Below are 57671 nucleotides of genomic sequence, written 5' to 3'. Positions count from 1 at the left end.
CTGGGTGCTCATTGCGTATTGCAGCGTCGCGTAAGCCACGGCATCCGCATTCAGGTCCAGCACACCGTCGTTGTTGTTCGCGTAGGTGTCGCAGGCCTGGTGGTAACACGGGTCGAAGGCAACTCCCGCAGTCCCCCCGTACGTGCGGCCTGCCCAGCCGTCTTGGTGCCCTCAGCGCCTGTGAACAGTCCGCCGAACGGGATACCGGCGTCGAAGAACGCGGCGTAGTCCGAGCGGAAATCGATTTCGGTGGGTTCAGAAGCAAGGTCCCGCTTGCCGTAGAAGTCGAGGAACAACTGCTCGATCTGAGCCGACCCCTGCGGACCGGCCAGTCCGAAGGCGTCACCAGAGCCGTCGTACACGAACCGGACGTAGTTCGGCGAGCCGATCATGTCGAAGTTCAGGTACAGCGCGATCTTCGCCCGATCCTGCGCGCTGAGCCCGTTCACGTAGTAGTCGGAGCCGACCAGACCGGACTCCTCCGCGCCCCACCAGGCGAAGCGGACCTGGTTGCGCGGCTTCACCTTCGCCATCTGCTCTGCGACCTCGAGGATGGCGGCACTACCCGAGCCGTTGTCGTTGATGCCCGGACCCTCAGCCACCGAATCCAGGTGCGCCCCGACCATGACCACGTTGTCGGCGCGCCCCGGGGTCTCGGCCAGTACGTTGTAGGTCGTCTTGGTCTCCCGCAGCACGTCCTGACGATGTTCAGTTCCAAGCCAGGTGTGGCGGCCCACTCGACGCCTCGGTCATACGTGGCGAAGAACCCGGGGATGCCGCTCTCGTTGGTGGCACCCAGGGTCACGCCATCCAGACCTGTCCGTGCAGAGGTGTTTCCCTGATTGAAGATGATGAAGCCCACCGCTCCGGCAGCGGCCGCGTTCTCTGCCTTCAGTTCGAAATTGCAGTTTCCGCGTTGCATGAGGGCGATGTTCCCGGCGGGGAACCCGGCGAAGTCGGCGGCCTCGCAGCCGCTTGTCGACGTGTTGCCGAGGCCGAACTGCAGGTCAACGGCGGTGACCCCGGCAGTGACGTTCCCGGGTCCACCTGATCCATGAGCGTGTAGTCGAGGTCCTCGACGTAGGTGAACGAGCCCGGCGCGGTCCGGCGCAGAGTCGACGGGCCCAGTACCGCCGACGCGAGGTAGTCGAACGGCTGGACGACGGGGGTGTAGCCGGCGTCTGTGAGTCGCTGCACCACATAGTCGACCGAGGCGTCATGCCCGGGCAGCCCGGAGAACCGGTTCCCGCCGTTGTCGTCCGCGATCTGCTGGAACGCCGCCTGATGTTCGCGCACCCCCTCCAGCGTCACGCACTCCAACAACTTGCTGAACGTGTTGTTCGTGCGAGCGTCACACGCCGGCGAAGCAGCCGACACAGGCGGCGCACCGGCGAGCGTAGCCGCGCCCAACACCATGGCGCCCGTCACGATGGTCACTGATCTCTTCATGAAGATCCTCTCGAGAGAGGGCCACAGTAGCCCCGCCGGGGCGTGAACGGCGAGTTATCCGCAGGCGGCCTCCTCCTGACCGATCACGCGTGATCAGCAGGAGGTTCTCGAGTGCACCCCTCGAGTTCCGGCAGTTCGCCGTTCCGGATGCCTGCGGCGGACGGTCTCAGCGGCGGCCCGGCCGCCACACCACCAGCGCCGTCGAACGCTCCTCGTGCTCGTACCGTTGCAGGCGGGTGCGCAACTGCCGCACCTCCTCCTCGAGTTCCAGCACCCGGCGGATGCCCTCGAGGTTCAGGCCGGCATCGCCGAGTTGCTGCACTTTCTCCAGCCTGTGGATGTCACGCACGCTGTACAACCGGTACCGACCTGAGCGCTGCGGGGTGACCAGACCGAGCCGGTCGTACTGCCGCAGCGTCTGCGGGTGCAGCCCGGACAACTGCGCGGCGATCGAGATCACGTAGGCGGGGAAGTCCTCATCCATGGCTCATCGCCTTCCGGTACTTCTCGATGGCCTCGCGCGCCTCGGCGCTCATGTCGGACGGGACCTGAACGGAGACGGTGGCCAGCAGGTCACCCTTCGTGCCGTCCTTGCGGGGAGCACCTTCACCGCGGATGCGGAAGGTGCGCCCGTTGCTGGTGCCGGGGGGCAGCTTCAGGGTCTTCGTGCCGCCGAGAGGCAGCGGAACCTTGACCTGACCGCCGAGCGCGACGTCGTCGAAACCCACCGGGACCGTGACGGCGATGTTGTCGTCTTTGCGGGCGAACACCGAATCGGCCGCGACGTTCACGGTGATGATGAGGTCGCCGTTGTGCCCGCCGCGTTCACCCGGGGCGCCCTTCCCGCGCAACCGGACCCGCTGCCCGTCCCTGACGCCGGCAGGGATGCGCGCGCTGACCGTGGTCGACGACGCCGCCCGGCCCGAGCCGTGACAGCGGGTACAGGGATCGTCCACCACCAGGCCACGGCCACGGCAGTGCGGACAGGGCTCGGCGAAGGCGAACCCGCCCGCGTTGCGGCTGGCCATCCCGGTGCCCTCACAATCCGGGCAGACGCGCGGGACCGTGCCACTGCGGGCACCGGTGCCGGCGCAGTCGGGGCAGGCGTCCTCACTCGTCAGACGCATCTGCGTCGTCAGGCCGCGCAACGACTCGGGGAAGGAGATGTTGACGTCGGCCTCCACGTCAGCACCCCGGCGTGCGCGCTGTTGAGCGCCCCGGCGGTTGAACAACCCCGACAGCGTCTCCCCGAAGTCGCCGGCTGTACCACCCGCGCGCCGGAAGATGTCGCCGAAGTCGAAGTCCGGACCCGGCCCAGCGGCGCCCGGCATCCGGAACCCGCCGGAGGCCATCATCTGCCGGGCCTCGTCGTACTCCCCGCGCTTCTTCGGGTCGGAGAGCACGTCGTTGGCCTCAGAGACCTCTTTGAACCGCTCGCCGGCCTTCGGATCCGGGTTGGTGTCCGGGTGCAGTTCTCGGGCGAGTTTGCGGTACGCCTTCTTGATGGTGCTGGCGTCGGCGTCCTTGGGGACGCCCAGGACCTTGTAGTAGTCCTTCTCCATCCAGTCCTTCATGCTCATCGGCGTCCCTCCTTCCGCTTACTCCTCGACACCGACCCGCGCCGGGCGCAGCACCCGGTCGCGGAACTTGTAGCCCACTGCGAAGACCACGCTGACCTGCGGCACCTCGAGGTCCGCCCCCTCACTGTGGGTCATGGCCTCGTGGACCGTGGGGTCGAACGGGTCACCGACCGCACCGAAGGACACCAGCCCCAGTTTGGACGTGACCGCTTCGAGTTGGTCGCCGACACTCTTCAACGCGCCGGAGTACTCGTCGTGCTCCCGGGCGCGGCCCAGGTCGTCGAGTAGCGGCAGCAGTTCGCTGACCACGGCCGCCGCCGCGAGATCGCCCACCAGTTCCCGATCGCGATCGACGCGCTTGCGGTAGTTCGCGTATTCCGCGCTCACCCGTTGCAGGTCGGCCGTGAGTTCGGCGACCCGGGCGTCCTTGCTGAGTGCACCGACCGGTTCGTCGGACGGCGGGGCCGGGGCCGCCTGCTCGGCGACCCCTTCCCGCACCTGGCCGGTCAGCGGGTCGATGACCCGCTTGTCGGTGACCCGGATGCCCTCCTCGGCACCCGGGTCGCGCTCGGACTCGCTCACTTCTGCTCGTCCTCGTCGATGATCTCGCCCTCGACGACGTCCTCGTCACCGCTCGGCTGCTCACCAGCGGGCTGCTCGGAACCGCCCGCGGAGGCCTGCTGCTGGTACAGCGCCGCGCCAAGGGCCTGGCTGGCGGTGGCGACCTTCTCCACCGCGGTCTTGATCGCGGACACGTCGGTGCCCTCCAGCGCCTTCTTCAGCTCGGCCAGCGGCTCCTCGACGTTGGACTTCGCCTCGGCGGGCACCTTGTCGCCGTTGTCGGCGAGGAACTTCTCGGTCTGGTAGACCAGCTGTTCGGCGCCGTTGCGGGTCTCCGCCTCCTCCTTGCGCTGGCGGTCCTCCTCAGCGTGCGACTCGGCCTCGGCCATCATCCGGTCGATGTCCTCCTTCGGCAGCGCGCTGCCGCCGGTGATGGTCATCGACTGCTCCTTGTTGGTGCCCAGATCCTTGGCGGTCACGTGCACGATGCCGTTGGCGTCGATGTCGAAGGTGACCTCGATCTGCGGCACCCCACGCGGCGCCGGGGGAAGGCCGGTCAGCTCGAACGTGCCGAGCTTCTTGTTGTACGCGGCCATCTCGCGCTCGCCCTGGTACACCTGGATGAGCACGGACGGCTGGTTGTCTTCAGCGGTGGAGAAGACTTCGGAACGCTTCGTCGGGATGGCGGTGTTGCGCTCGATCAGCTTGGTCATGATGCCGCCCTTGGTCTCGATGCCCAGGCTCAGCGGGGTCACGTCGAGCAGCAGCACGTCCTTGACCTCGCCCTTGAGGACACCGGCCTGCAGCGCGGCACCGACGGCCACGACCTCGTCGGGGTTGACGCCCTTGTTGGGCTCCTTGCCCGCGAGGTCCTTCACCAGGTCCACGACGGCCGGCATGCGGGTGGAACCACCCACGAGCACCACGTGGTCGATCGCGGAGGCGTTCACCCCCGCATCGGACAGAACCTGCTGGAACGGCTTGCGACAACGCTCCAGCAGATCGTGCGACAACTTCTGGAACTGCGCGCGGGTGATCGTCTCGTCCATGAACAGCGGGTTCTTCTCGGCGTCCACGGTGATGTACGGCAGGTTCACCGAGGTCTGCTGCGAACTCGACAGCTCGATCTTGGCCTTCTCCGCAGCCTCCCGGATGCGCTGCATGGCCATCTTGTCCTTCGTCAGGTCGATGCCGTGCGCGTGCTTGAACTGGTCCACGAGGTGCTCGACCAGGGCGTTGTCCCAGTCGTCACCGCCGAGGTGGTTGTCACCGTTGGTGGCCTTGACCTCGACCACACCGTCGGCGATCTCCAGCAGCGAGACGTCGAACGTGCCGCCACCGAGGTCGAAGACCAGGATGGTCTCCTCCTTCTCGACCTTCTCCAGGCCGTAGGCCAGGGCGGCCGCCGTGGGCTCGTTGATGATGCGCTGGACGTTCAGCCCCGCGATCTTGCCGGCATCCTTGGTGGCCTGGCGCTGGGCATCGTCGAAGTACGCGGGGACGGTGATGACCGCATCGGTCACAGGCTCGCCCAGGTAGGACTCGGCGTCGCGCTTGAGCTTCTGCAGCACCCGTGCGCTGATCTCCTGCGGCGTGTACTTCTTGGCGTCGATGTCGACGGCCCAGGTCGTGCCCATGTGCCGCTTCACCGAGCGGATGGTGCGGTCAGAGTTGGTGACAGCCTGCCGCTTGGCGACCTCACCGACGAGCACCTCACCGTTCTTGGCGAACGCGACGATGGACGGGGTGGTCCGGGCGCCTTCCGCGTTGGCGATCACGGTGGGCTCGCCACCTTCGAGGACCGACACGCATGAGTTGGTCGTCCCGAGGTCGATGCCTACTGCTCGTGACATGAATCTCCTCCAGTTCGGGGTTTGTGGATCTGGAACCAGTCTGGGGGCGATCGGGAGGTTTGTCAACAACTATGAGCGCGGACGGCTCAAGGTTGTTGCTACCCCCTGGGAGGGCACATGGTTCGCCTCTCGCATCTAGGATTCGGTCTGTGGTGTTCCGTGCCGTCGGCGATTCCCGCCCGTACCCCGACCATGGCTTGACGCTCACCCAGTGGGCCAGCCTCCCGCCCCAGCAGGTGCGCCTCGAGGACCTTGTCACCACCAAGTCCCAGCTCGACCTGCACAGCCTGCTCAGCGAGGACAGCACCTTCTTCGGCGACCTGTTCGCGCACGTGGTGCGCTGGGAGGGGGACCTCTACCTCGAGGACGGTCTGCACCGGGCCGTGCGGGCAGCCCTTCAGCAACGGCCCGTGATGCACGCGCGGGTGTTGGACCTCGACGCCCGGTCCTGAACGCCCACACCACAACTGGGCGCGGCGCCCCTTGCCACGCCCAGTTGTGGCGCCGTTGGACCCGACAATCCGGAACGAACCGGACAAACCGCCGCCACAACTGGGCGGATTACTCACCTCGCGACCGGATCCCGCCCACTTGTGGTGGCCACGTATCCTTGACCACGGTGGCGTGTCCGAGCGGCCAAAGGAGCACGCCTCGAAAGCGTGTGTGGGGGCAACTCCACCGTGGGTTCGAATCCCACCGCCACCGCGTAGCGACTGAACGGCATCCGGGCTTGCTCGGGTGCCGTTCGTCGTTACGCAGTGCGTGGATTCGGGGAGGAGGCCCCCCAGGGCCGACGGAGTCCCACCGCCACCGCCACCGCCCTGGCCGACGAGTACTGCGGGTCACCGGCCGCCCATGGAGTTGACACCGTGGGTGGCGCAGCGCAGCGTGGGAATGGACCGAGTGCACGAGGGGTGTGGTCACAATGGAGGAGCACGTGGACGTTCACATGCGCGACAGTGACGCCTTCTCGTGGTACATGGAGCAGGACCCCCTGCTGCGCTCGACGGTGGTCGTGGTTCTGATCCTCGACGGGGCACCGGATTGGGATCGGCTGTCCGAACGCCTCGAGTTCGCCACGCGGGTGTCTCCCGGGTTCCGGCACAAGGTGGTTCTCACGCCGCTGCGCCTGGCAACTCCCCGTTGGGTGGTCGACCCCGACTTCGACCTGTCGTGGCACGTACGCCGGTTCGAGGCAGCCGCCCCCAAGACGCTCGAGACCGTTCTGGAGTTCGCCCGCAAGACCGGGATGGCCGGTCTGGATCGTGACCGGCCACTGTGGGAGTACACGTTCATCGAAGGGCTCGAGGGCGGCCAGAGCGCGGTCGTCATGAAGCTCCACCATTCTCTGACCGACGGCGTCGGTGGCATGGATCTCGCGCGATTCCTCTTCGATGCGCATCCCGAGGGCGAGGACCTCGGGCCGATGCCCGACGCGCCACCCGGGGAGAACTTGGGCACCGTGGACCTCATCCGCGACGCGCTGGCGTACAACTGGTCCAGGCTGTTCGACTTCTCCAAGCAGCGCCTCACTTCGGCGAACCGGGACGTGACACACGCATTACGGCACCCCCGCGAGGCCGTCAGCGAGGCTGCGGCGACCAGCCAGTCGATCGCGCGCTTCCTGCAACCCGTCTCCGACACGCTGTCGCCGCTCATGACCGAACGGCACCTGGGCTGGCACTACGACGTGCTGCAGTTCCCCTTGGACGACATCCTGGCGGCCGCCCACGCCGCCGGCGCGAAGCACAACGACGCGTTCCTCTCCAGCGTTACCGCGGGCCTGCGGATCTATCACGAACGGCACGGTGAACAGGTCGACGAACTTCGGGTGACGATGCCCATCAGCATCCGGAAGGCGGACGACCCGATCGGCGGCAACCGCATCACCCTCATGCGGTTCAAGGTCCCGGCGGGCATCACAGACCCGGGTGAGCGGATGCGCGAGACCCACGAGCGCTGCGAGCCGGTGAAGAGCGACCGATCGCTGCCCTTCACGAATGCTTTGGCGGGCACTCTCAACCTGCTGCCCCGCGGCTATGTGGGCGGCATGCTCAAGCACATTGACTTCCTCGCGAGCAACGTGCCCGGGATCCCCGTGCCCTTCTACCTCACGGGCACGAAGGTCAGCGGCTTCTACGGATTCGGCCCGACGATCGGGTCGGCGCTGAACATCACCCTCATGTCCTACTGCGGCACGTGCTTCGTGGGCGTCAACATCGACAGCGGCGCCATCCCCGACCCGGACGTGCTCATGGACTGCATGCGGGAAGGCTTCGAGGAAGTGCTGGCCGTCGGAGGCAGTTCCGGGCATGTGGTGTTGCCGAACCGGGTCGAATGAGCGGGTTCTGGGCCGTCGGCGCGCGCGCCTGCTCGACCCGGGAGCGACACGGTCATCCGGGAACGAAAGACACCGGTTGCATCGCTCCCGGATGTACGAACCTCTCCCGCCTACAGCCCAGCGCACCGACTCAATCGCGGTACTTGCACTTCACGACTGCCGGGGCCGGCGCCGGCGAACGCAGGAACGTCCGGCCCCAGAACCACGAAGCGTTGAGGCCCGCGAACTGCGCGTTCTGAACGCTGAACGGCTGATACAGGTCACCAACAAGGGAACTCGGCGGCGGACTGCCGTACGGCGGGAACAGTCTGGCCGGACTCTTCCCCGCCTCCCACCAGGCGTACCAGGCCAGGCCCTCGTTCGGCTCCACGCCGGTCACCGCCGGCGCCATCTGATTGAGGTGGGAAACCTCCGGTGCGGCGTCCTCCCAGGGCAGGCGCGGGTTGATCGAAGGCTGACAATCGGCGATGGTCTGCCCCGTGCCCGGGGGCGGTGTGAGGGCGTAGGCGTCGTACGCGACGGGCATCAGTGCGGAGTACATGTTCTGCACCGCGCCGTTGACGAGCCCCGAGGACAAGGCATCTGCGGTCGATGAGTCGATCGTCCACGCCGTGTCGATCTGCGTGGCCGCAGCGCTCAGCCGCCCCCAGTCCTGGACGATGAACTGCCCGAGCAGACCGACCCCTTCCATGGTGCTCGTGAGTTGGGCGAGGATGTCGCCGGTGAACACCGGTCCCGCGTCGGCCACCGCCTGATACGGATCGCCCGACGGCAGGTTCGCCAAGTCGTTCGCGCTGGCCGCGCCCACGGCGAGAGCACCCGCGACCGTGGCGATGACAGCCCAGTCCTCGACGTCCACGATCGAGGCAGCCCACATGAGATCGGTGACGAGGGACAGGATCGTCGTGGTCGCCGGGTCGTCAGGCGGTGCCACCGCACTGTCTACTGCGTTCAGTGCCTGACCGAGGCCGCCGACGGTCGCACCCTGTACGTCGGTGTAGATCGCCTGGATCCCACCGCCGGTTCCGAGCATCCCCCACACGTCGTCGACCATCCGGAACTCGGTGGCCAACTGCTTGCGGACTCCGGCGAACTGACTGCGGGTGGCGTTCAGTTGCTTGCACCCGTTGGGCGAGGCGCAGGGGTACGTGGCCAGTTGCGTCACCAGTCCCGTCCACTGCGTCTGGTAGTCGAGGTCGTCGTATGCCGAGCGCACGTCGCACGGACTGACCTCGCACCCGATCCCCAACTTCTTGGACAGGTACGCCAGCGACGCCTGCTGTCCCACCGAGGCGCTCTGCGGCCACGCCACAGCGGGCTGCACCGCGATCGATGACAGGCTGCCTGCGAAATCCGCATTACCCGTCGGGTCGGCCGCCATCGGCGCATAACCGCCACCCTGCGGCGCCCGGAACAACTGCCCCGTGAGACTGCCGTCGCCGGCGATGGTCGTGCTGGCCTCGGCAGGGAACGAGTACGGCTGGGTCGGACCGACGAAGGAGTAGCTGTCGCTGGGTCCGAGGCCCATGAACACGGTCGGCGAACCTCCCAGCGCCTGCAGCGCGCCGGTCACTTGCGCGAAACCGTCAGCGTTGGCCTGCGAGCCTGACTGGCTCAGGTCGGGCAGAGTGCCCACGCTGCGGATCACGACCACCTGTCCGGCGGCAGTTGCGGCCTGCAGTGTCTGACCCATCTGCTGCACTTGGTCCGGCATGTTGAACAACGACGACGAACCCGCCAGGGTGATGGGATCGGCGACGACCACCTGGAAGCCGTCCCCGGTGGGCACCGGCCACGACTGCGTTCCCAGGGTGATCGCCTGCCCACCGGTATCGAAGGCGGCGTAGTCGCCGGTGCTGAACGTCCAGTTGTCGTTCACGTCCGGGGTGAACACGCCGTCGAGTGCTGCGGGCATGCTCCACGCCGTGCCGTTGGTGTACGGATCGGGGATGCCCACGAGATGGAACGGCTGGGTCGGGTCGATCGACGAGTCCGGATCCGATGGGTCCGGCAGTTGGAACCCGAGAAACTGCACAGCGTCCACGAGCGACGACAGATCTGCGGTGCCGGAGGTGAAGGTACCGCCGGGCAGGCTGGCCAGCACGTACAAGTAGTCCGACGCGTTGCCCTGGATCGAGGCGTTCGCCAGGTATCGCGCCAGGTCCGACATCTGCCCCGCCGGGTAGGCGAGGTTGTCCGACAGCGCCAGCGTGGCCCGTTCGAGGACAAGTAACTGCATGCCGGGACCGTTGGCAGGCGTGGGGTAGAACCGGGGGCCGACCGCGATCCCGGGCACGATCTGTCCGGAGGTGTTCTCCCCGACCGTCATGGTCACCGGCTGCACGGAGGCCGAAGGTGACACCGAGACGGTGACGGTGTCCATGCTCGCCGCGCCACCGGCGCGGGCGGTGTTGGACAGCACGTAGGTGCCGGGAGTCGTGGCAGAGAAGGTGGGACGGGCCGAGGTGCGCCCTGTGAGTCGCGCAGCTGCCTTCTTTCGCGGCGTCCTGGCGATCCGCCAGGCGTACTTCACCGCGGCCGCGGCGGGGGTCTTCACCGACTGCCGTCCGTCCAGGCGGACTGCGTGCCGGGTATCGGTGCGGCGGTCCGGGCCGGCATCAGCCAGCGGACGGCTCGAGCCCACCCGGACCGCCAGTGTCCGTTCCTGCAGGCGACCCTTCGCGGTGAGGGCACGCACCCGCAGGGTGTTGCGTCCGAAGCGAAGACCCGCACTCGGCCCGAGTCGTGCCTGCCGGGTGCCGTCGGGTCGCACCGTGAAGCGCGCGGTCACCGGCCGACCGTTCAGCCAGGCGGTCATGGTGGCCTTCGGTGTCACCCGCACGCGCACCGCCAGTGGGCCGGACGTGTGGGAACTGGACACTCGGACCAATCCGGTCGTGGTGCGGGCGTACGTGAAACGGCTGGATGCGAATGTCTGGCGGCCGCCCCGCACGAACCGGGCCAGCACGCCGTTTCGGCCCACCTTCATCGGACCCTTGGCTGTCAGCCTGACCGTGGCCGTTCGCCCACGCACCTTCAGCCGGTCGGTGACGTCGGCGCCATTGATGCGCACGGCGGCCACCCGGGCACCTTGCCGCATGTGCAATCGGACCGTGACCGGGCCATCGGATTTCCGGCGCAGGGCCTGGTCGACCGGGGCCTTGATGCTGCCCAAGCGCTTCTTGGCCGCCGGGAGCACCTTGCTGCCTGCCTTGTCCGGCCGAGCGGGCAGCGGCGCCGCCGGCACCGGGGCCAGCGGCAGCAGGAGTCCGGCTGTCAGCGCGACGAGAGCGGTCCGCCCCGATCTGGACACCATGGGCAGAGGGTAGTGGCGATCCACCGGCGCGCCAACCAGCCATTCGGCCTCAGGCGACGGGGGCCTTCAACGACTCCGCGTACGGGTAACACATGCGTGCACCGTGCACGAATCGTGTGGTGCCCGAGCCGAGGCTGCCACCGCAGGCGCACAACTTCAAGGACCCCCGCGACCAGCGCACCAGCGCGACGAAGAAAACGGTGCACGTCGTGGCGTACAGGGCCAGGAACAGCAGGAATCCGAGCATCGCCGCACTCCTTTCGAGGACTCCAGCGTCCGCCACATCGCTGAAGTCCGCAACCGGTATCAGTCGAACGAACGAGCGGTGACGGAGATCCCCAGCGCGACCAGGATCAGCACCGCGAAGCCCACCTGCAATGAGGAGAACTCGCCGATCAGGCCCACCAGTGGCGCGCCGATGACGAAACCTATGTAGTTGCCGACGTTGACCCGCGCCACAGCGATCCCGGTGTTCCCCGGGTCGTGGTGGGACGCGGCCACGAAGGCCAGCGGGAGGACCGGGCTGATGCCCAGGCCGACAACCGAGAAGCCGGCGATAGCGATCAGCGGGGTGGGCGCCAGGGCCACCACCAGCAGTCCGGCCGCGGCCACCAGCCCGCCCGCCGTGATGAGCCACTGGGCGCCTCGGCGGCCCACGATGCGGTCGGCGAAGACGCGCCCGATCAGCATGAAGAGGGCGTACCCGGCATAGGCCAGAGCGGCCACCGACTCCGTGGCCCCGAGCACATCGGTGAGGTCAAGCGCCGACCAGTTGGACACCGACGAGTCGATGATGAACGCGCCCACGACGGCAACCCCGAAGATGAGCAGCGGTCGCCAGGGCACCGCGGCGGATGCAGCCAGCGGATCGGGAACCGCCTCGTCGGCGGCCTCGTTGCGCACGAATCGCGTCGATGCGAACAGGCCCACCGGGAACAGGAGGGTGGCGACCACCCCGAAGAACACCAGTAGCGACACGGACGTGGCGGCTGCAACGGAGGCCGCCAGCGCGCCGAGGATCGTGGCAAGGCTCCACCAGGCGTAGAACGAGGCCATCACGCTTCGCCCGAGGGCGGCCTGGACCCCGATCCCCTGCATGTTCATGGTGGCGTCCACCGAGCCCAGTCCGAAGCCCATCAGCGCCAGCGCGAACAGCAACCCCGGGAACGAACCCGCCGTGGTCGAGGCGCCGACCGTGACGAGCCCGCCGGCCACGATCAGCGCGCAGACCCGCAGGACAGCGGCGCTGTGGTAGCGCACGGCGAGCAGACCGGCCACCACGCTGCCCACCCCGGCGACGATCGGCACGGCCGCCAGAATCATCGCCAACCCGCCCTCGGAGAACCCGAAACGGTCCTGGATGGCCGGGATGCGAGTGATCAGCGTCGCGAACGCGAAGCCCTGGCAGAAGAAGGCGGTGCTGACAGCCAATCGCTGGACGTTCACCGGCGCTCCCGGAAGAAGCCAGACAGCACCGCGGAACACTCCTGCTCGCGCACACCGCCCACCACCTCGACGGTGTGGTTGAGCCGCGGGTCGCGCACCACGTCCCAGAGGCCACCGACCGCGCCCGCTTGGTTGTCGAAGGCGCCGAAGACCAGGCGGTCGACACGGGCCAGGACGGTCGCTCCCGCGCACATCGTGCAGGGTTCGAGGGTCACGGCCAGCGTGCACCCGGTCAGCCGCCAGTCACCGAGCGCCGCTCCCGCCTCGCGCAGCGCGAGGATCTCCGCGTGGGCTGTGGGATCGCTGTGCGCCTCTCGCCGGTTGACCCCGCGGCCGATGACCTGGTCGTCAGGGCCGATCACCACAGCCGCGATCGGCATCTCCAGCCCGGGGTTGGTAGCCATCTCCAGGGCCAGGCCCACAGCGGCGGCGGGAGTCACGAACTCACGATGCCGAAGAGGCGATCACCGGCGTCCCCGAGGCCCGGCACGATGAAGCCCTGCTCGTTGAGCCGCTCGTCCACGGCAGCGGTCACCAGCGTCACGTGCATCCCGGAGGTTTCCTTGTCGAGGCGCTCGATGCCTTCCGGGGCCGCCAGCAGCGTCACGATCGTGATGTCAGTGGCGCCCCTGTCCCAGACGACGTGCAGTGCGTCGGAAAGGCTGCCGCCGGTGGCCAGCATCGGGTCGACGATGTAGACCTGCCGCCCGGTCATGTCCGCCGGCATGCGGTCGGCGTAGATCGTGGCCTGCAGCGTCTTCTCGTCGCGGATCATCCCGAGGAAACCGACTTCGGCGCTCGGGAGCAGGCGCACCATCCCTTCGAGCATCCCGAGACCGGCCCGCAGGATCGGGATGAGGATCGGCGGCGGCGTGGCCAGCGCGACACCCGTGGTCGTGGTCATCGGCGTGTTCACTTCGATCGGCACGACCCGGATCCCGCGGGTGGCCTCGTAGGCCAGCAGCGTGACCAGTTCCTCCGCCAGCCGCCGGAACGTGGGGCTGTCCGTGGCCCCGTCGCGCAGCATGGTGATCTTCTGGGCGATGAGGGGGTGATCGGCAACGATCGTATGCATGGACGCATCGTGGCACATGCCGGGGCGCCCACCGTGGTGAACGAGCGGACCGCGGCGTTCGACGAGAGGCCTTCAGCCCGCCCCGACGACGTTTCACGAGCCCCCCGATGAATCGGCCTAGGTGAACTCCGCGAACCCGCACACCCGCGCCGATCCCCCACGCGCTACCGTCAGAAATGGTCGGCGACCACAGGGAGGGCGAGTCGTGCGTATCGGTGTCCCCAAAGAATCCAAACCCGGCGAGCGCAGAGTTGCTGCAACGCCGAAGACTGTAGAGCAGCTACACAAGCTCGGATACACAGTCGCCATCGAGACGGGGGCCGGCGCCGGGGCGTCGTTCGACGATGAGGTGTACCGCGCAGCGGGCGCCGAGGTGGTCGACGACCCGTGGGACGCCGACATCATCATGAAGGTCAATGCGCCCAACCCCGATGAGGTGCGCCGCCTGCGGGAGGGCCAGATCCTCATCGGTGTGCTCTCCCCGGCGCTCGATCCCGACCTCGTCCAGGCCCTGTCCGCCCAGGGCGTCACTGCGCTCGCGATGGACGCGGTGCCCCGCATCTCCCGGGCCCAGTCGCTGGACGTGCTGTCCTCCATGGCGAACATCGGTGGTTACCGGGCCGTGATCGAGGCCGCCAACGAGTTCGGCTCGTTCTTCACCGGGCAGGTCACCGCCGCGGGCAAGGTGCCACCGGCGAAGGTGCTCGTCGTCGGCGCCGGCGTCGCGGGCCTGGCCGCGATCGGCACGGCCAACAGCCTCGGCGCGGTCGTGCGTGCCTTCGACGCCCGCTCCGAGGTCGGGGAGCAGGTGGAGTCCATGGGTGCGGAGTTCCTGCGCATCGACGTGGAGGACACCGGCCCGAGCGCGACCGGATACGCCAAGGAGATGGGCGAGGACTTCAACCGCAAGGCCGCCGAACTCTACGCCGAGCAGGCCAAGGACGTGGACATCGTCATCACCACGGCCCTGATCCCCGGCAAGCCGGCGCCGCGCCTGTTCACCGAGGAGATGGTGGCCACGATGAAGCCCGGCAGCGTCGTGGTCGACATGGCGGCGGCCAACGGCGGCAACGTCGCCGGTTCGGTGGCCGACGAACGCGTCGTCACCGACAACGGGGTCACGATCCTCGGTTACACCGATCTCCCCGGCCGCTTGCCGACGCAGGCCTCCCAGTTGTTCGGCACGAACCTCGTCAACTTGCTCAAGCTCACCACCCCGGGCAAGGACGGGGAGTTCGTGCTCGACCTCGACGACGTGGTGCAGCGCGGCATGACCGTCACACAGCGCGGGGACGTGCTCTGGCCGCCGCCACCTGTGCAGGTCTCCGCGGCACCGGCACCGGCTGCCACCACCGCACCCGAACCCGCACCGCCGAAGAAGAAGATGAGTGATACCGCCCGGCTCGGCTGGATCGGCGGGGCGGCGGCGGTGTTCCTGCTGCTGTCCTCGGTGTCGCCGGAGCCGTTCCTTGGTCACTTCATGGTGTTCGCGCTGGCCGTGGTCATCGGGTTCTACGTGATCGGCAACGTCCACCACGCATTGCACACCCCGCTGATGTCGGTGACCAACGCGATCAGCGGCATCATCCTCGTGGGCGCTCTGCTGCAGATAGGCCACAGCGACCTGTGGGTCTCCGTACTGGCCTTCATCGCGATCCTCGTGGCGAGCATCAACGTGTTCGGTGGCTTCACCGTCACCGCCCGAATGCTCGAGATGTTCAAGCGTGAGGACACAGTCTGATGACGCTGACACTCGTTCAGGGCTCCTACATCGTCGCCGCCCTGCTGTTCATCCTCGCGCTGGCCGGCCTGAGCAAGCACGAGTCAGCCCGCATGGGCAACCGCTACGGCATCATCGGCATGGCCATCGCGCTGGTGGTGACGATCATCGCCGCCACGTGGGGGGTGCAGGGCGTCGGCGAGGCCAACGACCGCGCCGGTAGCGGACTGACGGGCCTGGGCCTGATCGCCGCGGCCATGGCCATCGGTGCGGTGATCGGCATCTGGCGGGCCCGCCGCGTCGAGATGACCGGCATGCCCGAACTCATCGCGATGCTGCACAGCTTCGTGGGTCTGGCTGCCGTACTCGTCGGCTGGAACTCCTCCTACGAGGAGAACGTGCCGTACGCCGGCATCCACGACGCCGAGGTGTTCATCGGCGTTTTCATCGGCGCGGTGACCCTTACCGGTTCCGTCGTGGCGTTCCTCAAGCTCTCCGCCCGGATCAACTCCGCGCCGAAGATGCTGCCCGCCCACAACGCTGTGAACCTCGGGATCATCATCCTGTTCTTCGGGATGACCGCCGCGTACATCATGGTTCCGCGCGACGACATGGTGTTGCGGCAGGGACTGCTGGGCGCCATGACGATCCTGGCCCTGTTCCTCGGCTGGCACCTCGTCTCGTCCATCGGCGGCGGGGACATGCCGGTGGTCGTGTCGATGCTGAACAGCTACTCCGGATGGGCCGCGGCCGCCGCCGGCTTCCTGCTGAACAACGACCTGCTGATCATCACCGGGGCCCTGGTGGGATCCTCCGGTGCGTACCTGTCCTACATCATGTGCCGTGCAATGAACCGCTCGTTCATCTCGGTGATCGCCGGTGGTTTCGGCGTGGAGACCGGCACGGTGGCCTCCGATGTGGACTACGGCGAACACCGCGAGATCACGGCCGAGGGCGCCGCCGAAATGCTCAGCGAGGCGCACTCGGTGATCATCACGCCGGGCTACGGCATGGCGGTGGCACAGGCGCAGTACCCCGTGGCCGAACTGACCAGCCAGTTGCGCAAGAAGGGCGTGGACGTGCGCTTCGGCATCCACCCTGTCGCCGGGCGCCTGCCCGGGCACATGAACGTACTGCTGGCCGAGGCAAAGGTGCCCTACGACATCGTTCTGGAGATGGACGAGATCAACGAGGACTTCCCCGCCACCGATGTGGTGCTGGTGATCGGCGCCAACGACACGGTGAACCCGGCAGCCATCGACGAGCCGAACAGCCCCATCGCCGGCATGCCGGTGCTGGCAGTGTGGCAGGCGCAGAACGTCATCGGCTTCAAGCGCTCCATGAACACTGGCTACGCCGGTGTGCAGAACCCGCTGTTCTTCAAGGAGAACACCCAGATGCTGTTCGGCGACGCCAAGGACCGGGTCGAGGACATCATCAAGGCCCTGTAGCCCGGGCCCACACCACAACTGGGCGCGACAGGCGGCATTCGGGCCACTTTCGCCCACTTGTAGGCCGGAATAGTCCCGAATGCCCGGTATACACCCGTCGATCGGGACCACAAGTGGGCGACCAGGGGCGGATTCGCCCACTTGTGGCGAGCAGGGAGCGGCGAACTACCCCACCGACGCCAAGGACCGGGTCGAGGACACCATCAAGGCCCTGTAGCCCGGACCCACACCACAACTGGGCGCGACAGGCGGCATTCCGGCCAGTTTCGCCCACTTGTGGGCCGGAATAGTCCCGAATGCCCGGTATACACCCGTCGATCGGGACCACAAGTGGGCGACCAGGGGGCGGATTCGCCCACTTGTGGCGAGCAGGGAGCGGCGAACTACCCCACCAGCCCGATCAGCGGCGCCAACAACACCTTGATGATCATGGCCACCGGGTACACCAGCGCATAACCAAGGCTCACCCGCGGGTCGGACTTGGTGCGGTCATTGGCGAACGCCAGAACCGCGGGCTGGGTCTGCGCGCCACCGATACTTCCAGCGAGCACCGGCCCGCTGAGCCCGCCGATGCGCGGGCCGAGGAAGCGCAAACTCACCGCCGCGGTGGTGGTGACGACCAGCCCGACAAGGAAGAGCGGCAGCCCTTGTCCGGTCTGTAGCGCCGAGACCAACTTGGACCCCGAGGTCGAACCGGCGTAGGCGAGGAACGCGAGCATGCCGTACTCGCCCAATGCGTTCGCCGTAGGGAACGGGACGGACCACAGAATGGGGCCCGTGCGCTGCAAGCGGCCGAGCACGAGACCTGCGACCAGTGCCCCCCCAGCGATACCCAAGGACAACTTCGCGCCGCCCGGCAGCGGGACCGCGATCAGTCCGATGAGCAGCCCGATGACGATGCCCAGCATGAATCCGACGGGGTTCAGGGCACTGGCCTTGTGCTCGCTGTCGCCGAAGAAGCGGGACACATCACCCATGCGGGTCTTCGGAGCGGTGATCCGGACCCGATCCCCCACGTGGATGACGAAGTCGTCGGTGGCCAGGAAGTCGATGTCTCCGCGCCGCACCCGGGTGGCCGTGGCCCCGAAACGGTCCGGCAGTTCAAGGTCCTTCAGGGGGCGGCCGGCGACGTCGGCGCTGGACACCGCTATCCGCCGGAAGTCCAGGTCGCGCCGGTCCAATTCCAGGTGCAGCGTGGAGACGTGCCCGAGGCGGGCGGCGAATTCGTCCACCAGATCCTGCGGACCGATCACGGAGACGATGTCGCCCGGGATCGGCGCGAAGTCGTCGGTTGCGATGCTCACCACGCGGTTGTGCCGCACACGGGAGAACCGGATCCGGTTGTCGTACTCGGTCATGAGAGCCCGCAGCGTGGGCAGGCCCAACGCCTCGACCCGGACACTGGCCAGAGTCAGTTCCGGCTCCGGCTCCGGGACGGCGGAAGCCTTGGGCTCGGTCTTCCCGCGCAGGGCCGAAGCAGCCGCTAGGAGCATTCCGATCACACCGAACACATACGTCACCGAGTAGCCAACGGTTGGTTCCGGCGAGTTCAGTTGTTCTGTGGCGGCAGCCAGCGCCGGTGTGTTGGTCAAGGCGCCCGTGAACGCACCGGCGGTCAGCGCCGGGGACAACCCCGCCAGCATGCCCACGCCGATGGCGACGCCGGCTGCGACCAGCAACGTCACCGCCACCAGCAGGACCGCCCGGCCCCCGGTACGCAGGGTGTCGAAGAACGTCGGGCCGCTGTTGACCCCGACGCAGTACGCGAACAGCACCAAGCCGATCTGACCGACGATCTCAGGCAGCGCCAGTCGTTCGTCGACCGCGGAGATCGCCAGCGCACTGAACAGCACGGCGGCCGGCCCGATCAGCACGCCACGCACGCGCACCTGCCCAAGAGCCGCACCGATGGCGATGTAGAGGAAGTAGAGCAGGACTGTGTGCTCCACGAGCAACTCCACGATCACGGGCGCGACATTACTCCGCGGGTTCACACCTGCGCCTTACCTGTGCCATACCGAGGGCTTGCACACGAGCACGAAAAAGGAGATACCCCAACTAGGAGGGATCATGAAAACCCGCATCATCACCGCAACGGTCGCCTCGGCAGCGCTCATCGCGACATTCCCGACCGCGGCCATGGCGGCCCCCGGTGGCAACCAGGGCAAGGGACAGCAGCACCGCAAGGCCGCGGTTCACAAGCGGGCTGCGGACTGCACCCGCAACACCTCGGCCGGCACTCTGAGCACCACCGGCGTGACGACTCTGCAGGCCATGGCCGAAGAGGAGAAGCTCGCCCACGACGTGTACGTCGCGCTCGACGAGAGCTACGGCGGGGTGATCTTCGAGAGGATCGCGAACAGCGAGTCCCGGCACCTGGCGGCCCTGCGCAAGCTGATGGCACGCTACGGCGTGGCCGACCCGACAGCGGGTCTGGCCGAGGGGGAGTTCGCGACCCCGGCGACCCGGCAGTTGTACCAGGACCTGCTGGGGCAGGCGACCACCCTGCAGATGGCCATGGACGTCGGCGCGACCATTGAGCGCCAGGACATCGCGGATCTCAGGGACGCCATCGCCGCAGCGGATCAACGCAACGTGACGCGGGTCTACAGCAACCTGTTGCGCGGCAGCCAGCGCCACCTGGTGGCGTTCACACGCTGAGGGTCGTGCGGGGCGTCGCCGACCGGTAGGTTGGCCGACGATGCCCCGTCACCTCACGCTGGACCAGGCCCGCCGTGCCTCAGTGCGCGCACAGCGACTGGATCGGCGTGGCCGCGGGGCGCCGCTGGCCCTGCTGCGTCACCTCGGCGCCGTGCAGATCGACAGCGTCAACGTGCTGGCTCGCGCTCACTACTTGCCGTTCTTCTCCCGGCTGGACTGTCCGCGCCACGCCGTCGACCGCTTGTTCGCCTCCCCCGGGACCACCGAGTACTGGGCGCATGAAGCGAGCCTGCTGACCGTGCCGGACCGGGCCCTTTTCGCCTGGCGGATGCGGGCATGGCACGACGACGCGTGGGGCAAGGTCCGGCGTGTGGCCGTGGAGTTCCCTGGGCTGCTCGAGGAGGTCCTGGCCGAAGTCCGCGCCGCCCCGGGGACAGCTCGCGACATAGAGCGGCGGCTGGAGGCCGACCATCCGCGGGAGCGCTCGGAGTGGGGCTGGAACTGGTCGGTGATCAAGGGCGCGTGCGAGGCCCTGTTCTGGTCGGGCGACCTGTCGACCAAGGGGCGCAACAATGCGTTCGAGCGCATCTACATCCCCGGCGGCATACCAGCGGTGGAGGACACGTGGGCGGCGCAGCAGCTGGTCATCCGCTCGGTGCGGGCCTGTGGCGTGGCAGACCGGCGCACTATCCGGGACTACTTCAGGGCAACCCCGGCCATCACCGACCTGGGGATCCGCGAGGCGCTGGCCGCGGGGGCCATCAAGGAGGTCTCGGTGGATGGGCGGCCCGGGTATGCCGACTCAGACCTCATCGTTCCGCGCATGGACCGAGGCACGGCCCTGCTGGCGCCCTTCGACCCCCTGTTGTGGGACCGGCAGCGCGTGCACCGACTGTTCGGTTTCCACTACCGGGTGGAGATCTACACCCCGCAGCCGAAACGTCAGTACGGGTACTACGCGCTGCCGTTCTTGCTGGACGGCCGGCTCGTCGCCCGCACGGACCTCAAGGCGGAGCGGGCCACGGGCACGTTGCTGGTGCGAGGCGCGTGGGCCGAACCCGGCGCCCCTGGCCACACCGGTGCTGCACTCGGCTCTGAGTTACAGCGGCTGGCCGAATGGCTGGGGCTCACCCGGGTGTCGGTGGCGCCGAGGGGTGACCTGGCCGCGGCCCTGGGGTGACGCCCTCCGACCCCCGGGCGGGAGAGACGACGATCGCTCCCGATGCGGCGGAAGAACCTGCCGCGAGAACCGGACTCAGCCGCCGATGCGCTTGAAGCTCGTGGTCGCGGACGCCTGACCCTTCGGAGCAGCGGTGGCGTTGAGCAGATCGTCATCGACCATGCGGAAGGTCCACACGGTGGTGGACGGCTTCGCCTCGTAGACCTGGTCCCCGGTCTCCGTGGCATCCAGGGTCAGATCGACCGTGCCACCGACGATCCGAACCGTGTACACGCCGTCGGCCGGCGGATCCACCGTCATCTGGATCTGCTCGCCGCCTGTGGACTCCCACTGGCCGACGAAGGGATCGGTGCGTGGTTCGGAACCCGAACTGCAGCCGGCCAGTGCCAGCGCCGCCATCACGGCGGCCAGAAGGGCTACGACTTTCCTCATGGTTACCCCCCAACGAGTAGGTGCTCCCAGTATCCTCCGGTCACGAATAGGTATGCGCCCCTGGACCCCTGGCGCAGGGTCGCCTAGCCTGGCCAGATGCGCATGATCCGCACCGCACCGCCCCTGATCCTGCTGGGCCTGTTGGCGGCAGTCACGCCAGCCGTGGCTCAGGACCGCCCGGCGACCGCCGCGGCGTCCGACTCGTGTACGCCGTTGAAGAAGCAGGCCAAGAAGGCGGCAAAGAAGGGCCAGAAGGCCAAGGCCAAGCGCCTGCGTACCAAGCACCGCACCTGCAAGGACGCCGCCACCATCCGCACGGCGCTGGCCGGCTACACCTTCACCGGGACCCGCGGGGACGGCGAACCGAAGTCCGTGACACTGTGCGACAACGGCAAGTGGGAGAGCCGCACGGGCAGCGGCCCCGTCGCGATCTCCACCGGCGACTCCTGGCTCGTGCGCTACCCGCAGTTCTCCAGCGCCACGAAGTGGGTCACCCAGGTCGCCGAGTACAAGGACCGCAACCGCGGCGGGTGGAGCATCGGCCTGGCGCGCGAGGGTGACGCCTTCCAGATCGGCATCTCGTCGTTCGACACCGTGAACTCATTGGGACCGGTGACCCGCACGTCGGGCGACGCCGTCTGCGCCACCCTCTAGAGCCCCGACAGCACCTCGATCCGCCCGCTGTCGGCGGCCGCCTGCAACGCGGCGTAGTCCCGCTCGTTCTGCTCCGCGTAGGCCACAGCGAACGCTGCGATGGCCTTGTCGAAGACCTCGCCGGAACCGAGGTACGCGGCGATGGCGATGCGGTCCCCGGACCGGGCGTGGGCCTTGGCCAGCGTCCAGGCGCACATCCGCCCGTACATGAACAACCGGGAGGCGTCGATGTTGTCGACGTCGGCCGAGCCCTTCCAGTCCCGCAGTTGCCGTACGTAATAGTCGTGCACCAGCCCGTCGACCGGGCCGGTGAGGCGGTGCCAGCCCAGAAAGATGTCGCTGGCCGACTGCATCAGCCTCTGACCGGCAACGACCCGCTGACCGGCGTTCTGGAATCGACTGCGCCCCACGAACCGCTCAAGAACGGACTCCTGAGCCTCTTTGGCCTGAAGGATCAACGGGTCGTCGTCGTCGCGGCCCAGCATCAGCATGATCCAGGCGCGGGTGCCCACACTGCCGACGCCCACGACCTTCAGCGCGGCGTCAACGTACTCGTACTGCTCCAGCAGGTGCCGGCGGTCGGTCGGCAAGGTCCGGCGGTAACCCTTGATCACGTCGCGGATCTCCCGCTCGACATCGTCCGCGGACAAACCGAACCGGGTGGTCGCGAGGTCATGCAGACGGGCGATCAGCGGTGGCTGGTGGATGATCCGGCGGTGGCCGTCGACGACCTCGGTGAACTTGCTCAACGCCTGCATGGAATCGCGGGTGCGGGCCTTGGCGATGGCCTTCTCGGTGCGTTTGACGGCCTTCGCCGGACGGGTGCTGCGGAACTGCTCGAACTGCTCCTCGAAGTCCAGCCGGGCGTACCACAGGTCCAGGTTGCGCATCTGGGCGAACCGCGTCATCGCCAGGCGGTAGGCCTCGGTGGCACCCAGCACGACCCGGCGCCGCTGGTCGGCGTCGTGTCCGTTGGCCCGTCCGGCGATCTCCAGACTGGTGACCAGCCGTTTGACATCCCACTCCCAGGGCCCCGGGGCGGTCTCGTCGAAGTCGTTGATGTCGAAGACCAGCCGGCGCTCGGGCGAGCCGAACACCCCGAAGTTGGCCAGGTGGGCATCCCCGCAGGCCTGCACCCGCAGGCCGGAATCCGGCGTCTGGGAAAGGTCCGAGGCCATGACCAGCGCCGCACCCCGGAAGAACGTGAAGGGCGAGACGAGCATCCGGCCGTAGCGGATCGGCACCAGTTCCGGCACCCGGGTCGCGGCCTGCGATTCCAGCAGCGTCACCGGGTCCGGCCGGTCGGTGGCGGGCTCGAACATGGCATGGCTGGAACGGGGGATGCGGGCGCGGGCGGCCTTGCCGCTCGCAGCGCGGTCCGACAGGGAGGCGGTCATGATGCTCAGGCTGCCACGCCGGTCGGCCGGTGGCAGCCTGTACGACTACAGGTCCAGCCCGGTGAGGACCATGACCCGGTCGTGGGTGAGGTCGGTCATGGCTGCGCGCAGCCCCCCCCGCCCCAGCCCGGCAGCCTTCACACCCCCGTACGGCATCTGGTCGGCGCGGAACGACGGCACATCCCCGATCACGACCCCGCCCACCAGCAGTTCCCGGTGCGCGCGGAACGCGACCTGCAAGTCGCGGGTGAAGATCCCCGCCTGCAAGCCGAAACGCGAGTCGTTCACCGCAGCCAGCGCCGCATCGACGCCGTCGAAGCGCGACACGGTCATGACCGGCCCGAAGACCTCCTCACAGGAGACCCTGGCCTCCGGGGGTGCGTCGGCCAGCAGCGTCGGGGCGATCGTGGTGCCCTCCCGGGTCCCGCCGGCGAGCAGCGTTGCGCCGGAGGCCACGGCATCGTCGATCCAGGACGCGATGCGCTCGGCGGCCGCCTCATTGATGACCGGGCCCACCTGCACCCCCTCCTGCGTCGGAGCGCCGGTCGTCAGCGCGTTCATCTTGTCCACCAGCAGCGGGATGAACCGGTCGTACAGCGATTCGTCGACCAGGACCCGCTGCACCGAGACGCAGGACTGCCCGGCCTGGTAGTTGCCGAAGGTCGCGATCCGGGTGGCCGCCCACTCGAGGTCCTCCGGGCTCGACCAGTCCGCCAGCACGACGGCCGCAGCATTCCCGCCGAGTTCGAGCACCACGTGCTTGGTCGGCTGATCCGACTGGATGTGGTAGCCGACGGTCTCCGAACCGGTGAACGACACCACCGGCAACCGGGGGTCGGACACCAGGGCGGCGGTCTGCTCGTTGGCCAGCGGCAGGACCGACCACATACCCGCGGGCAAGTCCGTCTCGGCCAGCACCTCGCCGAGCAGCAGCGCGGTCAGCGGTGTCGCCGGAGCGGGCTTGATGATGATCGGAGCCCCCACCGCCAGCGCCGGGGCGACCTTGTGAGCCACGAGGTTCAGCGGGAAGTTGAAGGGCGCGATCCCCAGCACCGGACCGTTGGGGAACCGGCGGATGAGGGCCATCCGCCCGGCGGACGTGGGATCAGTGTCCAGGCGCTGCATCTCCCCGGACCAGCGGCGGGCCTCCTCGGCCGCCCAGCGGAACGTGGAGGCGCCGCGGGTGACCTCGACCCGTGACCACATCAGCGGCTTGCCGTTCTCGGCGGTGATGAGTTGCGCGATCTCCTCGGCACGTTCGGTGATGCGGTTGGAGACGTGCATGAGCGCGTCGGCGCGCTGGGCCGCGGTGGTGGCCAGCGCCGCGGGCTGGGCATCGACGGCCGCCTGCACCGCTTCGTCGACGTCCTCGGCGGCCGGTTCGGCATGACGCCCGACCAGCGTTGCGTCGTACGGGCTGTGCACCTCGTGCACGGCGTTCCCGACCCGGGGCTTGCCGGCCACCCAGAAGGGCGTCACCTCACTCATGCACCCACCTCGGCGGCCAGCGCGTCGGCGAGGACGTCGAGACCGTCGGACAGCAACTCATCGCTGATCACCAGCGGGGGCAGCAGGCGGATGACGTTGCCGTATGTACCGGCGGTCAGAATGAGCACACCCGCCTGGATGCAGCGGGCGGCCAGGGCCTTGGGCAGGTCGGGCAGGGGCGCCAGGGTGCCGGGCTCGGCGAACTCGATGGCGATCATCGCCCCACGGCCGCGGACCTCGGCGATGATGTCGAACTTGTCGGACAAGGAGTTCAACCGCTCCATCATGATGGCCCCGAGCTCACGGGCCCGGCGGGGCAGGTCCTGCTCGGCCATGGTTGCGATGGCACCGATGGCCGCGGCGCACGCGACGGGGTTGCCGCCGTAGGTGCCGCCCAGGCCGCCGACATGGACGCTGTCCATGATCTGCGCGCGACCGGTCACCGCGGCCAGCGGCATGCCGCCCGCGATGCCCTTGGCGGTGGTGATGAGGTCCGGGACGACACCCTCGTGATCGCAGGCGAACCATTCCCCGGTGCGGCAGAAGCCGGTCTGGATCTCGTCGGCGACGAAGACCACCCCGTTCTCCTGGCACCACGCGGCCAATGCCGGCAGGAAGCCCTCCGCTGGGACGATGAAGCCACCCTCCCCCTGGATCGGCTCGATGATCAACGCAGCGAGGTTGGACGCGCCCACCTCGGACTCGATGCGCAGGATCGCTCGCTGCGCGGCGGCCGGGCCATCGAGTTCGTCGCGCAGCGGGTACGAGGTCGGCACACGGTGGATCTCGGAGGCGAACGGTCCGAAGCTGTGCTTGTACGGCATGTTCTTCGCGGTCAGCGCCATCGTGAGGTTCGTGCGGCCGTGGTAGGCGTGCTCGACGGCGACGACGGAGTTGCGGCCGGTGTAGGCACGCGCAACCTTGATCGCGTTCTCGACCGCCTCGGCCCCGGAGTTGAACAACGCGGAGTGTTTCTCGTGGTCGCCCGGGGTCAGCCGGTTGAGCTGCTCGCACACCTCGATGTACGGCTCGTAGCCGGCGACCATGAAGCACGTGTGGGTCAGTTTGTGCGCCTGCTCGTCCATGGCGGCGACGACCTTCGGGGCGCTGTTGCCCACGTTGACCACGGCGATCCCAGCACCCAGGTCGATCAGGGAGTTGCCATCGACGTCGACGATCACACCTCCGCCGGCGCGGTCGGCGTAGACGGGCACGGCGGCACCGAGGGCCGCAGAAACGGCAGCCTTACGCCGCTGCGCCAATGCCAGCGACTTAGGTCCGGGGATCTGCGTGACGACCTCACGCTTCTGGGGCAGGTCGGGGCCGAATGCATCGGTCATGCGGGGCGTTCCTCCATCTTCCATTCCTGGCCATAGCCGTCTTTGAGCAGTTCCAGGAACGGCTCACTGGGCATTGCTTCCGGGCCCAGGACGCCGGCACCCGACCATGCCCCCGTGGACAGCAGCTCCAGTGCCACCACCGGGTTCATCGCGGTCTGCCACACGACGGCCTGCGCGCCGTACTCCTTCATGCTCCACTCGTTGTCGCACACGTGGTACAGGTAAACGGCCCGTGGTTGGCCGTCCTTTCCGGTGCCGGTGACGAACAGCCCGGCACAGGTCTTGCCGGTCATCCGGTCCCCGAGCGTCGCCGGGTCGGGAAGAACCGCGGCAACCACATCGCGGGGGCTGACCTCGTGGTGGTGGACCTTGACCTTCTCGGTGCGGTCGAGGCCGAGTTTGCGCAGGGTCTTGAGCACCTCGATGAACTCGTCGCCGAGGCCGAACTTGAAGGTCACCTTCTTCGCGTCCACCCACCGCGGCATGAGCAGGACCTCCTCATGCTCGACGTTGACGCACTCCACCGGACCGATGCCCTCGGGGAAGTCGAAGATCTCCGCGCCGCTGAACGGTTCGGTGGTGAACCATCCCTTGTCCTTCTCCCAGATCACCGGCGGGTTGAGGCACTCCTCGATGACCGTCCAGATCGAGAAGGAGGGGGCGAAGTCGTAGCCGTCCACGACGATGTCGGACGCGTCGCGCACGCCGAGTTCATCGATCTCGCTGAACAGGTGGTCGGCCGCGTAACGCGCGAAGACGTCCGCCAGTCCGGGCTCCACCCCGATGCCCACCAGCGCGAGGCGATCCTTCGCCTCCCACGCCTGGGCCATTGCGAACTGGTCGTCGCCGAGCTTCACCCCGGTGAGTTCGTAGGGCTTCTCCGGATGCTTGCTGGACAGGCTCATGGCCGTGTCCAAGTAGTCGGCCCCGGCCAGGAAAGCCCCTTCGAAGATGCTCATGACGAAGCGCGGGTCGACGACATTGAGCACGTGAGTGATCGCGTGTTCACGGCAGGCTTGGGCGACCGCCTGGGCATCGGAGGCGTCGATCTGGGTAGCGCTGAAGCGGGGGTCACCGATGCGCGCCACGAGCGCAGTTGCTCGGTGGCCGTCGTAATCGGCGATCACGACGTGCTCGTAGAAGCCACGCCGCGCGGCGATGAGGGCCGCAGACGAGCCGACGCCGCCGGCGCCGATGATGAGGATGCGCATGGGCCCCAGGGTACGGTTTTCGCAGCGATTCCCGCAATCCACTCCTGAAACCGTAGGTGGAGACGAGGGTTGGACGATGAACCGCGCGAGGGGCCGCGCGCAGCATCACGGCTCGATGGAACTCATCACGTGCTTGATGCGCGTGTAGTCCTCGAACCCGTACATCGACAGGTCCTTGCCGTAGCCCGACTTCTTGTACCCGCCGTGCGGCATCTCGGCGACGAGCGGGATGTGGGTGTTGATCCACACCGTCCCGAAGTCCAGTGCCTTGGCCATCCGCAGGGCGCGGCCGTGATTCTCCGTCCAGACCGAACTGGCCAGGCCGTAGTCGACGCCGTTGGCCCACTCGATGGCCTTCGCCTCGTCGTCGAAGCGCTGCACCGTCATCACCGGGCCGAAGATCTCGTTCTGGATCATCTCGTCGTCCTGCTGCATGTCCACGACGACCGTGGGCTCGAGGAAGTACCCGCGGTCCCCCTCACGACTGCCACCAGCAGCGATGTTCGCGTGGCCCGGCTTGCGCTCCAGGAAGCCCATGACCTTCTCGAACTGCGCGAGGTTGTTCAACGGCGGCACCAGCGCGTCCTCATCGGTGGGGCCGTTGGCGAACGTGGTGGCGGTGTTCTTGGCCTGCTCGGCCAGCGCGGCCACGAAGTCGTCGTGCAGCCCGTCCTGCACCAGCACCCGGGTGGCGGCGGTGCAGTCCTGGCCGGCGTTGAAGTAGCCCGCGACGGCGAGCCATTCGGCCGCCTTCTCGGGATCGGCGTCGTCGAACACGACCACTGGGGCCTTGCCGCCGAGCTCGAGGTGCACGCGCTTGACCATCCTGGAGGCTTCCTCGGCCACCTGCATGCCGGCACGCACGGAGCCGGTGATCGCGGCCATGTCGATGCCGGGGTGGGCCACCAGCGCCCGGCCGGTGTCGCGGTCGCCGGTGATGACGTTGAAGACCCCGGGCGGCAGGATCTCGGCCTCGGCGATCATCTGCGCCAGCCGGGCGGTCGACACCGGGGTGGTGTCCGAGGGCTTGAGCACGACCGCGTTGCCGGGCGCGGTGGCCGGCGCGAACTTCCAGGCCGCCATCATCAGCGGGTAGGTCCACGGCGTCACTTGGGCGATGACACCCACCGGCTCGCGGCGGATCATCGACGTGAAGCCTTCCATGTACTCCCCGGCGGCGCGGCCCTCGAGCACGCGAGCGGCGCCGGCGAAGAAGCGCAACTGGTCGACCATCGGGGGGACTTCCTCGGCCATGGTGACCGGGATCGGCTTGCCGGTGTTCTCCGATTCCAGCGCCACGAGTTCGTCCGCGTTGGCCTCGACGAGGTCGGCGATGGCCAGCATGGCCTTCTGCCGCACGGACGGGGTGACATCGCGCCACACGAGATAGGCCTCGCGGGCAGCCGTCACCGCGGCGTCGACATCAGCCTGCGACGACACCGGCGCCTGGCCGAAGACCTCACCCGTGGTCGGGTTGATGAGATCCTGGGCATCCCCCTGGCCGGGAGCCACGACCCCGTTGACGACGTTGTTGACCTGCATCACTTCTCCTCTTTGCGACGTCCGATCGCTGCCACCCTACCCACAGTGACGCGCCCTGTCGCCCCCTTGTTCGGACCCTCTACTACGGATTCAGCCGTTCTGGGTGGCTCAAAGTACGAATAGCATTGCCCCGCTCCGGGAGGTGAGTGAGAATCGCAGGGTGAGTGAGATGACCCTGGACGAGACCAGCCGCGCCATCATCCGGCTACTGCAACTGGACGGCCGCCGCGCCTACGCCGACATCGCAAAGGAGGTCGGCCTGTCGGAGGCGGCGGTGCGCCAGCGGGTCCGCCGGCTTCTGGACGCCGAGGTGATCCAGATCGTGGCGGTGACCGACCAGATCCAGATGGGCTATCCCCGGGCAGCCATGATCGCCATCCAGGTCGACGGTGACGTCCAGGACGCTGCCCGCCTGATCGCGGCAATCCCCGAGGTCGACTACCTCGTCTCGACGGCCGGCGGGATCGACCTGCTCGCGGAGGTGTTCGCCACCGATGACCAGCACCTCTACCGACTGCTGAACCACGTGCGGGCAGTCGACGGCGTGCGCTCGGCGCAGACCTACATGTACTTCAAGATCCACAAGCAGACCTACCAGTGGGGCGTGAAATGACCAGCACCCCGCAACTGGTGACCGAGAGCGGGGCGGACCCGCTGGCTGAGAAGGCCCGGCGCCACCTCTGGATGCACTTCACCCGGCACTCCACCTACTCCCACGGCGAGCACGTGCCGGTCATCGTGCGCGGCGAGGGCGCGTACATCTGGGACGACCAGGGCAAGCGCTACTTCGACGGGCTAGCCGGCCTGTTCACCGTGATGATGGGCCACGGTCGCGAGGAGATCGCCAGGGCTGCCGCCGAGCAGGCCGGCACGCTCGGCCATTTCCCCATCTGGTCCTACGCGAACCCGCCGGCGATCGAACTGGCGGAGCGCCTGGCGACTCTGGCCCCCGCCGACCTGAACCGCGTGTTCTTCACCAGCGGTGGCGGGGAGGCCGTGGAGTCGGCGTGGAAGCTGGCCAAGCAGTACTTCCAGATCACCGGCAAGCCCAACAAGTACAAGGTCATCAGCCGGTCAGTGGCGTACCACGGCACCCCGCAGGGGGCGCTGAGCATCACGGGCATCCCGGCCGCCAAGCACCCCTTCGAACCGCTGGTCCCCGGTGCGCACAAGGTACCGAACACGAACTTCTACCGGGCACCGGTACACGCCGACGATGAGGCCGCGTTCGGCCGCTGGGCCGCTGATCAGATCGAAGCGGCCATCGAGATGGAGGGGCCCGACTCGGTGGCGGCGGTGTTCCTCGAGCCGGTCCAGAACTCCGGCGGGTGCTTCCCACCCCCGCCTGGCTACCTGGAACGGGTCCGGGAGATCTGCGACACCTACGACGTCCTGTTCGTCGCCGACGAGACCATCACGGCGTTCGGCCGGATCGGCGACTTCTTCGCCATGAACCGGTTCGGGGTCCAGCCCGACATCATCACCTGTGCAAAGGGCATGACCTCGGGGTACGCGCCCATGGGCGCAATGATCGTGCACGACAGGTTGTTCGAACCGTTCGCGCACGGCCGCAACACGTTCCTGCACGGTTACACCTGGGGCGGGCACCCGGTGGGCGCCGCGGTCGCGCTGGCGAACCTCGACCTCATGGAGTCCGAACACATCATGGCGCACGTGCGGGACAGTGAGGACGGGTTCCGCGCCACGCTGCAGAAACTGCACGACCTGCCCATCGTCGGGGACGTGCGCGGGGCCGGATACTTCTACGGCATCGAACTGGTCAAGGACAAGACCACACGCGAAACGTTCACGCCCGATGACTCCGAGCGCCTGCTGCGCGGGTTCCTGTCGAAGGCCCTGTTCGACAGCGGTTTGTACTGCCGGGCCGACGATCGCGGGGACCCCGTCATCCAGTTGGCTCCGCCGTTGATCTGCGACCAGCCGCACTTCGACGAGGTCGAGCAGATCCTGCGCTCCGTGCTCACCCAGGCCTGGTCGATCCTGTAGGTACGGGTGCGGCTCCGTATGTACCCTCGCACGGAGTTGGGTGAGCACAGACAACTCAATTGGCTCAGGTTACCCAGACCTGGCCAATGATGGACGCCGGCGAACCGCGAGCAGTCCGACGACCTGCCGGCGGTCAGGGGTGCGGCGGGAACCGCCGGCGGGCGGCCTCCACGACCGCGTCGAACTGTTCGCGCGACAGGTTGCCCCCTTCGCGGCGCACGGAGTTCGGGGTCACGGCCAGCGGTCGCGAGACATTGGCCCAGGACGGCCGGTGCTCGTCGTCCCACTCCCCCGACCCGATGGGCACCCACTGCTCATCGCCGGACCGGTCCTTGCTGGACAGCAGGAAGCACACAAGATCCGCGGGCTTGTCCACCGCCCGGCCCACGATGGCCAGCGGCCGGTCCTTGCCCTGGCTGGGGTCCTCCTCGAATGGGACCCACGCCCACACCACCTCGCCGGGATCCGGCTCCTGGTCATGTTCCGGGGCGTACTCGGGGATGGCCGGACCCCGGAAGTCGAAGGCGCCGCCACGGATGGGACGGGGGTCTGCATCGTCCTGCATCACCGCTCCTCACTCGGGTTGATCAGTTCCAGCGTGACAACCACGTCGATCGGGGTGCCGGTCCCGCCGGTCCGCTGGCCGGTGAAACGGCCCCTACCAGCAAGGGTGGCATACGTCTGCGTCCCGCCGATCACCTCGGTCTCTCCCGAGTAGGACGAGCCGTCGCCCTGTGGACCGGGCTGGGCGACACCGGTGATCCGCAGGCCGATGTCGCCGCTGTCCGAGGTGAGGTTCACGAACCCTTCGAACGTGCCGTTCGACCGCACGAAGTCGCTGGCCACCAGCATCTGGACGCGGAACGCCTCGCCGAGGAACTGCGTGCGCCCCCGGTAGCGCGACCATCCGAACGTCTTCTCATTGTTCTGACCCACCACGTAGAAGGAGCGGGTGCGCAGCGTGAAGGTGGTGGTGAACTCCTGCGTCCGCTTGGTGGAGGCCGACGGCGAGGCCGACGGCGGCGACGGCTGGCCACTGCAGGCGGTCAGGAGCAGCAATGCGGCCACCGCCATCGCCCTGCGCACCCCTCGAGACTGCCACGCTGGCCCACGACCACGCCACCGACCCGCTCACGCCTCCAAAACGGTCTCTCCGACGTAGCCACCCTCGGCGCAGCCCGGGAAACACGCGAACAGCGCGCTGCCTTGCGCCACGGTGAATGCGTTCAGCGCATCGCCGACGTCCAGCCGGGCCTGGATCGGTATGAATCCCGTGCGCGGGTCGGCCTGCCATGCCATGAACAGCAGCCCAGCCCCATCGGAGCCGTCGTCGTAGGAGAACGAACGCCGATGAATGCGCGCCCCGTGGGTGTTCTCCGGATGGGACAGGCGCACGTGTGACGTCGACGGGACCACCAGTTCGCGCCGGGCGGTCTGCGCCGACAGGTCCACTGCGTCGGTCTCCTTCGTGCCGTTGAACGGGGCACCCGTGTCCTTGAACCGCCCGATCACGGCCTCCTGCGCCTCGACCGGTTGCTCGTTCCAGGCGTCGAGATCCATGCGGATCCGGCGCAGGGCCAGGTACGAGCCCCCTCGCAGCCACTCGGGCTGGGTGTCGGCCGACCACAGCACCTCGTCGAACAGCGCGTCGTCCGCGGGCAGGTTCGCCGTGCCGTCGATCTGCCCCATGAGATTGCGCCGGGTGGGCGAACTGAAACCGCGCTGCCACCATCGCACACGCGCCACCTCGGCGGCCGCAGCGACCATGTGCCGGGCTGCGGTGGCAGCCACGACGGCGTCGTCCGCGCCGACCTGCAGGAACATGTCCCCGCCGGTCCAGCGCCTCTGCAACTGGTCCTTGCTGAACGCCGGCAGCGGGGCCAGCCCGTCGGGCTGGAGGCGCTGGAGACCCAGACCGGGCAGGAAGCCCGGCCCGATGCCCCAGGTGGCGGTCAGCCTGGCCGGGACCGCGAAGAGGTCCGCGTCCGCAGTCTGCTCGAAGAGTCCGGCCGTCAGGGCGGTCCACATGCGGAACAGCTCCCGGACCTGTGCAGCCTTTGCCGTCGTCAGGTCCAGCGCGACGAGTTCGACCCGGGCCTGCGCGGGTGTGGCGATTCCGGCTTGATGCTCCCCGTAGAACGCCGGCTGCTCGGCGTCATCGGCCGACTGCCGCTCGGCATAGACGATGCCACCGCCGACCGCGGCGGCGGTCCCGGCCAGGATGCCCCCGGCCAGGACCGTCCGGCGCGAGACGCTCATGACGACGGCGAGCCGCTCATGTCCATCGGACCCTCATCCTCCGTCGCGCCGTCGGGGTTCATCCCCTCCCGGGCTTCGACGGGTGCTGTCACCTGCACGGTGTCACCGTTCGACAGGTTCAGCGTGACCGGGATCTCGTCCCCGACCTTCCAGTCGGCGGTGACGTCCATCAGCATCACGTGATAACTGCCCGGCTTGAGTTCGACGCTGCCGCCGGCAGGAATCTCGAGGCCCCCCGGAACCTCCTGCATGACCTCGGTGTTCCCCTGCTTCACGAACTCGTGGACCTGGACCATCGCGACGTCCGGAGCAGAACCCCCTGTGATCTTCACGGACTCCGCACCGGAGTTGGCCACGGTTCCGAACATCGCCGAGGTGTTCGATGCCGGCTGCGGGATGTAGGCGTCGGTGACGGTGATGGTCGCGCCCGCCGGAGGGGCACTGGACTGCGTGTCGCTCGAACCGCTCGAGCAGCCCGCCAGCGCCACGGCACCGGTGGCGGCCAGCACCATGATCGTCTTTCGCATCATTGTTCCTCTCGTGTTTTCACTGCGCTTCGAGTCGTTGCAGGTCGTGAGCGACGTCGGCCGCATCGAATCCGGACGTGAAGATGAGGTCGGACTGGTCGTCCTTGCCGAAAAGGATCACCTGCGCGCCGTGTTCGACGGTGATCGTGCCGTCAGGATTCTTCACCGGCGGATCGATGAAGATCCCCACCGAATCGGCGGCCTTCTTGATGTCGGGGAACGGACCAGTCAGCCCGGTGATGCCATCCCAGGCGAAGGAGTTCAGCCATCTGCCGATCGCCTTGGACGTGTCCCGGCCGGGGTCGGTCGTGATGAACACGACCTTCACGTTCTCGGCCACGTCCGGGGGCAGCGAGTTCATGGCGACGCTCAGGTCGGCCATGGTGGTCGGGCAGACGTCGGGGCAGTGGGTGTACCCGATGTACAGGGCGGTCACTTCGCCCTTGGTGTCCCGCGCCACGTTGAACTTCTCACCGCGCGTGGCGGTCAGCGTGACATCGGGTTTGGGCAGGGGTTGGTCGAGCGTGGTCCCCAGGAACCCGCTGGTGTTGCTGGGCACCACGACCACCGCGGCCGGTCCCTCGGACTCCGAGGAGCAGCCGGCCAGGACCAGTGCGGCAGCGGTGACGGCGGCGGCCAGGAGTCGTCTCATCGCGCATCCCTCTCAGCCAGTCGGCGCAGCCGTTCGTTGTATTCGGCGAGTTCGACGTCGCCGTCCCGGTCGGTACGACGGTCGCGACGGGTGGCTTCGCGGGTGTCATCGCGGGCCCACTGGACCGCCACCGCCACCACGAGCAGCAACGTCGGGATCTCGGTGATCCCCCAGGCGATGGCGCCGGCCTCACGCGAGTCTGTCAGCAGGTCGACCATCCACGGTGGCTGCACCTGCGTGTACCACTGGGCGCCGAACGCGGTGTCGCTCATCATGATCGGCACGGCGAAGAAGGAGTGGAGGATGGTGGCGACGATGGCCAGCAGCAGCCGTTGCCAGTGCGGGAGGTTGCGGGGCAACGGGTCGGTCTGGATCACGACCCAGGCGAAGAGGTAGCCCGAGGCGATGAAGTGCAGTTGCATCGCCATGTGGCCGACGTGGCTGGACATGAGCCAGCTGAACAGCGGCGTGTAGTACAGCCCGTAAAGGCCGATCGTGAACACGAACAAGGCCCACAGCGGGTGGGTGACGAAGCGGGCCACTGATGTGTGCATGGCCCACACCAGCCACTCGCGCGACCCCCGGCGGCCACCGCTGGACACCGGCAGCGCGCGCAGCGCGAGTGTCATGGGGGCGGCCATCGCGAGCAGGATGGGTGCCACCATCGACATGACCATGTGCGAGACCATGTGCCACTTCAGGCTCACCAGCGCGTAGGTTGCCACCCCGGCGTTGGTGGCCCACACGATGAACAGCCACCCCAGCACCCAGGCGACGGTCTGGATCCACGGCCATGAGTCCCCCCGGCGGCGCAGGCGGATCACGCCACCCACGTACAGGCCGATCCCGAGGACGGCAAGCCCCAGGAACAAGGGCTCGAGTTGCCAGCCGAGGAACACCTTCGCCGCGGTGGGCGGCGGCGGGAAAGCCTGGCCGAGCAGCGTCTCGGCATTGGTCGCGTACTGGACCTCGTAGCGGGGATAGGCGGTCTGTGTGAGCGCCACTCCGATGCCGACGGCCGCGGCCATCAGAAGGGCCTCGATCCCGGCGAAGCGCATGAGCGCCTGGCGGGCACCGACGCCGGAGCCGAGGACCTTGGCCTGCACCGTGCGCGCGGTGATCAGCAACGCGCCCAGCAGGAGGATCTTCAGCGAGATCAGGATGCCGAAGGACGTGCTCCAGAGTTCGCTGACGGAGTTCATCCGGGCGAACGCAGCCCCTGCCCCGGACAGCGCGAGGAACGCCACCGACCACGTGGCCACCGTGCGGAACACTGGTACGGCGCGCAGCGTCCCCGGGTCGTCGCGCACGGCGTGGGAGACCAGGACGAGCAACCCCCCGACCCACATGGAAACGGCCAGGGCGTGGACCACGTCCGAGGTCATCGCCACGCCGTGGGACCCCAACGATGAGGCGTGACCGGTCAAGGCGGGTAGCGCGACGCCGACCAGGGCACCGGCCAGCGACGCCCCCGCTCCTGTCACCGTCGCTGTGAAGACGCACGTCACCGCGATGACCGCAGCGATGAGCGCCACGAGCAGGAGGGCACGCACGGAGTCGACATCCCAGGCGTAGGTCCGGACCACATCCGGGGTGAGGGTCTGCGACAGCGGGAGGCCGAGGGCCCAGGCCAGCGACCATGCCGCCGTGAGCAGGCTCGCCAGGGACCAGATGCTTGCGGACCACGCTGCACGCAGCACGTCGCCGCGGCCCACCGGGGACAGCACCCCCTTGCGGCCCTGCGGCCCGACCACCGCCGCATAGACCAGCAGACCGACGGTGAGGATCGCGGCCAGCGTCGCGATGAGCCGCAGAATCGGCAGACCCCAACTGACCAGCGGGCCAGGACCGGCGATCTCGGCGGCAACCGGTTCGGACGCCCCGCCGCCCACCACCAGCCCGACGAGCAGCCCACCGACCAGCGCGATCACGGCAGGCAGGACCCACCGCGCCTGGCTGCTGGCGCGGGGCCGGCGGCGAGTGTCAGTCGGCACGCGACCGCCAGACGATGAGCCCCACTGCGACGAGCCCGATCACGAACAGCCCGGGCACCGCGAGGTTCACCCCTGTGCCCTGCGCTTGGTCGTCGGCGACCGGACTCGGGTCGGCGGTGGGGATGTCAGGGGTCGGGGATTCGTCCGCGGACGTCACCGTGAACGCGAAGGTGCCCTCCAGTGGGTGACCGTCGTCGGACACCGCCCGCCAGGCCACGGTGTACTTCCCGGCAGCGGCTGTCTGCGGCCACGTGGCGATCAGGTCCGGGCCGGCCACCTGCACCGGGCCGAGAGCCACCTTGGCACCACGGTCGTCTTCGGCAACCACCCTGGCGCCACCGTCGAGGATGTCCTCGCCGAAACGCAGGGTCAACTGCTCCGGCGGTGCCGACAGGGTCTGGCCGTCGGCGGGGTCGCTGGAAACAAGGTCGGTGTGGGCGACAGCAGGCGTCACAGCAGTCACAGCCAGCAAGGCCATGGCGAGCAACGCCCACAGGCGCCGGAAGGGCGCAGGCATGGGGACTCCGAATCAGGAACGATGTGAACAGGTCAGCAGAAGGCTGCGACAGGCGGAGCCCGACCCTGCGCATTGCTGTGGATACCGGTCCGCAGCGCCCCGCTGACCAGCACTGCGACGCCGGCCGCGACGGGGCGGCGAGCCGGCAGGCCGGCCAATGCGGTGCGCACGGTGATCAGCCACTGCAGGTAGCGCCGGCGGGCCGCGGCGAAGATCCGCGATTCGCCGTTCCGCAGCAGCACCGCCAGCACGATGCCGGCCCCAAAATGGGCCACGGTCATGGCCGTCGAGCCCGCGTGGGCATGACCGGCGCTGAGCACCACATGGGCGCCGACCTGCACCACCGCAACGGCCGCGAGAATGGCCAGCAGGCTCCGTTCACTGCGCAACCATCCGTACGCCGCGAGCACGGCCGCCACCATGAGCAGGATGATCAGGACCGGTTCGGCGTGGCCGCCGCCGATGACGTGCCCGCCCGCTGACAGGCCCACGGCCGACCCGCCGAGCACCCACGCGCGCACCCAGCGCCACGGGGAGACCGGCGATTTCACAGTGACAGGCTAGCCGTTCCCGGAAACCACGCTGCTCGACACCTGTGACGAGGGGTGAGCGGCCCGCGCGAGCAGGTCAGCCGAGCAGCCTCGCAGCGAAGTCCGGCACGTGGGTCTGGGTGTCCTTGGGGGGCCGCATGTAGCCGCGCGATGCGGGCCGGTCGGGCAGTTTGAGCGGCGGCACCGTGACGTCCTCATAGGGCATCGATGACAGCAGGTGGTTCATCACGTTGAGCCGGGCGGCCTTCTTGTTGTCGCTCTCCACCACGTACCAAGGCGCCTCGGGGATGTCCGTGTGCACCATCATCTCGTCCTTGGCGCGGCTGTACTCCTCCCAGCGGGTGATGGACTCCAGATCCATGGGGCTGAGTTTCCAGCGGCGCATCGGGTCCTTCACCCGGGACTGGAACCGGCGCTGCTGCTCCTCGTCGCTGACGCTGAACCAGTACTTACGCAGCACGATGCCGTCCTCGACCAGCAACCGCTCGAAGATCGGCGCCTGATGCAGGAACCGCCGGTACTCCTCCAGCGTGCAGAAACCCATGACCCGCTCCACGCCGGACCGGTTGTACCAGGAGCGGTCGAACAGTGCGATCTCCCCGGCGGCCGGCAGGTGCGGGACATAACGCTGGAAGTACCACTGGGTCTTCTCCCGCTCCGTGGGCGCCGGCAGGGCCACGATGCGCGCGGTGCGGGGGTTCAGGTAGGCCGTGATCCGTTTGATGGAACCGCCCTTGCCGGCGGCGTCCCGGCCTTCGAAGATGATGACCAGGCGGGTGCCGGTGGACTTGATCCACTCCTGCAACTTCACCAGTTCCGCCTGCAGGCGGAACAACTCCGCCTCATAGACCTTGTTCTTCAGTCGGGGCTGGTGATCCTTGGCCATGGTGCTCACCCTAGAACCGGGGGGCACGTGCACGCCTTGTGACGCGGGCACGTGTCCAACGTCACGTTTGACGAGCCGCGCGGTCGGTGAGCATGGGTACGTGGCCCGCCGTATCGAATGGATCGACCTGGTGAAGGCCGTCTCCGTGCTGCTGGTCGTCTTCATGCACGCCTCGAACACCGTCGTCGACCTCGGTGGCACCGGTGCGGTCGTCACCACTCTGCAAACGCTCAACCACCTCGTCGAGCCGCTGCGCATGCCGGTGTTCTTCCTGGTCTCCGGGATGCTGGCCGCCTCAGCCGTGCGGCGGCCCTGGTCGGCGTCCACGAACCGCACGACGGGCATGCTCTACCTCTACGTGCTGTGGATGGTGCTGTACTTCGGCTTCATCGGGCTGTTCGGCGTGACGGTCCAGGACCCCGTCGGATCGATCCTGATGGCCAGGTCCGGCTTCTGGTACCTCTACGCGATGGCTCTCTTCTTCGTTATCGCGCGCCTGCTGCGCAACCAGCCCGCGTGGCTCGTGGTGGTGGTCGCCGTGCTGCCGAACATCTTGCGCCCCGTGACCGATGAACTGCTCGGACAACTCATTCCTGGCACGCTCTTCACGTCCATGGCCATGAACCTCGGCTTCTTCCTGGTGGGCGTCTACTTCAAGGACCTCGTCGCAACTGCGGCAGAGAGGGCCACGCCACAGCACGTCAGCGCGCTCGGGGCGCTCGCCGCCGGCGCCGGCCTGGCGTTCCTGCGATCCCCCGAGATGGTGGGGCAGTCACTGCTGCCCCTGAGCCTGCTCTGGCTGGGCTTCGGTGTCGGCCTAGCAGTTCTGGTGACCCGCCACGGGGCACCGCGCTGGGCCCGCTACGTCGGGGGCCGCACGCTGTCGGTCTACGTGATGCAGTGGCCCGTGTTGTTCGTCGTCACCTCGTATCTGCCGGGGTGGACGGTGAGCCATCCGCTGGCCCAACTGGCCTTCCCCTTCGTGCTCACCGCCGGCGTCGCCGGACTCGCGCTGTGGCTGCACGCACTGCCGCTGACTGCGTGGCTGTTCCGGGCACCGGTGTGGGTCACCCATCCGCAGGACCTCCGCCTGCCCGGCGCCCCGGGGCCCTCCGAACGGGACGTGGCACCCGCCACCCGCTGACGATCCCCGGACTGGAAAACAAGTTACTCGCCAGTAGTATGAGACTGGGAGGTCCCTATGGATCACATGACTGTCCGGCTCATCATCGGCCTGCTGCTGGTCGTCGCTGTGGTGGCCATCGCCGGTCGCCGCGCATTGACACTGTTCCGCCTGATCAGCTCGGGACAGCCCACGGTCGGCCGACCGGAGAGCCGCCCGGCCGCGCTGGAGACCCAGGCCACCGAGGTGCTGGGGCAGAAGAAGTTGCTCAAGTGGACGGTCCCGGGCACCGCGCACGTCTTCGCCATGTGGGGATTCATCGTCCTGGTGCTGACGATCATCGAGACGCTCGGCGCGGTCTTCATCGCCAAGGATTTCGCGATCCCGTTCATCGGGCGGTGGCCGGTCGTGGGGTTCATCGAGGACTTGTTCATCCTTCTCGTGATCGTCGGCCTGGTGATCTTCGCGATCATCCGGCTGCGCACCCAGCCGGCGAAGCAGGGCCGCTCCTCCCGGTTCTTCGGATCGCACACCGGTGCCGCCTGGCTCGTGCTGTTCATGATCTTCAACGTCGTCTGGACGCTGTGGGTGGCGCGCGCTGCGCAGTACAACGTCGCGGAGTACACCCTGGAGGAGGGTGAATACGTCCAGGCGTTCCCGTTCCACGCCTCCGGCGGCGCCTTCGCCACCGAGTGGCTGGCCGGCTTGCTCCACCCGCTGGGCCTGGCTGCCAACGAATGGCTCGAGACGGTCTTCCTGCTCGTGAACCTGGCCATCATCTTCGGATTCCTCGTACTTGTGCTCTACAGCAAGCACCTGCACATCTTCCTGGCTCCCATCAACGTCGGCGCGAAGCGGCAGCCGAACGCCCTCGGGCCGCTGCTGCCGATGTACTCCGGCACGGAGAAGATCGATTTCGAGGACCCCGCTGACGATGCCACCTTCGGCCGCGGGCGCATCGACGACTTCACCTGGAAGGGCATGCTCGACATGGCCACCTGCACCGAGTGCGGGCGCTGCCAGAGCCAATGCCCGGCCTGGAACACCGGCAAGCCCCTGTCGCCCAAGTTGATGATCATGGACCTGCGCGACCACCTGTTCGCCTCCGCCCCGTACCTGCTGGCCACCGCCGGCACCCCCGACGAGATGGGTGAGCGCAACGAGGAGGTCCTCGTCAAGGTCGGCGACAAGGTCGCCACCGAGGTCCAGCGCCCGCTGGTCGGCGAGCGCGACTTCGATGAGCACCGGGAGACGGACGGTTACGACGCCGCCGGTCACCGCAGCCACGAGGGTCCGGTCATCGACACTGACGCGCTGTGGAGTTGCACCACTTGCGGCGCCTGTGTCGAGCAGTGCCCCGTGGACATCGAGCACATCGACCACTTCGTGGACATGCGCCGCAACCAGGTGATGATCGAGTCGGAGTTCCCGGCCGAGCTCGGCGGTCTGTTCAAGAACGTCGAGCAGAAGGGCAACCCGTGGGGCATGAACACCTCGCTGCGCAACGCCTGGATCGAGGAGGTCGACTTCGAGGTCCCGGTGTTCGGTGCCGAGGGCGAGGAGGAGATCCCGGCCGACGTCGAGTACCTCTTCTGGGTCGGCTGCGCCGGCGCCTACGAGGACCGCGCCAAGGCCACCACCAAGGCCGTTGCGGAGTTGCTCAACGAGGCCGGCGTGAAGTACATGGTCCTCGGCGAGGGTGAGACCTGCACCGGCGACCCGGTGCGCCGCGCGGGCAACGAGTTCCTGTTCCAGATGCAGGCGATGCAGAACGTCGAGATGCTCAACGAGATCAAGGCGCGCAAGATCGTGGTCACCTGCCCGCACTGCCTCAACACGATCGGCCGCGAGTACCCGCAGGTCGGCGGGGACTACGAGGTGGTGCACCACACGCAGCTGCTGGCCAAACTCGTCAACGACGGACGGCTGACCCCGGTCCAGCACGTCAACGAGAAGGTCACCTACCACGACCCCTGCTACCTCGGTCGGCACAACAAGATCTACGTGCCGCCGCGTGAACTCGTGGCCGGAGTCCCCGGCGTGACGATCGTCGAGATGGAGCGCAGTGCTGAGCGGTCCTTCTGCTGCGGCGCCGGCGGGGCCCGCATGTGGATGGAGGAGACCCTCGGCACCCGGGTGAACATGAACCGCACCGACGAGGCGCTGGGGACCGGCGCCACCACGGTTGCTGTCGGTTGCCCGTTCTGCAACGTGATGCTCAGCGACGGCGTGACCGCGCGGCAGTCCGAGGGTGCAGCCGGCGAGAACGTCCAGGTGAAGGACGTCGCGGTCATGCTGCTGGACGCCGTCCGGAAGTAGTTCCACCACAACTGGGCGCGGGACCTCTTTCTGTCGCCCAGTTGTGGCGTGGAATCCCGCCCCGAATCAGGCGATACCGGGCATTCCCGGCCCACAAGTGGGCGGATCCGGCCCTGAACCGCTCCACATCGCCCACTTGTGGTGCGTGGGGCTCATCCACCCAACCGGTAACCGCTGGACTCCGCTCCCACCACAACTGGGCGCGGGGCCCCCTCCATCGCCCAGTTGTGGCGTGGAATCCCGACCCGAATCAGGCGATACCGGGCATTCCCGGCCCACAAGTGGGCGGATCGGGCCCTGCTCCGCTCCACATCGCCCACTTGTGGTCTCGGTAGGCTCATCACATGCGCACGATCGGCAACATCCTGTGGCTGCTCCTCGCCGGCATCTGGCTGGCCCTGACTTATGCGGCCGCCGGGGTGATCATGCTGATCTTCATCATCACCATCCCGTGGGCGATCGGGGCGTTCCGGATGGCCAACTACGCACTGTGGCCGTTCGGCCGGGCCGTGGTGCCCAAGGCCGACAAGATCCCCGGCACTTGCATCGCCAACGTGCTCTGGTTCGTCTTCGCGGGGCTGTGGGTGGCGATCGCGCACGCCGTGACCGGGGTGGTCCTGTGCATCACCATCATCGGCATCCCGTGGGGGATCGGCTCGTTCAAGATGATCCCCATCGCGCTGGCACCGTTGGGCAAGCAGATCATCGACATCGACGACATCGCAGCTGGCACGCCGGGGGCCATCTACGCGCCGGGACCGCGGTAGACCTCAGGTCCAGGGCTCGGCCGATGCATCGAGGTACACCTCGATCGGTCCGGGCTCGGCGTACCGGAAACCCTGCACGTAGCGAACGCCCAGCAGTTTCACCACCTGCGCCTCCGCCTGCGTCTGGACACCTTCGGCGACCACGTCGCAGTTCAGGGACGCCGCCACACTCGTGGCCGCCGTGAGGAACGCAACTCCGCCCTCCTGCTCGCTGCCGGCACGCCGGACCAGGCTGCGGTCCACCTTGATCAGCGACGGTTGGAGGTGCTCCAGTCGGGTGAAGTTGCTGAACCCGGCACCGAAGTCGTCGATGGCGATCCTCATCCCCGCAGCCCGCAGGCGGTTGAGATTGGCTTCCGCCCCGGAGTTCTCCTGCAGTTCCAAGGACTCCGTCACCTCCACGACCAGTTGTGAGGCGTGCTGGGCCAATGGGCCATCGAGGATCTCTCTCACCAGCGAGTCCTCAGCCAACTCCCGGGCCGACAGGTTCATCGCGACGAAGAAGTCCGACTGCTGGGCCTCCAACCAGCGGGGGAGTTCCTGACTCAATTGCCGCACGACGATCCGGCCCAGGCTGACGATCTGCCCGGATCGCTCGGCGAACGTGATGAAGTCCCCGGCGGTCACCGCCACGCCGTCCTGCAGCCAGCGCACCAGCACCTCCACACCGGCCATCCGCCCGCCGTCGGCCTCGAAGATCGGCTGGTAGTACAGGCAGAACTCGCCGTGCCGCAGCGCGCCCGACAGTTCGTGGCGCATCCTCGCTTTCGAGACGGCCTGTACTCCGATGGACTCGTTGAACCGCTCGTACCGGTCACCGCCGAGGCTCTTGGCCGCGTACATCGCGAGGTCCGCGCACAGCAGCAGATCATCGGCCTCAGTTGCGTCCTCGGGGGCGGTCGCCACCCCGATGGCGGCTGTGACGTGGACGATGGCGTCGCCGGCCCGGATCGGTTCCCGGACCGCGGCCAGAAGCCGATCGGCCACCGCCGTGATGCGGGTGGCCTCGACGTCGTCGCACAGCAGGACCCCGAACTCGTCTCCGCCTAGGCGGCCCACCCGGTCGCCACGACGCACCTGCTGGGCGAGCCGCTCGACGACCCGGCGCAGTACCGCATCCCCCAGATGATGGCCCAGTTGGTCGTTGACGCCCTTGAACCCGTCGAGATCGATCCACAGCAGCGCCACCTGCCCGCCAGCCTCGCGGACGCGGGCGATCTCCCGGTGGGTGGCATCGAGCAGGCTGATCCTCGACTCGCAGCCGGTGAGCGAGTCGAGGCTGGCCAACTCGCTGTTCACGCGGTCGATGCGGTTGAGGTTCCAGATCAGGGCCACCAGCAGCGCCGCGCAGGCCACCAGCCACAGGAACCGGCTGAGGTACCAGCCGGCGGAGAAGCGGTCCACGGCGTTCAGGTTGACGATCGCCTCGCCGAGAGTCAGCAGGGCCAGCGCGGTGAGCCATCTGCCGATCAGCGCCCCGCTGCGCGAGCAGTACAGCGTCACGACCACGCAGCCCACACAGATCGCGATGAGCACTGCATCGAGGAGCAACGCCACGGCCGTCTTGGTGCCGTCGGATTCGACGAGGTCCGGCAGCGGATCCAGGGGGAGGGTTGCCAGCAGGACGGTGAGCAGGATCCCGGCAAGGGGCGCCAGCGCCGCCCCCCACATGTCTTTGCGGGTGAGGCTCGGCCGGCGGTGGGTGCGCCGGTCGTTGTCGATCATCCACGCCGACACTGCGATCCCGATGGGGAAGGCGAAGTGCCAACTGTAGTACAGGTCCACCGCGCTCTGCACGCTGCCGAGGAGGCGGTCGTCGCCGATGACGGCGCCCGGGAAGACCAGCGGGAAGAACAGCAGCACGCCGGTCATGTAGCCGAAGGTGCCCGCGACCATCAGGTAGCCACGGCGGCCGGTGCTGCGGGCATGACCCACCATGAGCAGCGACGTCACCCCGCAGATGAACGCCGCCAGCAGTGCGTGCGCCAGCGCGATGGCGGGCAGCGGCTCCCACTGCGCGGGGGCGGCGGTGAATGCCGCGATCACGATCAGGGCATAGCAGACGACCAGCGCCCCCATCCAGATCCGCTGTCCGGTCGACAGCGGTCGGGGGCCGTCGAGTGAGTAGAACGCCTGTGCCACGCGCGGACCTCCACCCGTCAGGCTACGGGTCCGAGGGCCGTGTTGCCTACGCGATGGTGTCCGGCAGCAGTGCCTCGAGGATCGTCTCCACGTTCTGCTCGACCGGGTCGGTGCCCGACAGGCGCAGTTCGGCGTCCTCGGGGACCTCGTACTGCTGTCCCACACCGGTGAGGTTGGGCAGCGTACCGGCCTTGGACTTTGCATACAGGCCCTTGGTGTCGCGCTCCATCGCCACCTCGATCGGGGTGTCCACCCACGCTTCGAGGAACTCGCCGTCGTCGAACAGCGCCCGGGCCGCCTCCCGGTCGGCGCGGAACGGCGAAACCAGCGCCACGATGGCCACCAGGCCGGCGTCGTACATCAGCCGGGAGACCTCCGCGACCCGGCGCACGTTCTCCGCACGGTCCTCAGGGGTGAAGCCGAGGTCTTTGTTCAGGCCGCTGCGCAGGTTGTCACCATCGAGGACGAACGACCGGATCCCCAGGGAGTGCAGTTTGCGTTCCACCGCGTCGGCAATCGTCGACTTGCCCGATCCGGAGAACCCCGTGAGCCACAGAACCTTCGCCGGGTGACCGTTGAGCACCTGCCGGGCCGCACGGTCGACCTCGAAGTGGTGGGGCACGACATTGGTGGCCCGGCGCAGCGCGAATCGCGTCAGGCCCGCCGCCAGCGTCTCCCCGGTCATGCGGTCGACGAGGATGAACCCGCCGGTCTCCCGGGACTCGGTGTAGGCCTCGAGGTTGACCGGCCGGGAGGTCGCGATCTCCACACGGCCGACATCGTTGATCTCGAGCAGCCGCGCGGCCATCGTGTTGCCGTTGGTGACGTCGAGCCGGTGGCGGACATTCGTGACCGTCGCGGGCACTTCGAGCGGTCCGCTGCGCAGCGTGTACGACCGGCCGTGGGCTAACTGCTGGTCGCTCATCCACACGACGTCGGCGGCGAACCGGTCGGCCAGTTGCGGGGGTTCCCCGGTAACCAGCAGGTCGGCGCGGGCGATATCGATGTCCTTGTCGAGCTCGATGGTCACCGACTCCCCGGTCACCACCTGCTCGGGTTCGTACGGTTCGGTGCCGTTGAGCCCGTGCAGCCTCACGATGGTCGCCTGCTGGCCGGACTGTGCCACGGTCACGCGCTGGCCGGCCCGCACGGTGCCCTGCGCTACCAGGCCGCCGTAGCCGCGGAAGTGCGTGGCCCGGATGATCGTCTGCACCGGCAGCCGCACGTCGCCATCGTTCTCCTCCGGGATGTCCGCGGCGTCCAGGGCGTCGAGCAAGGTCGGGCCGTGGTACCAGGGCGTGTTGGGGGAGTGGGCCAGGACGTTGTCACCCACGAGCGCCGATACGGGCACCGGGATGACCGAATGGATCTCCATGCGCCGGGCGGTGTCGGACACCTCTGCGACGAGCTCCTCGTAGATGCCCTTGTCGTAGGCGACGCCGTCGAGTTTGTTCACCGCGAGCACCACGTGGCGAACACCCATCAGGCCGCACACCGTGAGGTGGCGGTGGGTCTGCCGCTTCGTCCCGCGCATGGCGTCGATGAGCAGGATGCCCACGTCGGCGGTCGAGGCGGCCACCGCCATGTTCCTGGTGTACTGCTCGTGCCCGGGGGCGTCGGCGAGGATCGCCCGGCGGCGGCTGGGCAGCATCAGGTGGCGGTAGGCCACGTCGATGGTGATGCCCTGCTCGCGTTCGGCCTCCAGGCCGTCGGTCACGAGGCTGTAGTCGATCTCGCCCAGTGGGATCGTGGAACCCGGACGCCGGGTGAACCGGGCGGACTCTAGTTGATCCTCGGGGATCGAGCCGGTCTCGGCGAGCAGGCGGCCCAGCAGGGTGCTCTTACCGTCGTCCACGGAGCCGCAGACGACAACTCGGATCAGTGCCTTCATCAGAAGTAGCCCTCCGCCTTCTTGCGCTCCATGGACTGTGCACCCTCACCGTCGATGAGCCGGCCGGCGCGTTCGGACTGCCGGTTGACCTCGATGTCGCGGATGATGTCGTAAACGTCGGCCGCCTCGCCCTCGACTGCCCCCGACAGCGGGTAGTCGCCCAAGGAACGGAAGCGCACACGTCGCATCTCGACCTGTTCGCCAGGCTCAAGTTCCATGCGGTCGTCGTCGACCATGATCCAGGTGCCCTGCCGGCGGACCACCGGACGCTCCTGGGTGAAGTACAGCGGCACGACTTCGAGGTTCTCGCGGGCCACGTAGCGCCAGACGTCGAGCTCCGACCAGTTGGACAGCGGGAACACCCGCATGGTCTGGCCGTCGGTCAGGGCGTTGTTCACCGTGTGCCAGAACTCCGGGCGCTGGTTGCGCGGCTCCCAGCGGTGCCCGGCCTCGCGCAGCGAGAAGATGCGCTCCTTGGCCCGGCTGCGCTCCTCATCGCGGCGCGCACCGCCCACGGCGATGTCGAACATGCCCTCGTCCAGCGCCGCGCGCAGGGCCACCGTCTTCATGATCCGGGTGAACTCCTGCGCGCCGTGGGAGAACGGGGTCACGCCCTGATCACGCGCCTCCTGGTTCGTCGCCAGCCGCAGGTCCAGACCGAGTTCCTTGGCGGTGCGGTCGCGCAATTCGTACATCTCGCGGAACTTCCACCCGGTGTCGATGTGCATCACCGGAAACGGGATGGGGCCGGGGTGGAAGGCCTTGCGGGCCAGATGCAGCAGGACGGTGGAGTCCTTGCCGATGCTGTACAGGAGTACCGGACGTTCGAACGCGGCAGCGGTCTCCCGGAACACCCAGATGGCTTCGGCCTCGAGGGCGTCGAGCACCCGTGAGGTCTCGTTGTCGATCGACATGGTGGCTAGTCTCGTCCTTCTGCAGCACCCATCGAGGTCGGGCACTGCGGCTTGCGGGCGGGCGGCGGGCTGACCGCCGAACACCGATTCAGTGTACCGTGACCGCTTCCGGACGTACCTGTATCGCGCGTCACACGATCTGGGTGCGGTGGAAATTCAGGTAGGACCGGCTCGGCGTCGGGCCCCGCTGGCCCTGGTAGCGCGAGCCGTACACCTGCGAGCCGTACGGATGCTCGGCGGGCGACTCCAGGCGGAAGAGGCACAACTGCCCGATCTTCATGCCTGGCCAGAGCTTGATCGGGAGCGTCGCGACGTTGGACAGTTCCAGGGTCACGTGCCCGGAGAAGCCCGGGTCGATGAAGCCGGCGGTCGAGTGGGTGAGCAGGCCCAGGCGGCCCAGCGAGGACTTGCCCTCCAGCCGCCCTGCCACGTCGTCAGGCAGCGTGATCACCTCGTAGGTCGAGGCCAGGGCGAACTCCCCCGGATGCAGGATGAACGGCTCTTCGCCGTTGGTCTCGACCAACCGGGTCAGTTCGGTCTGTTCGGCGGACGGGTCGATGTAGGGATACCGGTGGTTCTCGAAGACCCGGAAGTACCGGTCGAGGCGCACGTCGATGCTGGACGGCTGCACCATGCCGGGGTCGTACGGCTGGACGCCTACGCGCCCCGCCTCGACCTCGGCACGGATCCCGGCATCACTGAGAAGCATCGCTGCAACCCAGGCTGGAGTTCAGATCTTGGTAGCTCGCGCTCAGCTGCTCGATCGCCTGCTGCTCCTGCTCGGGGAGCTCGGACAGGCTCTGGTCGCCGTCGAGACCGGCCAGCCCGTCCTGGATCTGCATCTGCGCGGCAGCGAACTGCTCCTGAGCCGTCGCTACCTCGTCGCTGACATCCTCGCCGAGCTTCTGGATCTCCGCCTCTACGGTGTCGTAGGCCGCAGAGATCTGGTTGACGGACTCCTGCGCCTGCCCGACTGTCACATCGCCGGTGCCGGTCACGCCGCTGGACAGGCCCTGGATGGGTGCGTCGAGCCCCTCGAGCGACAGGCAGACCGCCGCATTCGCATTCTCGGTCTTCTGGTCGGCCTCGTCGGTCGACGAACAGCCGGCGGCGAGCATGCCCACCAGAACCAGAGCACTTGCGAACACAGCCGAACGGCGCACGGTTTCCTCCCACGATCACGTGACTGCCCCAACCTTAGAGGCTGGGGCGTGGTCATTCGGGCAGGAACCCGCGATCGAGATTCCACGGCTGCACCGGCGCGTTGGCGATCAGCCAGGTCTCGATGTCCTTCATCCATCCGGTGAGCACGAGCACCCCGATGCCGACGAACACCAGGCCCAACCCTCGCCGCAACCACCCGTGCGGATCGGCGGCCCACCGCAGCCTGACGACGGCGCGCTGCCCGAGCAGGGCGATGGCCAGCAACATGGCGCACAGGCCTGCGGTGTAGGCGAGCAACAGGAGCATGCCGTACGCCGGTTCGGCCGGCAGCACCGTCACGACCACGTAGCCGTACAGCGGCGAACAGGACGTGAAGACCGGACCCAGCGCAGCGCCGGTGAGGACCCAGCCGGCCACCCCGTCGCGCTGCCGAGCTGCCGCCAGACGGGTGCCCGCGCGCGACTGCAGGCGCAGGGCGACGCTGATCCGCTCCCACCAGGAGGGGAAGGCGAACACCAACCCCAGCCCGATGAGGATCAGCCCGGAGAGCCATTCCCACACCTGCGGCGGGATGCCGATCAGGGCCGTGGTGGCCTTGAGTAGCAGCGTGAACACGATGATCGAGACCCCCAGCGAAGCCGTGATCACCAAGGGGGCGCGCACCTGGCGCCGGGTCGTCACTGCCACACCGCCACCGCCGGGCTCTGCCGCAACCGCGCCGCCCACGACCACCGGGAGCAGAGGGAGCACGCAGGGGGCGAGGACGGTGAGGACACCGGCCACCACGGCCCCGACGACCTCCAGCATCAGACGAGTTCGCCTTCGATCTGCGGAACCGTCGTGGCGCCGGTGAACTTCGCCAACTCCTGACCGTCGGGCCCGACCTGGATGAATGTGTGCTGCGTGGTCACGCCGTACTCCTTGCGCAACTGGAGGTTGGCGTCGTAGTCCACGCTGACCACCGTCAAACCGTCGGGGAACTGCGCCCCTTCCAGGTTCCCGGTCGCTTCCTGGCACGTCGGGCACCACGTCGCGTTGAAGAAGAGCACAACATCCCCGGCGGCATAGGCCTGCGGATCGGAACGGTAGTCGGCGTAGTCGATGTACCCGCCCGAAGGCAGGTCCGGCGACTTCTTGGTCGCTGCCGGTGCGGGGCTGGTCGCGGCGGGGCTGGCAGCCGGCGGCGTGGTCGCGGCCTCCGGCTGACTGGTCGCACCACCCCCACAGGCTGCCAATAGGCAGAGCAGGATCGTGGCGGAGGCCGCAGTCAGGGGTCGTGTCATGGAGATCTCCTTTCGCTGTGAACAGGACACCGCACCAACCGGCGGGAGGGAAGGACCCGGACGGTTACGGAAGTCTTACGCTGTCATCTGGGCCTGTCCCTGACCTTCATCCGCCCCTACCGTGGGTCACGTGAGCGGGATCCTGGTCGTCGACGACGACCGTACGGTGGGTGAAGTCCTGCTCAGGTACCTCGAGCGCTCGGACCTCGAAGGCCGCCACCTGGAATCTGCCGCCGGACTCATGACCGCCCTCGAGCAGATGCAGCCCGACCTGCTGGTGCTCGACGTGATGCTGCCGGACGGGGACGGCATGGCATTGTGCGGTCAGATCCGCTCCACGAGACCGGACCTGCCGGTGATCCTGCTCACCGCGCGCACCGAGGAGATCGATCGGATCGCAGGGCTCAGCGCCGGTGCCGACGACTACGTCGTCAAGCCGTTCAGTCCGCGCGAGTTGGTGCTTCGCATTCAGTCCGTTCTCCGGCGTTGCGCGCGGCCGTCGCCGACCGAAGAGCTGGTGCTCAGCGATGGCGATGTGCTGATCGACACCGGTTCCCGAACGGCGACCCGCGCCGGCGCCGACCTGCGGCTGACGGCCCGGGAGTTCGACCTCCTGGCGTACTTCCTCGAGCATTCCGACCAGGCGCTGGGACGCGACGAACTGTTGCGAGAGGTGTGGGAGTGGAACTTCGGTGACAAGTCCACCGTGACCGTGCACGTGCGACGACTGCGGGAGAAGGTCGAGACCGACCCCGCCGATCCCCGGCGCCTGGTGACGGTCTGGGGCGTCGGCTACCGGTGGGTGACGGGGACATGACCGTCGAGCCGCTCCTGCTGTCGATCGTCGCGGCAATCGTCTGCGGTGCGGCGGCGACTGCACTTCTGTTCGCCATCAGCCGTCACAGCGTGCCCTGGGCCATCCGCCTGGCCCCGTTGGTCCCGGTGTCCAGCGTCGCGGCCGGGGTCGCCACGGCCAGCGAGACGATGTTGCTCGAAGCCGACCAGGTCGTCGTCATCGCAGTCGTGCTGCTGGTGGCCACCCCGATCGCCGTGGCGTTCGGGGCCGTGGTGGGCGCTCGGGTGGCACGGCTGCAGGCTGAGGCGGCCGCATAGCAGCGGGACCGGGCGATCGAAGAACGACGGACAGAGCTGATCGCCTGGCTCGGACACGATCTACGCACGCCGCTGGCACGCATGCGCGTGCTCACCGAAGCACTGGAGGACGGGCTGGCACCCGAGGACTACCCGACGCGGATGCTGCGCGAGGTCGACTCGCTCGGGTTGATCGTCGAGGACCTCACGACGATGTCCCGCCTACAGAGCCCGGCCGCTCGCATGGCGCGCGAGCCCGTGGACCTCGGCGATCTCGCATCAGACCTCGTCGGCGGCAACCAGCCGCTGGCCCACCGCCTCGGGATCACGCTGGACGGATCTGTGGACGGCCCGGTGATCGTGCAGGGGGACACCAAAGAACTGGGTCGAGCCGTCAACAACCTGATCGTCAACGCCCTGCGGCACACCCGCCCCGAGGGTTTCGTGGCGGTGTCGGTGGACCATGACCTCACCCGGGCGCGCCTGTCGGTCCGTGATCAGTGCGGGGGGATCCCGGACGGGCACCTGCAGCGCGTCTTCGAGCCCGGCTGGCGCGGCACCACGTCCCGGACCCCTGGCGACGGCGGCGCGGGTCTGGGTCTGACGATCAGTCAGCGGGTGGTGCAGGGCCACGGAGGCACGATCACCGTGCACAACTCCGGTGACGGCTGCACTTTCGTGATCGAGGTTCCCCTCGCCACGGAATCGCCGGTCTTCTCCTAGAGGCTGGCCCGCACGACGAATGCGGCCTCCGGGCCGACCGCATTCCCAAGCAGGTCGAGGTAGACCTCCTGGAAGGCCGGCCCGTGGCCGACGGCCCCGGCGGTGAACCACGCCACGTGGTGGGCGTACTCGTGCAACACGACCACCTCCCGCATGGCCCAGCCCTTCGCCCCGATGCCGTCGGGCAGCGCGATCACCCCACCATCCCAGTGTGCCTTCGCCGCTCCTTTGCGCAATCGCACCACCGGCTCGGGAGTCCGCCCGTAGCCCCAGGGCATGGTCCGCACCTGTGCCAGGTAGCGCCGGACCCCGTCGAGGTCGCCGAACCGGCGTTCCACAGGCAGCGTGAGCGAACTGCCCATGAACTGGGCGGAGCCGCCGTTGTCGAGCAGGAACATCAGCGTGTTCTCCGCGGCGTACACCTGTTGGGTGTCGTTCATGACGCCACGGCTGGGCGACTCCCCCCGATCTCGCGGGAGGCATCCAGGCGCGCGGCTTCGGCATCTTCGCGCGCACGCCGAACAGCCTGGGCCGACGAGTAACTGCCGCGGCTGCCCCGCCAGGAACCGCGGGCCGTGGATGTCTGTGCGTAGTAATCGCGCACCTCGATCTCCTTACCCCGCAGGACCAGCGCGGCGGACCCTGCCTGCTCGCTGGCCCGGTCGTATTCGGCCTCGGCATCGCGGCGGGCGGCCATCAGACGCTCACCGATCACCCGCACGTATGCCGTGTAGTAGCTCTTGCGCGCCTTCTGTGCGGTCATGGGCGTCCCGCCGTTCTCGAGATCCGCTTCACCGGCCCAGGACCTGCCCCGCACGAAGGCGTCAGCCGAGCGCACCATCTGGTGGGCCACCGAGTTCAGCAACAGCGTCGCCGCCTCGATATCGCTGGGCAGACCGAACCAGATGATGTAGGTGTTGTTCGACGCGATGTTGGTGCGCAGGCTGTTCGCCTCGCCGATCGCCACAGACAGCAGGCACAGGTGGCTGTTGACGTGCTGGCGGGGAAGGCCGACCATCACCTGCTCGTGCGTGGGCTGCTCGCGCTGCTGGGATTTGGCGGTGTGGGCGCGGGCCTCGGCCAACGAGATCGCGTGCAGCGTCGCGAGTTCCTGAGCCTTGGCGAAGAACGCCTCGGCCTCGGCCTCCGTCGCGGCATTCTCCGCCTGGTTCAGCAACTTGCTCAGCGTCTCGAGCATGGATGGGACCTCCTCATCGACTGTCCCCATCGTGCCCCAGGGGTGTGACAGGCGAGCCCGCCATCCACAGGAGTGGAAACCTGGCCCGCCGCCCCTTCCGCTGCTGAACCCGGGAGAGACCCAACCGGTCCCTTTCGCTCCCCAACGTCCGAATCCCTCCCGCCTGCAGCTGGCGCGGCCGGCCCGGCGCCTGCCGCCTGTCCGACCGGCCGGACCCGGAACCCGGGAGAGACCCAACCGGTCCCTTTCACTCCCCAACGTCCGAATCCCTCCCGCCTGCAGCTGGCGCGGCCACAACCCGCCGCCTGCCGCCTGTCCCGCTGAACCCGGGAGAGACCCGGGAGAGACCCCACCGGTCCCCTTCGCTCCCCAACGTCCGAATCCCTCCCACCTGCAGTTGGCGCACGGGCCAGGGCTGGGGCCGGCCCCCTGCAGCGCACTACCCTGGCACAATGCGGGGCGCGAACCGATACGAACGCACGCGCGCGACCCTGCGCCGCTGCCTGGCCGGGGTGGGCCGACTGACCTGGGTCCACGAACCGGGATCGCCGGTCGCCGTGACCTGCTGGCCCTACTCGCAGGTGCTGCACGCCTACGCGCTCTCGGACTCAGTGTCCGGGCCCGCTCAGTTCCCCGGACTGGCACGGGACCGGGCCGGCTACCGCGATCCGAAAGGCGGCTACCGGGAATCCATCGGGCGCGGCCGTCGGTACTTCGACGACAACGCCTGGCTCGGCTTGGCATTCCTGCAGCGGCACACGTTCAGCGCCGGCCGGGCCTCCCGGCAACGGGCCGGCGATATCGACCACTTCGTGCAGACCGGCCGGGACCCTGAAACCGGTGGTATCCGCTGGGTCGAGGAGGGCGACACCATCAACGCCTGCTCCACCGGGGCAGGTGCCCTGTTGCACGCCGGCCTCGGCGGGGACGTGACGCACAGCTTGCGCTTCCTGTCCGGTCTGCGCGACGCCAACGGCCTGGTCCAGGACCATGTCCGTGCCGACGGCAGCATCGAGCCCGCGATCTACTCGTACAACCAGGGACTGCTCATCGCCGCGGCCTACCACGCCGGCGATGCCGTGCTCGCTCGCGAGGCCTCGGAGGCGGGCGAGGCGCACTTCACCCCGGCTGCCCTGTGGCGTCAGCCGGTGTGCTTCAACGCCATCTACGTCAAGGCCCAACTGCAGATGGGACGCAGTGCCCACATCCGCGAGTACGCCGAGATGCTCGACGAGAACGGACGTGACCGTGACGGATGGTTCACGCAGGCCGGCCGGTACGACGACGGCAGCGTGCTCGACACGGCCGGCGCCCTGCAGATATTCACTCTGCTCGAGTTCCCCCACCTGGTCGACAGGGTGGTGTGAACCCTACCCGCCGATGAACCGGCGCGCGCCCTCGAGACCCTCAACGACTGCGGCCAGCCCGTGCTCGAACTCCGCGGCCAACGCCCTGTCCGCCGGCAGGTCCAGACCGCGGTAGACACTGGCCCGGTCGGCCAGCATGGCGGCCGGGGGGAACGCAGCGATCTGCTCGGCCAATAGCATCGCGGCGGGCAGTCCCTGCCCCGGCGGCACCACCCGGTTCGCGAGCCCGATCCGCAGCGCCTCCTCGGCTGCGACCTCCCGGCCGGTGAGGATCAGATCCAGCGCCCTGCCCAGCCCCACGATGTGCGGCAGGCGCACCGTGCCGCCGTCGATCAGCGGCACCCCGACGCGACGGCAGAAGACCCCCAGCACGGCGTCGGCCTCGATCACCCGCAGATCGGCCCAGCACGCCAGTTCCAGCCCGCCAGCCACCGCGTGGCCTGCCACCGCCGCGATGACCGGCTTCGACAACACCATCCGCGAAGGTCCCATCGGGGCGTCCCCGTCGGTTGCCAGCCGGTTCGGCTGACCCCCCGCGATCGCGCGCAGGTCGGCCCCCGCGCAGAACGTGCCACCCGCCCCGGTCAGTACAGCGACCTTCGCCTGCGGGTTGGCTTCGAAGTCCCGGAACGCCCCGGCCAGCGCTTCTGCGGTGTCCCGGTCCACTGCATTGCGCACCTCAGGTCGGTCGATCGTGACCACGGTCGTTGGGCCATCTTGCGTAATCCTTACCGTCATGGCGCCCGATCGTAGGACGTTTTGAGACCAGGGTCACTGCCGCCGGAACGATTGGTCATGCACCATGTATAGGTGAGCAAGAGTGGGGAACTGCCCCCCGAGTACGAGGCATGGATGCGGCCGCTGCCCGACGAGCAGCCGACGCAGCGCCTCGGCGCACCCGGCGTTCGCCAACCCGTGGGCACCCCGGCAGCGGCACGACGTCCCGTCGGGTCCCCACCGCCGGTCCAGCCGCAGATCCCGCGGTCCATCCCCCCCAGTCGCCCGCGGCGCGGCGCCCGCCGGCGCTGGAGCGTCAAGCGCATCCTGCTCACCTTGGTCGCGGTGATGACCGTGTACCTCATCGCGGTAGCGACCGTTTTCGCCACCTCGGTCTCGAAGACCGCGGCTCTGCCCGCCAGCGCCATCTCATCCTCCGGTCGCAACTACCTCCTGGTCGGCAGCGACAGTCGCGCCGGCCTGTCCAAGGCCGACCAGAAGCGCCTGCACACCGGCGCCACGGAGGGTCAGCGCACCGACACGATCATGCTGATGCACGTACCGCTGATCGGCGCCCCGACGCTGGTGTCCATTCCGCGCGACTCGTGGGTGGGGATTCCGGGCTACGGCCAGGGGAAGATCAACACAGCTTTCGCCCTCGGGGGGCCCGAGTTGCTCGTCACGACCGTCGAGCAGGCGACCGGCCTGCACATCGACAACTACGTCGAGATCGGGTTCGCCGGCGTCGCCAACACGACCGACGCCCTGGGTGGGGTCAAACTGTGTCCCGACCGCAAGTACAACGACGCCAACAGCGGCTTGAAGGTGAAGAAGGGCTGCCAGACGATGGACGGCAAGGACGCCCTGGCGTACGTGCGGATGCGGTACGCGGATCCTCGGGGCGACCTCGGACGGGTCCAGCGCCAGCAGGAGTTCATCTCGTCCGTGGCGAAGCGGGCCATGAGCCCGTTCACCTGGGTGCTGCCTTGGCGGGCGTTCGGCGCCGCCTCATCGGCGGGGCACAGCCTGACCGTGGACAAGAGCACCGGCATCTTCGACGACGCCCGGCTCGCCATGGCCATGGGCATGATCTCCATGGGGATCGGGGAGGCAACCACCGTTCCGACCGTCGAGGGCAGTTACTACGTCGGCGGCCAGGACGCCGTGAAATGGGACACCCCCAAGGCGCTGGAACTCTTCAACTCGATCGACTGACGCGCGGCGCGGGACCCCCAGCCAAAGGTGGGAGCGAAACGGACACCCGGGAGCGAAACACACCGGTTGCAGCGCTCCCGCCCTTCTCACCGGCCTCTTACCCACGTTTGGTGCAGTTCTCGTAGAGGCCGTTCACAGTGCTGGTAACGACGAAAGGAACTCTCGTGAAGAAGATCGGAACCGTCGCCGGCGCCAGTATCGCGGCATTCGCCGTGGGAGCGACCGTGGCCGGCGGCATTGCAATCGCCACAGCGGACACCCCCGCCACCGCACCGGCGCAGAGCAGCAACCAGGCGTACGGCTACATGGGTGGCCCGATGGGCAACCGCGGGCCAATGGGGGAGCGAGGACCCGGCGAACTCGTCACGGGCGAGGACGCCCAGAAGGCCATAGACGCGGCCATCGCTGCGGTACCCGGGACCGCCGACCACGTGCACAAGGACGCCGACGGTAACTACCTCGTCATGGTGACCAAGACCGACGGCACCCGTGTGGTCGTGGTCCTCGACGCGAAGTTCGCGGTCGTCGAACAGAGGGATATGCCCGCCGGCGGTCCGGGACACGGTCCCGGGACACCGGCCACCGACGAGCAGACACAGAAGGTCACCGACGCTGTCGAGGCGCGGTTCCCGCAGGCGACCGTCCTGCAGGTGTTCGTCAGGGACGACGACGGGTTCGCCGCGCTCATCCGCACGGACGCCGGGAAGAAGAAGGTCGTCCTGCTCGATGAGAGCTACGCCATCACCTCCGTGGAGACTCCGCGCAAGCGTGGTCACCACGGCGCTCGCGGGCACGGCCCGATGGGCAAGGACGTGACAGGTGCCGCCTTCAAGAAGGCCGAGGCTGCAGCGCTGGACAAGGTGCCCGGCGGTACCGTCATGGATGTCCACAAGAAGGGCAAGAAGTACTACGCCTTCGTGAAGAAGGACGACGGCTCGATGGTGATCGTCGTGATGAACGCGCAGTTCACCGTCACCAACACGAAGACCATGGACTTCCCGCGGCGCGGGATGCCACATCCGACCGCGTCGTCGAGCGCGGCGTGAGACTTCCGGGTGCGTGCGGTGCGACCCCCGAGCACCGCACGCACCCGGATGCCCGTGCGGCAGACTCACAGCCATGAAGGTGCTCGTTGCCGACGACGACCGGGCGATCCGGGAGTCCCTGACCACGGCGTTGGAACTCAACGGCTACCAGGTCAGCGCCTGCGCCGACGGGGTCGAAGCGCTGGCCGCGTTCCGCGCCGACCGTCCCGATGTGCTCGTGCTCGACGTCATGATGCCCGGGGTGGACGGCCTCGGTGTCTGCCGGGTCCTGCGGGCCGAGGGTGACGCGATCCCGATCCTCATGCTGACCGCGCGGGTGGAGACCGCCGACCGGGTAGCGGGACTGGACGCCGGCGCTGACGACTACGTGCCCAAGCCTTACGACATCGAGGAGGTCCTCGCCCGGTTGCGCGCACTGCTGCGTCGCGCGGAGCCGGCCGCTAGCACCGCGGACCTCACGGTCGAGGACGTGCGACTGTCCCCGCATTCGCGCCGGGTCTGGCGCGGCGGACAGGAGATCGAACTGTCCAAGACCGAGTTCGACCTGCTGGAACTGCTCATGATCAACGCCGGGATCGTGCTGGAGCACTACGTCATCTACGAGCGCATCTGGGGCTACG

54 protein-coding genes, 1 tRNA gene and 1 pseudogene (1 of these 56 running past the window's edge) are annotated in these 57671 nt (G+C 68.2%); 20 read left to right on the top strand and 36 right to left on the bottom strand.

What is annotated here, in order from left to right; translation table 11 throughout:
* The 5 genes and pseudogenes from IPG68_12775 to dnaK all read right to left on the bottom strand — a co-directional run.
* A pseudogene (locus IPG68_12775) lies at positions 1–1449 on the bottom strand (M20/M25/M40 family metallo-hydrolase) (it extends 78 nt beyond the left edge of the window).
* Between the two features lie 166 nt (positions 1450–1615).
* A complete protein-coding gene (locus tag IPG68_12770; protein MBK6764083.1) occupies positions 1616–1933 on the bottom strand; it encodes a MerR family transcriptional regulator in 318 nt (105 codons plus the stop codon).
* Entirely contained in the window at positions 1926–3029 is a 1104-nt protein-coding gene (locus tag IPG68_12765; GenBank protein MBK6764082.1) for a DnaJ domain-containing protein, read from the bottom strand. The genes IPG68_12770 and IPG68_12765 overlap by 8 nt, the downstream gene beginning before the upstream one ends.
* Before the next feature lie 18 nt (positions 3030–3047).
* Positions 3048–3611, bottom strand: a complete 564-nt coding sequence (gene grpE / locus IPG68_12760) for a nucleotide exchange factor GrpE (protein MBK6764081.1) — start codon at positions 3609–3611, stop codon at positions 3048–3050.
* Complete coding sequence (gene dnaK, locus IPG68_12755; GenBank protein MBK6764080.1) at positions 3608–5443, bottom strand: molecular chaperone DnaK; 1836 nt, start codon at positions 5441–5443, stop codon at positions 3608–3610. The genes grpE and dnaK overlap by 4 nt, the downstream gene beginning before the upstream one ends.
* 149 nt (positions 5444–5592) lie before the next feature.
* Here dnaK and IPG68_12750 point away from each other — a divergent pair, with 149 nt between their 5' ends.
* From IPG68_12750 to IPG68_12740, 3 genes are all read left to right on the top strand, one after another.
* Entirely contained in the window at positions 5593–5895 is a 303-nt protein-coding gene (locus tag IPG68_12750) for a type II toxin-antitoxin system VapB family antitoxin (protein MBK6764079.1), read from the top strand.
* A 166-nt stretch (positions 5896–6061) separates the two neighbouring features.
* Positions 6062–6148, top strand: a tRNA-Ser gene (locus tag IPG68_12745).
* 232 nt (positions 6149–6380) lie between these two features.
* Positions 6381–7784: a DUF1298 domain-containing protein gene (locus IPG68_12740; GenBank protein MBK6764078.1), complete on the top strand. Its 1404-nt coding sequence runs from the start codon at positions 6381–6383 to the stop codon at positions 7782–7784.
* A 130-nt stretch (positions 7785–7914) separates the two neighbouring features.
* Here IPG68_12740 and IPG68_12735 read toward each other — a convergent pair whose 3' ends face one another.
* The 5 genes from IPG68_12735 to upp are packed head-to-tail and all read right to left on the bottom strand — an operon-like array spanning position 7915 to position 13621.
* Positions 7915–11100, bottom strand: a complete 3186-nt coding sequence (locus IPG68_12735; GenBank protein MBK6764077.1) for a hypothetical protein — start codon at positions 11098–11100, stop codon at positions 7915–7917.
* Between the two features lie 49 nt (positions 11101–11149).
* Positions 11150–11347 carry a hypothetical protein gene (locus IPG68_12730; protein MBK6764076.1) on the bottom strand — a complete coding sequence of 66 codons (198 nt, stop codon included), beginning with the start codon at positions 11345–11347 and terminating at the stop codon, positions 11150–11152.
* 59 nt (positions 11348–11406) lie between these two features.
* Positions 11407–12546: an MFS transporter gene (locus IPG68_12725; GenBank protein ID MBK6764075.1), complete on the bottom strand. Its 1140-nt coding sequence runs from the start codon at positions 12544–12546 to the stop codon at positions 11407–11409.
* Complete coding sequence (locus tag IPG68_12720; GenBank protein ID MBK6764074.1) at positions 12543–12950, bottom strand: nucleoside deaminase; 408 nt, start codon at positions 12948–12950, stop codon at positions 12543–12545. Before IPG68_12720 ends, IPG68_12725 begins: the two co-directional genes overlap by 4 nt.
* Before the next feature lie 32 nt (positions 12951–12982).
* Positions 12983–13621, bottom strand: coding sequence for a uracil phosphoribosyltransferase (upp, locus tag IPG68_12715; GenBank protein MBK6764073.1), 639 nt, complete (start codon positions 13619–13621; stop codon positions 12983–12985).
* 205 nt (positions 13622–13826) lie between these two features.
* Between upp and IPG68_12710 the strand changes: the two genes are divergently transcribed.
* Both IPG68_12710 and pntB read left to right on the top strand, forming a co-directional pair.
* Positions 13827–15362 (top strand): Re/Si-specific NAD(P)(+) transhydrogenase subunit alpha, encoded by a 1536-nt coding sequence (locus IPG68_12710; GenBank protein MBK6764072.1) that lies wholly within the window; start codon positions 13827–13829, stop codon positions 15360–15362.
* A complete protein-coding gene (pntB, locus tag IPG68_12705) occupies positions 15362–16792 on the top strand; it encodes a Re/Si-specific NAD(P)(+) transhydrogenase subunit beta (GenBank protein MBK6764071.1) in 1431 nt (476 codons plus the stop codon). Before IPG68_12710 ends, pntB begins: the two co-directional genes overlap by 1 nt.
* A gap of 383 nt (positions 16793–17175) precedes the next feature.
* On the opposite strand, the gene IPG68_12700 is transcribed toward pntB, so the two are convergent.
* Positions 17176–18759, bottom strand: coding sequence for a transporter (locus IPG68_12700; GenBank protein MBK6764070.1), 1584 nt, complete (start codon positions 18757–18759; stop codon positions 17176–17178).
* A gap of 103 nt (positions 18760–18862) precedes the next feature.
* Here IPG68_12700 and IPG68_12695 point away from each other — a divergent pair, with 103 nt between their 5' ends.
* Both IPG68_12695 and IPG68_12690 read left to right on the top strand, forming a co-directional pair.
* The gene (locus tag IPG68_12695; protein MBK6764069.1) at positions 18863–19453 is read left to right on the top strand and encodes a DUF2202 domain-containing protein; all 591 of its coding nucleotides are present in this window, start codon (positions 18863–18865) and stop codon (positions 19451–19453) included.
* 40 nt (positions 19454–19493) lie between these two features.
* Complete coding sequence (locus IPG68_12690) at positions 19494–20633, top strand: YcaQ family DNA glycosylase (GenBank protein MBK6764068.1); 1140 nt, start codon at positions 19494–19496, stop codon at positions 20631–20633.
* 75 nt (positions 20634–20708) lie between these two features.
* On the opposite strand, the gene IPG68_12685 is transcribed toward IPG68_12690, so the two are convergent.
* Positions 20709–21065, bottom strand: coding sequence for a hypothetical protein (locus tag IPG68_12685; protein MBK6764067.1), 357 nt, complete (start codon positions 21063–21065; stop codon positions 20709–20711).
* A 96-nt stretch (positions 21066–21161) separates the two neighbouring features.
* Here IPG68_12685 and IPG68_12680 point away from each other — a divergent pair, with 96 nt between their 5' ends.
* Positions 21162–21719: a hypothetical protein gene (locus tag IPG68_12680; protein ID MBK6764066.1), complete on the top strand. Its 558-nt coding sequence runs from the start codon at positions 21162–21164 to the stop codon at positions 21717–21719.
* Here IPG68_12680 and IPG68_12675 read toward each other — a convergent pair.
* The 5 genes from IPG68_12675 to IPG68_12655 all read right to left on the bottom strand — a co-directional run bounded on the left by IPG68_12675 (position 21716) and on the right by IPG68_12655 (position 28697).
* The gene (locus IPG68_12675; GenBank protein MBK6764065.1) at positions 21716–23116 is read right to left on the bottom strand and encodes a DUF2252 domain-containing protein; all 1401 of its coding nucleotides are present in this window, start codon (positions 23114–23116) and stop codon (positions 21716–21718) included. The genes IPG68_12680 and IPG68_12675 overlap by 4 nt on opposite strands.
* Before the next feature lie 45 nt (positions 23117–23161).
* A complete protein-coding gene (locus tag IPG68_12670; GenBank protein ID MBK6764064.1) occupies positions 23162–24604 on the bottom strand; it encodes an aldehyde dehydrogenase family protein in 1443 nt (480 codons plus the stop codon).
* A complete protein-coding gene (gabT, locus tag IPG68_12665) occupies positions 24601–25944 on the bottom strand; it encodes a 4-aminobutyrate--2-oxoglutarate transaminase (GenBank protein ID MBK6764063.1) in 1344 nt (447 codons plus the stop codon). Before gabT ends, IPG68_12670 begins: the two co-directional genes overlap by 4 nt.
* Positions 25941–27155 carry a saccharopine dehydrogenase NADP-binding domain-containing protein gene (locus IPG68_12660; GenBank protein ID MBK6764062.1) on the bottom strand — a complete coding sequence of 405 codons (1215 nt, stop codon included), beginning with the start codon at positions 27153–27155 and terminating at the stop codon, positions 25941–25943. The genes gabT and IPG68_12660 overlap by 4 nt, the downstream gene beginning before the upstream one ends.
* A 105-nt stretch (positions 27156–27260) precedes the next feature.
* Positions 27261–28697, bottom strand: a complete 1437-nt coding sequence (locus IPG68_12655; protein ID MBK6764061.1) for an aminobutyraldehyde dehydrogenase — start codon at positions 28695–28697, stop codon at positions 27261–27263.
* 169 nt (positions 28698–28866) lie between these two features.
* On the opposite strand from IPG68_12655, the gene IPG68_12650 reads away from it, so the two are divergent.
* Positions 28867–29310, top strand: coding sequence for an Lrp/AsnC family transcriptional regulator (locus tag IPG68_12650; protein MBK6764060.1), 444 nt, complete (start codon positions 28867–28869; stop codon positions 29308–29310).
* Positions 29307–30704, top strand: coding sequence for an aspartate aminotransferase family protein (locus IPG68_12645; protein MBK6764059.1), 1398 nt, complete (start codon positions 29307–29309; stop codon positions 30702–30704). The genes IPG68_12650 and IPG68_12645 overlap by 4 nt, the downstream gene beginning before the upstream one ends.
* Before the next feature lie 133 nt (positions 30705–30837).
* Here the strand turns inward: IPG68_12645 and IPG68_12640 are convergent, their stop codons facing one another.
* From IPG68_12640 to ppk2, 9 genes are all read right to left on the bottom strand, one after another.
* Positions 30838–31269 (bottom strand): type II toxin-antitoxin system PemK/MazF family toxin, encoded by a 432-nt coding sequence (locus IPG68_12640; GenBank protein MBK6764058.1) that lies wholly within the window; start codon positions 31267–31269, stop codon positions 30838–30840.
* On the bottom strand, positions 31269–31790 hold the full coding sequence (locus IPG68_12635) for a hypothetical protein (protein ID MBK6764057.1): 522 nt from the start codon (positions 31788–31790) through the stop codon (positions 31269–31271). Before IPG68_12635 ends, IPG68_12640 begins: the two co-directional genes overlap by 1 nt.
* Positions 31791–31835: 45 nt before the next feature.
* Positions 31836–32963, bottom strand: coding sequence for a Dyp-type peroxidase (locus tag IPG68_12630; GenBank protein MBK6764056.1), 1128 nt, complete (start codon positions 32961–32963; stop codon positions 31836–31838).
* The gene (locus IPG68_12625; protein MBK6764055.1) at positions 32960–33493 is read right to left on the bottom strand and encodes a copper chaperone PCu(A)C; all 534 of its coding nucleotides are present in this window, start codon (positions 33491–33493) and stop codon (positions 32960–32962) included. The genes IPG68_12630 and IPG68_12625 overlap by 4 nt, the downstream gene beginning before the upstream one ends.
* A 16-nt stretch (positions 33494–33509) precedes the next feature.
* The gene (locus IPG68_12620; GenBank protein ID MBK6764054.1) at positions 33510–34142 is read right to left on the bottom strand and encodes an SCO family protein; all 633 of its coding nucleotides are present in this window, start codon (positions 34140–34142) and stop codon (positions 33510–33512) included.
* The gene (locus tag IPG68_12615; protein MBK6764053.1) at positions 34139–36136 is read right to left on the bottom strand and encodes a bifunctional copper resistance protein CopD/cytochrome c oxidase assembly protein; all 1998 of its coding nucleotides are present in this window, start codon (positions 36134–36136) and stop codon (positions 34139–34141) included. The genes IPG68_12620 and IPG68_12615 overlap by 4 nt, the downstream gene beginning before the upstream one ends.
* On the bottom strand, positions 36126–36653 hold the full coding sequence (locus IPG68_12610) for a copper resistance protein CopC (protein ID MBK6764052.1): 528 nt from the start codon (positions 36651–36653) through the stop codon (positions 36126–36128). Before IPG68_12610 ends, IPG68_12615 begins: the two co-directional genes overlap by 11 nt.
* Positions 36654–36685: 32 nt before the next feature.
* Positions 36686–37204, bottom strand: coding sequence for a hypothetical protein (locus IPG68_12605; GenBank protein ID MBK6764051.1), 519 nt, complete (start codon positions 37202–37204; stop codon positions 36686–36688).
* Between the two features lie 76 nt (positions 37205–37280).
* Entirely contained in the window at positions 37281–38090 is an 810-nt protein-coding gene (ppk2, locus tag IPG68_12600; GenBank protein ID MBK6764050.1) for a polyphosphate kinase 2, read from the bottom strand.
* Between the two features lie 100 nt (positions 38091–38190).
* On the opposite strand from ppk2, the gene IPG68_12595 reads away from it, so the two are divergent.
* The 3 genes from IPG68_12595 to IPG68_12585 all read left to right on the top strand — a co-directional run bounded on the left by IPG68_12595 (position 38191) and on the right by IPG68_12585 (position 42299).
* On the top strand, positions 38191–39234 hold the full coding sequence (locus tag IPG68_12595) for an acyltransferase family protein (protein MBK6764049.1): 1044 nt from the start codon (positions 38191–38193) through the stop codon (positions 39232–39234).
* 66 nt (positions 39235–39300) lie between these two features.
* Positions 39301–41532 carry a 4Fe-4S dicluster domain-containing protein gene (locus IPG68_12590; GenBank protein ID MBK6764048.1) on the top strand — a complete coding sequence of 744 codons (2232 nt, stop codon included), beginning with the start codon at positions 39301–39303 and terminating at the stop codon, positions 41530–41532.
* 344 nt (positions 41533–41876) lie between these two features.
* Positions 41877–42299 carry a YccF domain-containing protein gene (locus tag IPG68_12585; GenBank protein MBK6764047.1) on the top strand — a complete coding sequence of 141 codons (423 nt, stop codon included), beginning with the start codon at positions 41877–41879 and terminating at the stop codon, positions 42297–42299.
* A 3-nt stretch (positions 42300–42302) separates the two neighbouring features.
* Here the strand turns inward: IPG68_12585 and IPG68_12580 are convergent, their stop codons facing one another.
* The 7 genes from IPG68_12580 to IPG68_12550 all read right to left on the bottom strand — a co-directional run bounded on the left by IPG68_12580 (position 42303) and on the right by IPG68_12550 (position 49693).
* Positions 42303–44441: an EAL domain-containing protein gene (locus tag IPG68_12580; GenBank protein ID MBK6764046.1), complete on the bottom strand. Its 2139-nt coding sequence runs from the start codon at positions 44439–44441 to the stop codon at positions 42303–42305.
* Positions 44442–44487: 46 nt separating this feature from the next.
* Positions 44488–46332 carry an adenylyl-sulfate kinase gene (gene cysC, locus IPG68_12575; protein MBK6764045.1) on the bottom strand — a complete coding sequence of 615 codons (1845 nt, stop codon included), beginning with the start codon at positions 46330–46332 and terminating at the stop codon, positions 44488–44490.
* On the bottom strand, positions 46332–47246 hold the full coding sequence (cysD, locus tag IPG68_12570; protein ID MBK6764044.1) for a sulfate adenylyltransferase subunit CysD: 915 nt from the start codon (positions 47244–47246) through the stop codon (positions 46332–46334). Before cysD ends, cysC begins: the two co-directional genes overlap by 1 nt.
* 130 nt (positions 47247–47376) lie before the next feature.
* Positions 47377–47955, bottom strand: coding sequence for a dCTP deaminase (locus IPG68_12565; protein MBK6764043.1), 579 nt, complete (start codon positions 47953–47955; stop codon positions 47377–47379).
* The gene (locus tag IPG68_12560) at positions 47942–48370 is read right to left on the bottom strand and encodes a hypothetical protein (GenBank protein ID MBK6764042.1); all 429 of its coding nucleotides are present in this window, start codon (positions 48368–48370) and stop codon (positions 47942–47944) included. Before IPG68_12560 ends, IPG68_12565 begins: the two co-directional genes overlap by 14 nt.
* A gap of 91 nt (positions 48371–48461) precedes the next feature.
* Positions 48462–49217, bottom strand: coding sequence for a cytochrome C biogenesis protein (locus tag IPG68_12555; protein MBK6764041.1), 756 nt, complete (start codon positions 49215–49217; stop codon positions 48462–48464).
* Positions 49217–49693, bottom strand: a complete 477-nt coding sequence (locus tag IPG68_12550; GenBank protein MBK6764040.1) for a thioredoxin family protein — start codon at positions 49691–49693, stop codon at positions 49217–49219. The genes IPG68_12555 and IPG68_12550 overlap by 1 nt, the downstream gene beginning before the upstream one ends.
* 121 nt (positions 49694–49814) lie before the next feature.
* Here IPG68_12550 and IPG68_12545 point away from each other — a divergent pair, with 121 nt between their 5' ends.
* The 3 genes from IPG68_12545 (at position 49815) to IPG68_12535 (ending at position 51508) form a co-directional block, all read left to right on the top strand.
* The gene (locus IPG68_12545) at positions 49815–50510 is read left to right on the top strand and encodes a response regulator transcription factor (GenBank protein MBK6764039.1); all 696 of its coding nucleotides are present in this window, start codon (positions 49815–49817) and stop codon (positions 50508–50510) included.
* Positions 50507–50806 carry a hypothetical protein gene (locus tag IPG68_12540; GenBank protein MBK6764038.1) on the top strand — a complete coding sequence of 100 codons (300 nt, stop codon included), beginning with the start codon at positions 50507–50509 and terminating at the stop codon, positions 50804–50806. Before IPG68_12545 ends, IPG68_12540 begins: the two co-directional genes overlap by 4 nt.
* 81 nt (positions 50807–50887) lie before the next feature.
* Positions 50888–51508, top strand: a complete 621-nt coding sequence (locus tag IPG68_12535; protein MBK6764037.1) for a HAMP domain-containing histidine kinase — start codon at positions 50888–50890, stop codon at positions 51506–51508.
* On the opposite strand, the gene IPG68_12530 is transcribed toward IPG68_12535, so the two are convergent.
* Positions 51505–51948: a TIGR04338 family metallohydrolase gene (locus tag IPG68_12530; GenBank protein MBK6764036.1), complete on the bottom strand. Its 444-nt coding sequence runs from the start codon at positions 51946–51948 to the stop codon at positions 51505–51507. The genes IPG68_12535 and IPG68_12530 overlap by 4 nt on opposite strands.
* The gene (locus IPG68_12525) at positions 51945–52706 is read right to left on the bottom strand and encodes a DUF2786 domain-containing protein (GenBank protein MBK6764035.1); all 762 of its coding nucleotides are present in this window, start codon (positions 52704–52706) and stop codon (positions 51945–51947) included. Before IPG68_12525 ends, IPG68_12530 begins: the two co-directional genes overlap by 4 nt.
* Before the next feature lie 452 nt (positions 52707–53158).
* Between IPG68_12525 and IPG68_12520 the strand changes: the two genes are divergently transcribed.
* Entirely contained in the window at positions 53159–54073 is a 915-nt protein-coding gene (locus IPG68_12520) for a hypothetical protein (protein ID MBK6764034.1), read from the top strand.
* A 3-nt stretch (positions 54074–54076) separates the two neighbouring features.
* Here IPG68_12520 and IPG68_12515 read toward each other — a convergent pair whose 3' ends face one another.
* A complete protein-coding gene (locus IPG68_12515) occupies positions 54077–54811 on the bottom strand; it encodes a crotonase/enoyl-CoA hydratase family protein (GenBank protein ID MBK6764033.1) in 735 nt (244 codons plus the stop codon).
* 72 nt (positions 54812–54883) lie between these two features.
* Here IPG68_12515 and IPG68_12510 point away from each other — a divergent pair, with 72 nt between their 5' ends.
* The 3 genes from IPG68_12510 to IPG68_12500 all read left to right on the top strand — a co-directional run.
* Positions 54884–56005: an LCP family protein gene (locus IPG68_12510; protein ID MBK6764032.1), complete on the top strand. Its 1122-nt coding sequence runs from the start codon at positions 54884–54886 to the stop codon at positions 56003–56005.
* A gap of 164 nt (positions 56006–56169) precedes the next feature.
* Positions 56170–57051: a PepSY domain-containing protein gene (locus tag IPG68_12505; protein ID MBK6764031.1), complete on the top strand. Its 882-nt coding sequence runs from the start codon at positions 56170–56172 to the stop codon at positions 57049–57051.
* 73 nt (positions 57052–57124) lie between these two features.
* The coding region (locus IPG68_12500) for a response regulator transcription factor (GenBank protein ID MBK6764030.1) at positions 57125–57671 on the top strand (547 nt) is incomplete at its 3' end.

Source organism: Micrococcales bacterium (genome assembly GCA_016703125.1).
GTDB lineage: Bacteria > Actinomycetota > Actinomycetes > S36-B12 > UBA10799 > JADKAV01.
The sequence above is the reverse complement of the archived record's forward strand: the minus strand, read 5'-3'. Positions and strand labels throughout refer to the sequence as shown.

Coding starts and splice junctions, on each gene's coding strand:
- IPG68_12735 (MBK6764077.1), bottom strand. CDS start 11,100: ATGGTGTCCAGATCGGGGCGGACCGCTCTCGTCGCGCTGACAGCCGGA.
- IPG68_12590 (MBK6764048.1), top strand. CDS start 39,301: ATGACTGTCCGGCTCATCATCGGCCTGCTGCTGGTCGTCGCTGTGGTG.
- IPG68_12585 (MBK6764047.1), top strand. CDS start 41,877: ATGCGCACGATCGGCAACATCCTGTGGCTGCTCCTCGCCGGCATCTGG.
- IPG68_12670 (MBK6764064.1), bottom strand. CDS start 24,604: ATGAGTGAGGTGACGCCCTTCTGGGTGGCCGGCAAGCCCCGGGTCGGG.
- IPG68_12685 (MBK6764067.1), bottom strand. CDS start 21,065: ATGAGGAAAGTCGTAGCCCTTCTGGCCGCCGTGATGGCGGCGCTGGCA.
- IPG68_12730 (MBK6764076.1), bottom strand. CDS start 11,347: ATGCTCGGATTCCTGCTGTTCCTGGCCCTGTACGCCACGACGTGCACC.
- IPG68_12650 (MBK6764060.1), top strand. CDS start 28,867: ATGACCCTGGACGAGACCAGCCGCGCCATCATCCGGCTACTGCAACTG.
- IPG68_12695 (MBK6764069.1), top strand. CDS start 18,863: ATGAAAACCCGCATCATCACCGCAACGGTCGCCTCGGCAGCGCTCATC.
- IPG68_12675 (MBK6764065.1), bottom strand. CDS start 23,116: ATGACCGCCTCCCTGTCGGACCGCGCTGCGAGCGGCAAGGCCGCCCGC.
- IPG68_12680 (MBK6764066.1), top strand. CDS start 21,162: ATGCGCATGATCCGCACCGCACCGCCCCTGATCCTGCTGGGCCTGTTG.
- IPG68_12535 (MBK6764037.1), top strand. CDS start 50,888: ATGCGCGTGCTCACCGAAGCACTGGAGGACGGGCTGGCACCCGAGGAC.
- cysD (MBK6764044.1), bottom strand. CDS start 47,246: ATGTCGATCGACAACGAGACCTCACGGGTGCTCGACGCCCTCGAGGCC.
- IPG68_12520 (MBK6764034.1), top strand. CDS start 53,159: ATGCGGGGCGCGAACCGATACGAACGCACGCGCGCGACCCTGCGCCGC.
- gabT (MBK6764063.1), bottom strand. CDS start 25,944: ATGACCGATGCATTCGGCCCCGACCTGCCCCAGAAGCGTGAGGTCGTC.
- IPG68_12525 (MBK6764035.1), bottom strand. CDS start 52,706: ATGCTCGAGACGCTGAGCAAGTTGCTGAACCAGGCGGAGAATGCCGCG.
- IPG68_12620 (MBK6764054.1), bottom strand. CDS start 34,142: ATGAGACGACTCCTGGCCGCCGCCGTCACCGCTGCCGCACTGGTCCTG.
- IPG68_12565 (MBK6764043.1), bottom strand. CDS start 47,955: ATGCTTCTCAGTGATGCCGGGATCCGTGCCGAGGTCGAGGCGGGGCGC.
- IPG68_12770 (MBK6764083.1), bottom strand. CDS start 1,933: ATGGATGAGGACTTCCCCGCCTACGTGATCTCGATCGCCGCGCAGTTG.
- pntB (MBK6764071.1), top strand. CDS start 15,362: ATGACGCTGACACTCGTTCAGGGCTCCTACATCGTCGCCGCCCTGCTG.
- IPG68_12550 (MBK6764040.1), bottom strand. CDS start 49,693: ATGACACGACCCCTGACTGCGGCCTCCGCCACGATCCTGCTCTGCCTA.
- IPG68_12690 (MBK6764068.1), top strand. CDS start 19,494: ATGCCCCGTCACCTCACGCTGGACCAGGCCCGCCGTGCCTCAGTGCGC.
- cysC (MBK6764045.1), bottom strand. CDS start 46,332: ATGAAGGCACTGATCCGAGTTGTCGTCTGCGGCTCCGTGGACGACGGT.
- IPG68_12630 (MBK6764056.1), bottom strand. CDS start 32,963: ATGAGCGTCTCGCGCCGGACGGTCCTGGCCGGGGGCATCCTGGCCGGG.
- IPG68_12555 (MBK6764041.1), bottom strand. CDS start 49,217: ATGCTGGAGGTCGTCGGGGCCGTGGTGGCCGGTGTCCTCACCGTCCTC.
- IPG68_12625 (MBK6764055.1), bottom strand. CDS start 33,493: ATGATGCGAAAGACGATCATGGTGCTGGCCGCCACCGGTGCCGTGGCG.
- IPG68_12610 (MBK6764052.1), bottom strand. CDS start 36,653: ATGCCTGCGCCCTTCCGGCGCCTGTGGGCGTTGCTCGCCATGGCCTTG.
- IPG68_12540 (MBK6764038.1), top strand. CDS start 50,507: ATGACCGTCGAGCCGCTCCTGCTGTCGATCGTCGCGGCAATCGTCTGC.
- IPG68_12645 (MBK6764059.1), top strand. CDS start 29,307: ATGACCAGCACCCCGCAACTGGTGACCGAGAGCGGGGCGGACCCGCTG.
- dnaK (MBK6764080.1), bottom strand. CDS start 5,443: ATGTCACGAGCAGTAGGCATCGACCTCGGGACGACCAACTCATGCGTG.
- ppk2 (MBK6764050.1), bottom strand. CDS start 38,090: ATGGCCAAGGATCACCAGCCCCGACTGAAGAACAAGGTCTATGAGGCG.
- IPG68_12765 (MBK6764082.1), bottom strand. CDS start 3,029: ATGAGCATGAAGGACTGGATGGAGAAGGACTACTACAAGGTCCTGGGC.
- IPG68_12720 (MBK6764074.1), bottom strand. CDS start 12,950: ATGGCTACCAACCCCGGGCTGGAGATGCCGATCGCGGCTGTGGTGATC.
- IPG68_12640 (MBK6764058.1), bottom strand. CDS start 31,269: ATGCAGGACGATGCAGACCCCCGTCCCATCCGTGGCGGCGCCTTCGAC.
- IPG68_12515 (MBK6764033.1), bottom strand. CDS start 54,811: ATGACGGTAAGGATTACGCAAGATGGCCCAACGACCGTGGTCACGATC.
- IPG68_12655 (MBK6764061.1), bottom strand. CDS start 28,697: ATGCAGGTCAACAACGTCGTCAACGGGGTCGTGGCTCCCGGCCAGGGG.
- IPG68_12660 (MBK6764062.1), bottom strand. CDS start 27,155: ATGCGCATCCTCATCATCGGCGCCGGCGGCGTCGGCTCGTCTGCGGCC.
- upp (MBK6764073.1), bottom strand. CDS start 13,621: ATGCATACGATCGTTGCCGATCACCCCCTCATCGCCCAGAAGATCACC.
- IPG68_12530 (MBK6764036.1), bottom strand. CDS start 51,948: ATGAACGACACCCAACAGGTGTACGCCGCGGAGAACACGCTGATGTTC.